Origin of the sequence: Photobacterium sp. GB-50, assembly GCF_003026755.1 — a bacterium.
Classification (GTDB): Bacteria; Pseudomonadota; Gammaproteobacteria; order Enterobacterales; family Vibrionaceae; genus Photobacterium.
Genome location: NZ_PYNX01000007.1, coordinates 115344 through 173014, shown reverse-complemented (window position 1 = coordinate 173014; position 57671 = coordinate 115344). Strand labels below are relative to the sequence as shown.

General features: G+C 38.9%; 60 protein-coding genes (2 of these 60 cut by a window edge). 39 read left to right on the top strand and 21 right to left on the bottom strand.

The genetic code is table 11. The annotated features are described in order from the left end of the window. Together C9J41_RS11785 and C9J41_RS11780 are read right to left on the bottom strand one after the other, a co-directional pair. Window positions 1–434 carry the start of an alpha-hydroxy acid oxidase gene (locus C9J41_RS11785; RefSeq protein WP_107287893.1) on the bottom strand. 736 nt of this gene lie to the left of the window's left edge, so 434 of the gene's 1170 nt are visible here — the first part of the coding sequence; its start codon is at window positions 432–434; the stop codon falls past the left edge of the window. Between the two features lie 145 nt (window positions 435–579). Then, on the bottom strand, window positions 580–966 hold the full coding sequence (locus C9J41_RS11780) for a hypothetical protein (protein WP_107207843.1): 387 nt from the start codon (window positions 964–966) through the stop codon (window positions 580–582). A gap of 453 nt (window positions 967–1419) precedes the next feature. Between C9J41_RS11780 and C9J41_RS11770 the strand changes: the two genes are divergently transcribed. After that, window positions 1420–2034 (top strand): LysE family translocator, encoded by a 615-nt coding sequence (locus tag C9J41_RS11770; protein WP_107294610.1) that lies wholly within the window; start codon window positions 1420–1422, stop codon window positions 2032–2034. 209 nt (window positions 2035–2243) lie between these two features. Here the strand turns inward: C9J41_RS11770 and C9J41_RS11765 are convergent, their stop codons facing one another. The 4 genes from C9J41_RS11765 to C9J41_RS11750 form a co-directional block, all read right to left on the bottom strand. Next, on the bottom strand, window positions 2244–3587 hold the full coding sequence (locus tag C9J41_RS11765) for a TldD/PmbA family protein (RefSeq protein WP_107287892.1): 1344 nt from the start codon (window positions 3585–3587) through the stop codon (window positions 2244–2246). Next, entirely contained in the window at window positions 3587–4972 is a 1386-nt protein-coding gene (locus tag C9J41_RS11760) for a TldD/PmbA family protein (protein ID WP_107207845.1), read from the bottom strand. Before C9J41_RS11760 ends, C9J41_RS11765 begins: the two co-directional genes overlap by 1 nt. 133 nt (window positions 4973–5105) lie before the next feature. Then, window positions 5106–6092, bottom strand: a complete 987-nt coding sequence (locus C9J41_RS11755; RefSeq protein ID WP_107207846.1) for a GTP-binding protein — start codon at window positions 6090–6092, stop codon at window positions 5106–5108. A 182-nt stretch (window positions 6093–6274) separates the two neighbouring features. Beyond that, window positions 6275–6811: a DUF4157 domain-containing protein gene (locus C9J41_RS11750; protein ID WP_233217750.1), complete on the bottom strand. Its 537-nt coding sequence runs from the start codon at window positions 6809–6811 to the stop codon at window positions 6275–6277. A gap of 359 nt (window positions 6812–7170) precedes the next feature. On the opposite strand from C9J41_RS11750, the gene C9J41_RS11745 reads away from it, so the two are divergent. After that, window positions 7171–7638, top strand: a complete 468-nt coding sequence (locus tag C9J41_RS11745; protein WP_107247021.1) for a 2TM domain-containing protein — start codon at window positions 7171–7173, stop codon at window positions 7636–7638. 218 nt (window positions 7639–7856) lie between these two features. After that, window positions 7857–9908 (top strand): FUSC family protein, encoded by a 2052-nt coding sequence (locus C9J41_RS11740; RefSeq protein ID WP_369917499.1) that lies wholly within the window; start codon window positions 7857–7859, stop codon window positions 9906–9908. Between the two features lie 73 nt (window positions 9909–9981). On the opposite strand, the gene C9J41_RS11735 is transcribed toward C9J41_RS11740, so the two are convergent. After that, the gene (locus C9J41_RS11735; protein ID WP_107207849.1) at window positions 9982–10530 is read right to left on the bottom strand and encodes a helix-turn-helix domain-containing protein; all 549 of its coding nucleotides are present in this window, start codon (window positions 10528–10530) and stop codon (window positions 9982–9984) included. A 126-nt stretch (window positions 10531–10656) separates the two neighbouring features. On the opposite strand from C9J41_RS11735, the gene C9J41_RS11730 reads away from it, so the two are divergent. From C9J41_RS11730 to C9J41_RS11705, 6 genes are all read left to right on the top strand, one after another. Further along, a complete protein-coding gene (locus C9J41_RS11730; protein WP_107247024.1) occupies window positions 10657–11838 on the top strand; it encodes a benzoate/H(+) symporter BenE family transporter in 1182 nt (393 codons plus the stop codon). A 294-nt stretch (window positions 11839–12132) separates the two neighbouring features. Further along, window positions 12133–13725 (top strand): BCCT family transporter, encoded by a 1593-nt coding sequence (locus tag C9J41_RS11725; RefSeq protein ID WP_107261276.1) that lies wholly within the window; start codon window positions 12133–12135, stop codon window positions 13723–13725. 207 nt (window positions 13726–13932) lie between these two features. After that, the gene (locus C9J41_RS11720) at window positions 13933–14145 is read left to right on the top strand and encodes a KTSC domain-containing protein (protein WP_107207852.1); all 213 of its coding nucleotides are present in this window, start codon (window positions 13933–13935) and stop codon (window positions 14143–14145) included. Between the two features lie 167 nt (window positions 14146–14312). Continuing rightward, on the top strand, window positions 14313–15305 hold the full coding sequence (locus tag C9J41_RS11715) for a RelA/SpoT domain-containing protein (protein WP_107207854.1): 993 nt from the start codon (window positions 14313–14315) through the stop codon (window positions 15303–15305). Between the two features lie 122 nt (window positions 15306–15427). Further along, window positions 15428–15847, top strand: coding sequence for a PACE efflux transporter (locus C9J41_RS11710; RefSeq protein WP_107207935.1), 420 nt, complete (start codon window positions 15428–15430; stop codon window positions 15845–15847). A 239-nt stretch (window positions 15848–16086) separates the two neighbouring features. After that, a complete protein-coding gene (locus C9J41_RS11705; protein ID WP_107294608.1) occupies window positions 16087–16446 on the top strand; it encodes a DUF6559 family protein in 360 nt (119 codons plus the stop codon). Between the two features lie 263 nt (window positions 16447–16709). Here C9J41_RS11705 and C9J41_RS11700 read toward each other — a convergent pair whose 3' ends face one another. Further along, entirely contained in the window at window positions 16710–16985 is a 276-nt protein-coding gene (locus C9J41_RS11700) for a hypothetical protein (RefSeq protein WP_107247460.1), read from the bottom strand. Between the two features lie 412 nt (window positions 16986–17397). Between C9J41_RS11700 and C9J41_RS11695 the strand changes: the two genes are divergently transcribed. Beyond that, window positions 17398–17646, top strand: coding sequence for a DUF3297 family protein (locus C9J41_RS11695; RefSeq protein ID WP_045082022.1), 249 nt, complete (start codon window positions 17398–17400; stop codon window positions 17644–17646). Window positions 17647–17742: 96 nt separating this feature from the next. Here the strand turns inward: C9J41_RS11695 and C9J41_RS11690 are convergent, their stop codons facing one another. Both C9J41_RS11690 and C9J41_RS11685 read right to left on the bottom strand, forming a co-directional pair. After that, window positions 17743–18354, bottom strand: coding sequence for a flavin reductase family protein (locus C9J41_RS11690; protein ID WP_107294607.1), 612 nt, complete (start codon window positions 18352–18354; stop codon window positions 17743–17745). Window positions 18355–18478: 124 nt separating this feature from the next. Beyond that, the gene (locus C9J41_RS11685; RefSeq protein WP_105062138.1) at window positions 18479–18910 is read right to left on the bottom strand and encodes a hypothetical protein; all 432 of its coding nucleotides are present in this window, start codon (window positions 18908–18910) and stop codon (window positions 18479–18481) included. A gap of 394 nt (window positions 18911–19304) precedes the next feature. Here C9J41_RS11685 and C9J41_RS11680 point away from each other — a divergent pair, with 394 nt between their 5' ends. From C9J41_RS11680 to C9J41_RS11650, 7 genes are all read left to right on the top strand, one after another. After that, window positions 19305–21395 (top strand): TonB-dependent siderophore receptor, encoded by a 2091-nt coding sequence (locus C9J41_RS11680; protein WP_107294606.1) that lies wholly within the window; start codon window positions 19305–19307, stop codon window positions 21393–21395. 155 nt (window positions 21396–21550) lie between these two features. Continuing rightward, complete coding sequence (locus tag C9J41_RS11675) at window positions 21551–22324, top strand: DUF3450 domain-containing protein (RefSeq protein WP_199188106.1); 774 nt, start codon at window positions 21551–21553, stop codon at window positions 22322–22324. Beyond that, window positions 22324–23691 (top strand): MotA/TolQ/ExbB proton channel family protein, encoded by a 1368-nt coding sequence (locus C9J41_RS11670; protein ID WP_107247456.1) that lies wholly within the window; start codon window positions 22324–22326, stop codon window positions 23689–23691. The genes C9J41_RS11675 and C9J41_RS11670 overlap by 1 nt, the downstream gene beginning before the upstream one ends. Continuing rightward, complete coding sequence (locus C9J41_RS11665) at window positions 23691–24224, top strand: MotA/TolQ/ExbB proton channel family protein (protein ID WP_045082027.1); 534 nt, start codon at window positions 23691–23693, stop codon at window positions 24222–24224. Before C9J41_RS11670 ends, C9J41_RS11665 begins: the two co-directional genes overlap by 1 nt. Continuing rightward, window positions 24221–24625, top strand: coding sequence for a biopolymer transporter ExbD (locus C9J41_RS11660; protein WP_005365390.1), 405 nt, complete (start codon window positions 24221–24223; stop codon window positions 24623–24625). The genes C9J41_RS11665 and C9J41_RS11660 overlap by 4 nt, the downstream gene beginning before the upstream one ends. Then, window positions 24625–25281, top strand: a complete 657-nt coding sequence (locus C9J41_RS11655) for an energy transducer TonB (protein WP_107291000.1) — start codon at window positions 24625–24627, stop codon at window positions 25279–25281. Before C9J41_RS11660 ends, C9J41_RS11655 begins: the two co-directional genes overlap by 1 nt. After that, window positions 25281–26465, top strand: a complete 1185-nt coding sequence (locus C9J41_RS11650; RefSeq protein ID WP_107294614.1) for a CDC27 family protein — start codon at window positions 25281–25283, stop codon at window positions 26463–26465. The genes C9J41_RS11655 and C9J41_RS11650 overlap by 1 nt, the downstream gene beginning before the upstream one ends. Window positions 26466–26570: 105 nt before the next feature. Here C9J41_RS11650 and C9J41_RS11645 read toward each other — a convergent pair whose 3' ends face one another. Then, a complete protein-coding gene (locus C9J41_RS11645) occupies window positions 26571–27380 on the bottom strand; it encodes a sulfite exporter TauE/SafE family protein (protein WP_107247454.1) in 810 nt (269 codons plus the stop codon). Window positions 27381–27615: 235 nt separating this feature from the next. Here C9J41_RS11645 and C9J41_RS11640 point away from each other — a divergent pair, with 235 nt between their 5' ends. The 14 genes from C9J41_RS11640 to C9J41_RS11575 all read left to right on the top strand — a co-directional run bounded on the left by C9J41_RS11640 (window position 27616) and on the right by C9J41_RS11575 (window position 39709). After that, complete coding sequence (locus C9J41_RS11640; RefSeq protein WP_107294605.1) at window positions 27616–28596, top strand: DUF1852 domain-containing protein; 981 nt, start codon at window positions 27616–27618, stop codon at window positions 28594–28596. 48 nt (window positions 28597–28644) lie between these two features. Next, window positions 28645–29673: a methionine synthase gene (locus C9J41_RS11635; protein ID WP_107291002.1), complete on the top strand. Its 1029-nt coding sequence runs from the start codon at window positions 28645–28647 to the stop codon at window positions 29671–29673. Between the two features lie 220 nt (window positions 29674–29893). Continuing rightward, window positions 29894–30685 carry a phytanoyl-CoA dioxygenase family protein gene (locus C9J41_RS11630; RefSeq protein ID WP_107247451.1) on the top strand — a complete coding sequence of 264 codons (792 nt, stop codon included), beginning with the start codon at window positions 29894–29896 and terminating at the stop codon, window positions 30683–30685. 331 nt (window positions 30686–31016) lie between these two features. Beyond that, the gene (locus C9J41_RS11625) at window positions 31017–32195 is read left to right on the top strand and encodes a hypothetical protein (RefSeq protein WP_107207872.1); all 1179 of its coding nucleotides are present in this window, start codon (window positions 31017–31019) and stop codon (window positions 32193–32195) included. Between the two features lie 145 nt (window positions 32196–32340). Continuing rightward, window positions 32341–32916 (top strand): RNA polymerase sigma factor, encoded by a 576-nt coding sequence (locus C9J41_RS11620; RefSeq protein ID WP_107294604.1) that lies wholly within the window; start codon window positions 32341–32343, stop codon window positions 32914–32916. 262 nt (window positions 32917–33178) lie between these two features. Then, a complete protein-coding gene (locus C9J41_RS11615; RefSeq protein ID WP_107207875.1) occupies window positions 33179–33808 on the top strand; it encodes a PepSY-associated TM helix domain-containing protein in 630 nt (209 codons plus the stop codon). Window positions 33809–33825: 17 nt separating this feature from the next. Next, window positions 33826–34350: a DUF2271 domain-containing protein gene (locus tag C9J41_RS11610; RefSeq protein ID WP_107247447.1), complete on the top strand. Its 525-nt coding sequence runs from the start codon at window positions 33826–33828 to the stop codon at window positions 34348–34350. Window positions 34351–34363: 13 nt separating this feature from the next. Then, a complete protein-coding gene (locus tag C9J41_RS11605) occupies window positions 34364–35194 on the top strand; it encodes a DUF4198 domain-containing protein (RefSeq protein WP_107247446.1) in 831 nt (276 codons plus the stop codon). Window positions 35195–35278: 84 nt separating this feature from the next. Further along, window positions 35279–35602 (top strand): hypothetical protein, encoded by a 324-nt coding sequence (locus C9J41_RS11600; protein WP_369917498.1) that lies wholly within the window; start codon window positions 35279–35281, stop codon window positions 35600–35602. After that, window positions 35599–36186, top strand: a complete 588-nt coding sequence (locus C9J41_RS11595) for a hypothetical protein (RefSeq protein WP_107247444.1) — start codon at window positions 35599–35601, stop codon at window positions 36184–36186. The genes C9J41_RS11600 and C9J41_RS11595 overlap by 4 nt, the downstream gene beginning before the upstream one ends. A gap of 57 nt (window positions 36187–36243) precedes the next feature. Further along, window positions 36244–37152, top strand: coding sequence for a metal ABC transporter solute-binding protein, Zn/Mn family (locus C9J41_RS11590; RefSeq protein WP_107207881.1), 909 nt, complete (start codon window positions 36244–36246; stop codon window positions 37150–37152). Continuing rightward, complete coding sequence (locus tag C9J41_RS11585) at window positions 37152–37907, top strand: metal ABC transporter ATP-binding protein (RefSeq protein ID WP_107294613.1); 756 nt, start codon at window positions 37152–37154, stop codon at window positions 37905–37907. Before C9J41_RS11590 ends, C9J41_RS11585 begins: the two co-directional genes overlap by 1 nt. Beyond that, complete coding sequence (locus C9J41_RS11580) at window positions 37907–38782, top strand: metal ABC transporter permease (RefSeq protein ID WP_045082039.1); 876 nt, start codon at window positions 37907–37909, stop codon at window positions 38780–38782. The genes C9J41_RS11585 and C9J41_RS11580 overlap by 1 nt, the downstream gene beginning before the upstream one ends. Before the next feature lie 12 nt (window positions 38783–38794). Beyond that, window positions 38795–39709: a metal ABC transporter solute-binding protein, Zn/Mn family gene (locus tag C9J41_RS11575; RefSeq protein WP_107294603.1), complete on the top strand. Its 915-nt coding sequence runs from the start codon at window positions 38795–38797 to the stop codon at window positions 39707–39709. A 178-nt stretch (window positions 39710–39887) separates the two neighbouring features. On the opposite strand, the gene C9J41_RS11570 is transcribed toward C9J41_RS11575, so the two are convergent. The 4 genes from C9J41_RS11570 to C9J41_RS11555 all read right to left on the bottom strand — a co-directional run bounded on the left by C9J41_RS11570 (window position 39888) and on the right by C9J41_RS11555 (window position 43301). Next, complete coding sequence (locus tag C9J41_RS11570) at window positions 39888–40442, bottom strand: manganese efflux pump (protein WP_107287879.1); 555 nt, start codon at window positions 40440–40442, stop codon at window positions 39888–39890. A gap of 119 nt (window positions 40443–40561) precedes the next feature. Further along, window positions 40562–41077 (bottom strand): NUDIX hydrolase, encoded by a 516-nt coding sequence (locus C9J41_RS11565; protein WP_107207885.1) that lies wholly within the window; start codon window positions 41075–41077, stop codon window positions 40562–40564. Between the two features lie 12 nt (window positions 41078–41089). Further along, window positions 41090–42142 (bottom strand): GGDEF domain-containing protein, encoded by a 1053-nt coding sequence (locus tag C9J41_RS11560; protein WP_107261288.1) that lies wholly within the window; start codon window positions 42140–42142, stop codon window positions 41090–41092. Window positions 42143–42377: 235 nt separating this feature from the next. Further along, window positions 42378–43301, bottom strand: a complete 924-nt coding sequence (locus tag C9J41_RS11555) for an alpha/beta fold hydrolase (protein ID WP_107207889.1) — start codon at window positions 43299–43301, stop codon at window positions 42378–42380. Window positions 43302–43572: 271 nt separating this feature from the next. Between C9J41_RS11555 and galE the strand changes: the two genes are divergently transcribed. Then, complete coding sequence (gene galE / locus C9J41_RS11550) at window positions 43573–44592, top strand: UDP-glucose 4-epimerase GalE (protein ID WP_107207892.1); 1020 nt, start codon at window positions 43573–43575, stop codon at window positions 44590–44592. A gap of 93 nt (window positions 44593–44685) precedes the next feature. Here galE and C9J41_RS11545 read toward each other — a convergent pair whose 3' ends face one another. Continuing rightward, a complete protein-coding gene (locus C9J41_RS11545; protein WP_107207893.1) occupies window positions 44686–45285 on the bottom strand; it encodes a DUF2238 domain-containing protein in 600 nt (199 codons plus the stop codon). A 223-nt stretch (window positions 45286–45508) separates the two neighbouring features. Here C9J41_RS11545 and C9J41_RS11540 point away from each other — a divergent pair, with 223 nt between their 5' ends. Continuing rightward, window positions 45509–46849: a DEAD/DEAH box helicase gene (locus C9J41_RS11540; protein WP_105062160.1), complete on the top strand. Its 1341-nt coding sequence runs from the start codon at window positions 45509–45511 to the stop codon at window positions 46847–46849. Window positions 46850–46972: 123 nt separating this feature from the next. Here C9J41_RS11540 and C9J41_RS11535 read toward each other — a convergent pair whose 3' ends face one another. Next, window positions 46973–47524 (bottom strand): SPOR domain-containing protein, encoded by a 552-nt coding sequence (locus C9J41_RS11535; RefSeq protein WP_107207894.1) that lies wholly within the window; start codon window positions 47522–47524, stop codon window positions 46973–46975. A gap of 306 nt (window positions 47525–47830) precedes the next feature. Between C9J41_RS11535 and C9J41_RS11530 the strand changes: the two genes are divergently transcribed. The 6 genes from C9J41_RS11530 to C9J41_RS11505 all read left to right on the top strand — a co-directional run bounded on the left by C9J41_RS11530 (window position 47831) and on the right by C9J41_RS11505 (window position 53288). After that, entirely contained in the window at window positions 47831–48211 is a 381-nt protein-coding gene (locus C9J41_RS11530; protein WP_107207896.1) for a LexA family transcriptional regulator, read from the top strand. 13 nt (window positions 48212–48224) lie between these two features. Continuing rightward, complete coding sequence (locus tag C9J41_RS11525; RefSeq protein ID WP_107294602.1) at window positions 48225–49535, top strand: Y-family DNA polymerase; 1311 nt, start codon at window positions 48225–48227, stop codon at window positions 49533–49535. 111 nt (window positions 49536–49646) lie between these two features. Then, a complete protein-coding gene (locus C9J41_RS11520; RefSeq protein WP_107294601.1) occupies window positions 49647–51017 on the top strand; it encodes a histidine-type phosphatase in 1371 nt (456 codons plus the stop codon). A 176-nt stretch (window positions 51018–51193) separates the two neighbouring features. Then, window positions 51194–51424 carry a hypothetical protein gene (locus C9J41_RS11515; protein WP_107207901.1) on the top strand — a complete coding sequence of 77 codons (231 nt, stop codon included), beginning with the start codon at window positions 51194–51196 and terminating at the stop codon, window positions 51422–51424. A 256-nt stretch (window positions 51425–51680) separates the two neighbouring features. Further along, window positions 51681–52523 carry a tetratricopeptide repeat protein gene (locus C9J41_RS11510; protein WP_107207902.1) on the top strand — a complete coding sequence of 281 codons (843 nt, stop codon included), beginning with the start codon at window positions 51681–51683 and terminating at the stop codon, window positions 52521–52523. A gap of 159 nt (window positions 52524–52682) precedes the next feature. Beyond that, the gene (locus C9J41_RS11505) at window positions 52683–53288 is read left to right on the top strand and encodes a sugar O-acetyltransferase (protein WP_107294600.1); all 606 of its coding nucleotides are present in this window, start codon (window positions 52683–52685) and stop codon (window positions 53286–53288) included. A gap of 80 nt (window positions 53289–53368) precedes the next feature. Here the strand turns inward: C9J41_RS11505 and C9J41_RS11500 are convergent, their stop codons facing one another. From C9J41_RS11500 to C9J41_RS11485, 4 genes are all read right to left on the bottom strand, one after another. Beyond that, entirely contained in the window at window positions 53369–54319 is a 951-nt protein-coding gene (locus C9J41_RS11500) for a YeiH family protein (RefSeq protein WP_107294599.1), read from the bottom strand. A gap of 115 nt (window positions 54320–54434) precedes the next feature. Further along, window positions 54435–54776: a YdbL family protein gene (locus C9J41_RS11495; protein ID WP_107207906.1), complete on the bottom strand. Its 342-nt coding sequence runs from the start codon at window positions 54774–54776 to the stop codon at window positions 54435–54437. Continuing rightward, window positions 54757–55014, bottom strand: coding sequence for a YnbE family lipoprotein (locus tag C9J41_RS22050; protein WP_233217752.1), 258 nt, complete (start codon window positions 55012–55014; stop codon window positions 54757–54759). Before C9J41_RS22050 ends, C9J41_RS11495 begins: the two co-directional genes overlap by 20 nt. Window positions 55015–55031: 17 nt before the next feature. Further along, window positions 55032–57671 carry the 3' portion of a YdbH domain-containing protein gene (locus C9J41_RS11485; protein ID WP_107294598.1) on the bottom strand. The gene runs 1101 nt beyond the window's last position, so the window shows 2640 of its 3741 coding nt (coding positions 1102–3741); the start codon falls outside the window, past its right edge; it ends in the stop codon at window positions 55032–55034.

The window sequence follows — 57671 nt, the reverse complement described above, 5'->3', positions numbered from 1 at the left end:
TCATCTGTAATCTTATCATCAACAGGGTGATAGAGCTGGAACCATGCTTTACCTTCTGTGATATCGGCAATCTTCTCAATCGGAGAGGTTGAAACAGTACTAAGAATAAAAGGTACATTTTGCTCAAAAGCGGCTTGCGCCAATATTTCAGGTGCATTTGGCCAAATCAAACCTTGTAAACCCACAGGGCTGATACCAAATGGCGCATCATACGTTTCGCCAAACAGGGTGGTTTTTAAAGAAATCGAATTGTAATCACGAAGATAATAGGGGATTAGCTCAATTTGGCGAATATCATGAGTATTGCGTTTGAGTCCCATTTCAATGTTGCAGCCGCCATCGACATATTCAAATGCAAACTTAGGTAAGTTGAATTTTGCCTTACGGCGAAGGTACTCAACATCAGGGTAATGGGTATTAAAATAATCCTTCATTTTTTATTATCTCATTTTGATTAGCTGCAAATAACATAGAACAATTGAATTGATTATGAACGTGATATTTACAATATCTAAAAAACAAAAAATGGAATAAATAACCCCCCTTAATCGATGTTGTTAAAAGCGATGCGCTATGTGATTAATTAATGGTTTCAAAGTAGAATTTGTAGTCGCGAACTCCATCTATTTGAACGCCTTTCTCTCTTAATTCCAGAAACTGTTTGAGTTTAATTGTTCTAAAATCCATTGCTTTAAGCGCAAGAATGATGCGTAGCTCATCCATTGATCTTGATTTAGCTTCAGAGCTACACGTACCGCAAACAACATGCGTTTTTTGTTTAAAGCCTACTTTATTCAGCCAGTTTAGCTCTTTGGGATCTTTTTGAGTGCCACAAAAGTAGCAGCAATTGTCTTGTTTTAGTGCGGCTTCTTCCCTTAATGCTTTAGGGCTAGGTGATGTGGAGGGTGAAGCCGCGCTATTTTTCTTATTACCACTGAATGCAGAGAATTGAACGACATTAGACATTTTGATTGCTCTTACTCATTAAGGAAAATTTATTAAAATTGAACATGATTTTAATCTACCTGTATATCCTATTTCTTGTGCATTCAGTTAGTCAAATATTCATAAAGTAACTAATGATGTTCAAAGTACGGTCATCGCAATGAATAAGCAAGGTAGAGAATACTGGTTCACTTTTTGAACACATCTCAGTGCTTATAAAAGTTAAGGATATGTAGCGCGTAACCCACACAGTTCCCGAAAATGTTGTTTAAGATCTTTTCGGCTAATGTATAAGGCGATTTATCAAGTGGATACATAATGCGAGGCAACGCACGACTATAAACATCAATCGTTATAGGGTGTTTACCATGCAATACGAGATAGGTAAGTTGTTGTTCATAAAATACGCTGAGTGATATTGTTATTTCCACTATTGCTCGCCATTTAGTAAGGCGTTAAATCAAAGGATGGTTTATGTCTATAGCAACGGGTATTGCACTATTTCTTGCGATGCTTCTATCTGCCGCTATTCCGGGACCAAGTGTGCTCGCTGTTATATCGAGATCTCTTACTTATGGTTGGAAACAAGGCTTATTAGTTGTGCTCGGAGTGGTACTGGCTGATTACATCTTTATCTTTCTAGCTTTGTCGGGTCTATCTGTGGTTGCAAACGTTATGGGTGAGTTTGCGATAGTCATAAAATATGTAGGAATTACCTATCTCTTTTGGTTGGCTTATGTCACATGGACTTCTGATGTTTCTATAACATCAACACGAGTTCATGATAAAGGGATAAAAACTTCAAGTGTGGCTGTTGGTATGTTAATGACGTTATCAAACCCCAAAGCGATATTGTTTTATATGGGGTTCTTTCCCGCGTTTATAGATCTACAGTCAACTTCACTATCAGACGTTATTATTATTTTTATGATTTCGACGATATCTGTCGGTGGGGCACTAAGTCTCTATGCTTGTATTACGTCAAGGGTAAGTTTTGTATTTGAGGGAAAGAAAGTGAAAAAGTTACTTAACAAGTTCTCTGGTGGCTTTTTAGCAACCTGTGGGGTTTTGTTGGCAACAAAGACTTAAAGTAGCGGACACCTATCTAACATGTTTGAAGTCCAAAAGATCTTAAGTAAGTAATCAGTGCCAATAGCATTAAGAGTTACGCTATAAGTAAGCACTACAAAGCTGATAGGTTAGGGGAAAGGCTAATATTTATTATTAGATAAAATAAAACCCTGCGTCTGAATAACTTATTTGAACAAGTAAACAGTCGCAAGGTTTTATCGGTTTATTTACTTACCAGCAATATTTAGGCGAGCAAAACGGATTTTGGGCGCATAGAAGCTTCGATTGTAATCGTGTTCTAATACATTACTTACCGCGTCTATTTCTTTGAGCATTTGGTAGAAGTTACCTGCTACCGTAATACCACGTACTGCTTGAATACGTTGACCATCACGGCATAAGAAACCACTTGCACCAAATGAGAAATCACCACTGATAGCATCGGCGCCAGAGTGAACACCTTGCAATTCAACAAGCTCTACATATTCACCTGCAGTGGTTTCAGCAATGCTGTTCACACCTTCAGAAATAACCGTGTGACGAGAGCCAACACCTAATCCACCTTTTGCCGAACGTGATGCATTTGCGGTGTTGTCGATCCCGAAGTAACTCGAGGTATGGCTATTGTGCAGCAAGCTATTTAGTTGACCTTCACCGACTAGAACAGTATCGCGAGTGGCAAAACCTTCGCTATCAAAGGCTTTAATAGAAAAACCGCCTTCAATATAAGCTTTGTCAGTGATGGTAATAAGTGGACTCGCCACTTGGCTACCAATCGCATCACGCCAAGGGTTAATGCCTTTCATTGCAGCTTGACCAGAAGTACACATTCCAAATGCACCGAATAAGCTACTAAGTGAGCTTAGGGTGAAAATGACAGGGTATTGTTTGGTAGCGATAGGTGAACCATCGAGTAGGGCTTTTGCCATGTCATAGCCATAGTTAATACAGAAGTTAGCATCTAACTCACTGAACTTACGACCTGATGACATACCGCCATGCATCGCTTGCTTGCCGTCTTTTTCAATTAAGCTGTAAGCATAACAGTAGGTCGAACGCTCACTGTGATGGCAAAGCGTACCTTGAGTATTGGCTAAAATCACATGGGCGTCTGATTCAGCAAAGCCATTATATGGCGCGCTTTTAGCGTCTGGTTTGTTTACTACGCCTTGCTCTAGTGATAGAGCTAGAGCGATCTTTTGATCTACATCGCCATCATCATCTTGATAAATCTCACTTAAATCTGTGCTGATTTTACTATCAATACAGCTAATGGTTTGATGTGGATCTTGCTGTGAATATTCGGCGTTCAATAGCGCGTTATCAACCATTAGATCAAGGCTCGTTGGATCTAATGACTCAGAATAGCTGGTGGCAATACGCTGATCTTTTACCACGCGGACGCCAATCACTTGTCCTGACGTTACCTTGTATTCATCGAGCTCGCCATTATTGGCTTTAAGCGAGAAGTTATTGCTACGATTAGCAATCACATCGGCACTCGCGCCTTTTTGAGTTACACGCTCAAGCACATGGTCGATGGCCTGCTGTAATTTATTTTGATCAGCCATTAGTTACCACCTCCCACAAGAATATTATCAACTTTCAATGCAGCTTGACCCACAGTTGTTGGTACTGAACCACTGACAGAACCACACATACCTGCCGCAAGGGCAAAATCATTACCAACCATGCTGATTTCTTTTAATACTTTAGGACCAGTACTAATTAGAGTTGCAGATTTTAAAGGTTTAGTGATTTTACCGTTTTCAACAAGGTAGGCTTCCTGCACTGCAAAGTTAAACTCACCTGTACCGGGTTGAACTGAACCACCCCCCATTTTCTTAGCGTAAATACCGCGCTCAACACCCGCTAGCATATCGTCAAGACTGCTATCGCCGGGTTCGATAAAGGTATTACGCATACGTGAAGTTGGCGCAAATTTATAGGATTGACGACGACCAGAGCCTGTACGAGCAAAGCCTGTTTTCATACCACCCATACGATCAACCATAAAGCTAGTCAGTTTACCGTCTTTAATGAGCTGAGTGCGTTGGGTTTCCATGCCTTCATCATCAATATTGATAGAGCCCCATTCGTTTACCATCGTGCCATCATCCACTGCGTTCACGACTGAATTAGCAATGGTTTCGCCCATTTTATCGTAGAAAACAGAGGCTTTTTTCGCAACGGAGGTGGTTTCAAGCAAGTGGCCACACGCTTCGTGGAAGATCACCCCGCCAAAACCATTACCGATGATTACTGGCATTTCACCAGAGGGACAAGCATCAGCAAACAGTTTAACCATCGCTTGTTTAGCCACACCTTGACCTAACTGCTCTGGATTGACCTTGCTATTAAATTCCCAACCTGTGAATGCGCCAGGCGCTTCATAGCCAGTGGATTGTTCGCTACCATTTTGCGCGACGGCATTAGCAGAAATACGGGTATAATGACGAGTATCCCCAATGTGCAAACCTTCAGAGTTGAAGATTTCAATCTGTTGTTCACGTTGAGCAATGTTACCGATAAACTGACTAATTTTTTCATTTTCAGCGCGAGCCGCTTCATCTGCTTGGCGAAGAAACGCAATTTTTGCTGCCATATTAGCGTCTTGGCTTAATGGTAACTGGCAACTGTGTTTATTGGAAAATCGGTTTAAATTCAAACTTCCAGCAGATAAAATTTGTTCACGTTTATCTTTTGCTGCCAGTAGGCTAGTAACGCGTTTCAACTCTTCTTCGTCTGTGCTGTTGGTGTAGCCGTACAGAACTTTAAATCCGAAAAATAGACGAATACCAATACCAAAGTCGATCCCTGAGTTGATTTTATCGATTTCACCTGAAATTAACTGCACAGAGTTAGATTGGTGATGTTCAACAAAGAGTTCGGCAAAATCGGCACCTAAAAATAGCGCATGATCGATGACTGCTTTTGCAGTGCTAGGGTTTAGCATGTGTGCTCCCTTGTGTTTTTATAAGTTCCATTTAATAAATTAGCATTTTTTTATCGTTTATTCCTGCTATTACTCTAGTAGGTCAAACCAATTAAACCTTGCTTGTTTGATGAGTGATCCTGATGGTGTTTGCTTAAGGCAAAATAATAGAGCAAAGAATGTGTTCAAGCTCATCCCAAGGTAAAACTTCATTATCAATCACTTCAATGCGGGATTCAAAACCTTCGAGTGATAGTTCGTTAACCGATACCACTTGGTTGACAACATTAAAGGCAAAACAACCATTTTCAGTATTTACGACAGCCTTTACACGGTTCGCATTTAAGCTTGAGAATAGACTGAAAAGCTTTGAAAATTCAAAATGTTGATCAGCGGCAAAGAACCAACCACAACTGTGGAATCCTTGACCGTGGTTTTCTTTACGTATGAATTGCTGCCCTGGTAATAGCTCAATTTCTGGCTCTGGAGCAATATCGTGGTGGTGATCGTCGTGATGATGGTGATGGCTATGTTGTGCAGCACGATCAATACGTGGAATATCAAGCCACTCTAGTTCTAGTTTACCGAGTTCTACCTCACCGATTAAGGCTTTCTTTGGCTCTGCTTGTTCAATCGCTGATTGGAAAGTGAAAAGATCGTAGTCATCACATTGGTCGATCTTGTTAGCAACGACAACGTCGGCAAGAGCAAGCTGATCTTGGAAGTTTTCATTATTAGTATAGAAACTATCAGCAAAGTGACGAGGGTCAACAAGGGTGATGGTGGCACGTAAATCGACGTAATCTGCATACATGCCAGAAGTTAGCTTGTTGATCACTTCCTTTGGATGACCTAATCCTGTTGGCTCTAACAGTAAGCGATCAGGTTTTTGCGCCAGTAGGGCATTAATACCAACAGACATGGGTAATCCAGCAACACAGCACATGCAGCCACCAGGAACTTCTTTGATAATGGCGCCTTGTTGTTCGAGAATTGCGCCATCGACGCCAACATTGCCAAACTCATTGATAAGAATTGCCCATTTTTCATTTTCAGGTTTACGAGCAAGAAGAGAAAGAATCGCAGTTGTTTTACCAGCACCTAAAAAGCCAGTAATAATGTTGGTTGGAATACGTTTCATGTTGTGCTGATCTCTATACGTCTACATTCTGTAATTTGTTTATTCTACCGTATGTTACAGAGTAACGGTATCTCGCTGAATAAAGCAAAAATGTGGATGTGTTGAGTCATTAATTTGATAAAGATGAATAGGAAGCCTAATGGTTGGCTTCCTGATATTGTCTTTGATCGCGGGAGTTGAAACTAAATATAATTTTTCGCTTCACTGTATGCTTCGATCTCTAAAGGCGTGCTGTTGTAACCGTAGATATAAATTTGCATCAAGTACTGACGAATTTGCTCTTGTACACCGCGTTGCTCAAATTGACGAACATGAATCAGTTCATGGGCTAATAGCTCGCGATTATCTCGTTCTTTATTTTTTATCCAAATACCATATCCATAGGTGTATCCCGCCATGTTAGGGCCCGCATAACCGGATTTTTTGGCTAATTGTGCTAATGTTGGATCTGTAGGGAATGGAAGTGTGTTGCTGTAGTAAACATGCACTTTTTCTGGGTGTTTAATACCGATACGTTTGGCAATAGCTAATGCTTGCTCATTCAGTGGTTGACCTTTTTCTTGCGCGATTTTCTCTTGTTGTTTTACATATTCTGTCGCTGCGGGAAGAATAGCATTAATGCTCTCTGTTAATTTAGCAGGTGGGTTAGCGTAAATTTCATCTCTGTTAATACACCCTGAAATTAATAGTGTGAACATGAGGATACATGCCAATCTCATAACGATTCCTTGTTAAGTTTTCGACTTTCTTGTGTTAGTAGGCATCGTATATGAGTGCATACTTGAGTGTTCCACTTTTACATAATAATACGAGCTATTTCACGAAAGTTGGAAAGAGTGATGTAAGCAGAGTCTTTGGGAGTGAACTTGTTAATGAAGACTTTAAAATAGGTATTATTGATAACGGTTAGTTGCGTGTCAAAAACGTCAAATTAGCTGTGAAGAAAAATTATTTTATTTCATTGGTAATTTTAACTTGCTGATAAATAAAGGTTGTCGTGTTTATGTCAGGCTTGTGACGTGATGTTTTTGATAAGATATCGTTAGGCTTTGGCGGAAAGTAGCAAAAAGGATTTGTAATGATTATTCGAAAATTACGATTACAACGTGGTTGGTCTCAAGAGCAACTTTCTCAATTAAGTGGATTAAGTATTCGTACGATTCAACGTATTGAGCAAGGACAAAAAGCGGGGCTAGAATCACTCAAATCTTTAGCTGCTGTGTTTGAAATACAAGTATCAGACCTTCAAATGGAGCCGCCAATGAATAAAGAAATCAGTGTCACAGAAGACGAAAAAAAAGCGCTTAACTATGTTAAAGGTATTAAAGGATTTTATTCGAATCTAACTACGTACGTATTAGTCATAAGTGCACTCTTCGTAATTAATTACTTTACGAGCCCTGGTTATTGGTGGGCGGTATGGCCTGCACTGGGCTGGGGGATTGGTATTGTGAGCCATGCGCTTAGTGCGTTTGAAGTCCTTAATATTTTCGGTCCTGAATGGGAGAAAAAGCAAGTCGAGAAACGCTTGGGTCGAAAGTTATAACCTTAACTGTAAGTTATTATCCCCGATTAAAATAACTGCATAGAGTGGTTAAACCTAGAGCCCTATACTTTATAAAAACATAATAAAGGTAGGGCTATTTTTATATATAGCTATTGTTTTTTATGGTTGTAAATAGGTAAACAAGTCTACATATGCGATATCGTTTTAACGACATAATCATGATAGGTTAACCAATCATGTAAGTGATATGTTCTGGTGTGTTAATGCTCTCTTCCGTCGTCCGTAATATCTGGTATACCCCCTCAGTTAACTTTGGTTTTCGTGCATTCAGTGCAATGTTATTGATTATTTTAGTTGGTCTAATTTCTGGACAAGTCAATTATGCAATGACGGCATTAATGACATTACCAGCCGCTTTAATTAGTGGGTTAGATATTGCAGGACCGAGACGTTGGGCGCGTTTTTTGATCTCATCAGTGGTGTGGATTAGTGCGTTGTTATTGTCTTATTTTATGCTTACTTGTGCTATTCCATTGTGGGTTATTTATGGGGTGTTATCGATATTAGCGGCAGGCTGTGCCCTTAATGGTCCGTTTTGGGGGCGGTTGGGTATCTCTAGTTTATTGATTACTGTTATGGCCTTGTCACTGCATAACTCAAAAGCTGACATGTATTCCTATTTGATGCTGGTTTTAGGTCCATTAGGTTTTGCTTTATTCAGTTGGGCTTGGTTTGCATTATGGAAACACTATGCGCTAAAAGTCGGTTTAATTGCTATTTACGATCAGCTTAATGCGTTTTTTAAACACCGAACCCAGTTTTTATTGGGTGAAGATATCGAGAAAAAAGCAATAGAAACCAAATATCAATTGATTGAATTGTTTGAGCAAGCCGTTCAATCAGAGTCATTTCTATTATCAAAAAACGATGTAAATTCTTTAAAACAAGAGTTATTTATTGCCGCTGACATTTTTGAAGGTTTGATAAGTTGCCATACCAGAAATAAAGATCTGATCAGTCAGTTTCAACATGATAAAGAGAAACGTAATCTGTTGTTGAAATGGAGTGAAAATTGTCAGCAGAGGTTATTGTGTAAAGCGAAAGCGCTTCAACATACACAAGTTATACTCCCTGCAGAATCGTGTATTGCCATTGCAGATCAATTAATAGAGGCAGTTCAAGCAGAGTTAAATCATCAAACACGGTTTCGTTACTGGGCGGCAAGTATTAAATACCTCTCTCGTCGTATTGAACTTGAACAACCAACGTTCGAAAGACAAATTGAAATTCAACCTTTTGAATTAGCTTGGCATTGTCCAAAGAAAAATAATCCAATATGGCGACATGTAGCGCGTTTCTCGATGATTTTCACCTTGGGTGCTTTTATTGCTGACTCATTTCATTTAGCGCATCCAGAGTGGGTATTTATTTCAATTATAATGGTTATCCAACCGAGTTTTTCATCGATCAGAAGTAAAATATGGCAAAGATGGCTTGGTACAGGCTCAGGTTTATTATTTGCGACTGGGTTGATTTTCCTTGGTATCTCTGATCTCCAAGTTTATATACTGTTAACCATACTACTGACAGTTGCGATGTTTAATATTCTTAAAAATTATGCACTTGCGGTTGGTTGTATTACAGCGATGTTGGTGTTGGTGTTCCAAGTTATCGCTAACAGTGGCATTGATATTGTTGTTCCTCGAATGATAGATAACCTTATTGGGTGCTCTTTAGTATTAGTGGGCTACAGCTTACTTTGGCCACAATGGAGAGGAAAAGAGATCCACGCTCAATCGATTAAAGCACTTCAAGCATCTAAAACCTTATTCTTAATGTGTTATGAGGAACTTCAATCTGAAAGTAATAAGATTGAGCCCACTCAATTTGGTAAACAACGTTTGGAGATGATGTCCAAAGAGCGGGGACTGGAGCTGATTTATAATGAGATGCAGAATGAGCCTCGTTTCACACGCCGTGATCCTCAATACTATGAAGAGATGCTCAGTCATTATCGTTTGCTGTCTCACTATCTATGCTTACTTATTCCTCTTGCGAGAAATGGAACCACAATACATAGTCTAACGGATTGGGAAGGGACGATTAATCTTGCAATGGACGCTTTGATTTCAAGCATTCAAGGTGAAAAAGTCATTGAGCTTCCCTATTTTGATGAAACAAATATACCAATGACTTCAGATAAACCGACTAATGAGCAAGCAGCCTATGAGTTGGTTTGGTTATCTTTAATGGCTGTAAAACAAATGCATGATCTCGTGCGTGATAAATACTTACAAGCTGCTAGTTAAGCTAATAATTGGGCAATGAAGTGTTTAGGAGAGAGTGAACAACTGTTTACTCTCTTTTTATATGAATATAAATCTAGTCTTCATGCATGACTGTTGAGTAAGAAACGATGTTATGAAATATAACGGTTTCTGTCACTGCGCGATAGTCATGAGGTTTATCTGCCTCAAATCGAATACTTTCACCTTTGGATAAATAGTGCCATTTATCATCAACATACACACCTAACTCTCCCTCAGTAACAACAGAATGCTCAATGGTTCCAACCTTGTGTGGTGACGAATGTTGGGTATGAAAGTGGGTTAGTGTGATTTCGAACATCTCAAATTTAACCGTAGGATCATAAGCGATTAACGTCTTCACATGCATATCGATATCGGCTGGAAAGATCCGTCCATCAGTATCATTTTGATCACTAAAAAAAGCAGTGAATGATGAATTCAAACCACTCGATATCTTCCACAAGGTTGCCACGGTTGGGCTAGATTCTTTACGCTCTATTTGTCCAAGCATGGCTTTGGATACACCCGTTAACTTTGATGTTGCATCTAGGCTAAGTTTTTGTTTCTCACGCAATGCTTTTAAATGTTTCGATATTCTGGCTTTAAAAATGTCTTCGTTCATCAATTTTCCTGTTGTGCGCTATAACGCACAATGATAAGGTTCCGTCTGTGCGCTATAACGTACAAATAAACCTATCTGTATCGTGCGCTATAACGCACATGATAGCATTGTTCTAAGGAGTAGAAAATGAACGATCTGAGATTTAATTTAAGTCATATTTCAGCTGGAACAATTGCTGTTTTAGTCGGTTACACCTCGTCTGTTATTTTAGTTATTCATGCCTTAACAGAAATGGGGTTAGCCCAGTGGCAGATTAATAGCTGGTTGTTCGCTTTGGGGTTAATTATGGGTATAACCACTATCGGCTATTCTTTTTATTTCAAAGTACCAGTATTAACAGCATGGTCTACTCCCGGCGCTGCTTTTTTGATCACAGCTGTGCAGGGGTACAGCTCGGCAGATGTCATTGGCGCATTTATTGTATGTGGTTTATTGACCTTTATTTCTGGGTTAATTCGTCCACTTGCTTTGGCGTTGCAACGTATCCCATCGCCAATAACTTCAGCGTTATTGTGTGGCGTCATATTGCCTATTTGTTTAAGTGGATTCACGCAAATAGACACTCATCCAATCATGTTTTTGGTGTTGTTTAGTGTGTATATAATCACGAAACGATTTATGGCTCGATATTCGATGTTGCTGACGTTACTTGCTTCTGTAGGCATTGCGCTGTATTCCAATACCTTAAATACCGCTGCAATCCATATGGCAATGCCAACATTCTATTGGTTAACGCCGAGTTTTCATTTTCAACCGATCATTAATATCGCTATTCCTTTATATCTAATAACTATGCTGTCACAAAATATTGCAGGTTTTGCTGTACTTCAAAATTTTCAATTTAAAGTACCCGTTCGCCCAGTATTTTTAGGAACAGGTTTAGTGAATATGATTGCTGCACCTTGTGGGATCTTCACGTTGAACCTTGCGGCAATAAGTGCCGCTATTTGTATGAATGACGATATTGATGGTAAGCATAGTGATCGCTACAAAGCTGCTATCTGTGCTGGTGGATTTTATATGTTAGTGGGTATTTGGGCATCAATTGTGGTCGCTATTTTCGTATCTTTACCTGAGGGATTAGCCGATATTCTTGCTGGCTTTGCTTTATTAACTACCTTAATTAGCTGCTTGTTTAATGCATTTTCTGCCGATGAATACCGAGAGTCAGCGATACTTACTTTATTGATAACTTTATCAGGTATTCATTTGTTAGGGATCAGTGCGGCTATATGGGGAGTAGGTGTTGGCTTGTGCCATTTCAAGTTAATGCAGAGTAGAACCCCCGTATTCATTGCTGGGCGTTAAAGGGTGTATATCCACTTAACCTTAAATACAGCACAGTAAATCATTGCCTATTCAATAATGAATGGGCTGTAAACCACAGTGTTCTTGTTAACCGTCATCGTTATGATTTATTTGCACAATAAATACTTCGTGTAAAAAATAATAAGACACTGCTATTTGTCAGTTTTATGTAATTTATAACCCGTTTTTGCTGTTATTGTTTGTTGTTTATCCTCTCTGTTGTTATGGTTGCGGCGAAATATTGTTTAGTGCTCTAAATAAATATTATTAGGTTTACATAACAAGGTAGGATTTTTGAATACTTCGACGGATAAAGTAAGTAGTAAATACAGTATAGAAACGACGGATTATCAAGTTGGACAAGATAATATTCAGCGCTGGGGTTTTGATATTCACAAACCGGTGTTTGGTATTAGTGCGATATTAATTTTGCTATTTATTGCTGTGATGTTAGTTGTCGATCCTGCGACAGCAAAAACGGCATTAAATAATACGCGAAACGGTATTATGGAGCAGTTTGATAGCTACTTTATGTGGGCTGTTAATACGTTCGCAGTTTTTTGTATATTCTTAATGCTTTCACCGCTAGGTAAAATTCGTATCGGTGGTAAAGAGGCAAAGCCTGAGCATTCAACATTGTCATGGAGTTCAATGTTATTTGCAGCAGGTATTGCTAGCGGTATCATGTTTTTTGGTGTTGCAGAGCCAACGGCTTATTTCACTAACTGGTTTGGGACGCCTTTTAATGTAGAGGCTCTGACGCCGGAAGCTAAGCAACTAGCGATGGCGGGTAGTGTGTTCCACTGGGGGATCAGCGCTTGGTCTATTTACGCAGTAGCAGCATTAGCGTTAGCCTTTTTTACTTATAACAAGAACTTGCCGTTATCAATTCGATCTTTGTTGTTCCCTATTTTTGGTGATCGCGCATGGGGTTGGTTAGGCCATGCTGTTGATATTCTTGCTGTTGTTTCTACTTTATTTGGTTTAGTGACCTCTTTAGGATTAGGCGCGCAACAAGCGGCGAGTGGTATTAATTATGTTTTTGGTACTCACGGCGGCTTAGGGTTGCAGTTCGGTATTATTGCCTTTGTTACATCAATCGCGATTTTCTCTGTAATACGAGGCATTGATGGCGGGGTTAAACTTTTAAGTAATATCAATATTGTTATTGCGTTTGGGTTATTAGTTTTAGTAGCAATTTTGGGTTTTGATGTCGTTAAACATTCATTACCAGATACCTTTATGGCTTATGCGAAGAACTTTTTTGCACTAAGCAATCCTATTGGTCGTACTGATGATACATGGCGTCATGGTTGGACTATCTTCTATTGGGCATGGTGGATTTCATATGCGCCATTTGTGGGTATCTTTATCGCTCGAGTATCTAAAGGACGAACAGTAAGACAGTTTATTTTTGCCGTTCTCTTTATTCCAACATTAGTAACGATGACTTGGTTCTCTGTCTTCGGTGGTATTGCGGTAGAGCAAGTAGCGTCAAAAGTAGGAGAGTTGGGATTACATGGCCTACAAGATCTATCTCTTACTTTATTTTATGTATTTGATGCGATGTCAATGAGCCTGTTGTTATCTGTGATTTCGATTGTACTTATTTTAGTATTCTTCGTGACATCATCGGATTCCGCATCGTTAGTTATTGATAGTATTACCGCTGGTGGTAAATTAGATGCGCCAGTACCACAACGTATTTTCTGGGCAACGATTGAAGGTGTTATTGCTGCTATTTTATTATGGGTTGGTGGTGCTCAAGCATTAGAAGCATTGCAGTCTGGAGTGGTGATTACCGCGTTACCGTTTAGTTTTATTCTGGTAATAACGTGCGTGAGCTTATGGAAAGGATTGATGAGTGAGCGACACTTATATACTTAAGCTAGAAGTAAATTAAGCAATTATCCAAAAGTCGGCATTTGTCGGCTTTTTATTTTTCTAATCATAAAATTCATCAATAGTGCAGGGTGATCCATCACTGAATTTTAAAATAATTACTTTAATTAGCTTGTCGAGTACTGGCGAAAAGCCGAGCCTTTCTTCAAACTAAAGCCAGTAATAAAGTCGTGAATGAATGGAGTCACTATAATGATTAACTGGATTACTGTTGAGTCTAACGCAATTCGTAAAGTGGGTTATAGCGAAGCAAAAAATGAGCTTTATGTTGATATGGGACAGCGTCAACCTTATTGCGTCTTTTCTGAGGTTTCCAAATATGCTTTTTTTCATTTTGCAGCTGCAGAATCGGTAGAAGATCACTTCGAGAGCCATATTAAATCTGTTTATAGTCAAGTGTCATAGTTTAGTTGCTGTATATAGATGTTCAGTTATTTGCTTGTTTCTTAAGATTTCATTTTTCGAATAAAATACAGTTTGCTTAATAAGCTTGTCAGGCATATTTTAGGATAATAGAGCGTAATTATAATTAATAGAATTACGCTTATTCATCGTAAAGAGAGTAGGCAGTAATGAGCATTGCAGATTTAACCGAAGCATCTTTTTTAAGTGCAAACCGTATAAGCCAACAAGAATGGCAAGCCAGTTCGGTTGATTGGCCGACATTGCATCAAATTGGTCTTAATCATGAAGCCAATATTGAACAATTAAAAGAAACGGCTGAAATGTACGCGCGTATTATTCAGCGTTGTCAGTATGTACATTCCGTTCGCTGGCGGGTAAAAGATCCGCAGCATTTAATGGAAAAGATTGTTCGTAAAACCCAAGCAAATACTCCCACATTTAAACAAAAATATGTCGGTATTAACCCAACTAATTACGACCGTATTGTGACTGATTTAATAGGTGTACGTGCGCTGCATTTATTTAAAGAAGATTGTTTACCGGTTCATGATTATCTCTGCCAAGAATGGAAAAATGCTGAGCCACCAATTTATTACGTCCGTAATGGTGACGATAAGGTCTTTACTGAATTACCGAGTGATGTTGAAGTTAAGATTCATCCTGCGGGATATCGGTCATTACATTATGTCTTTGGTTCACAGCCGTTAAACCATACTGTTTTTACTGAAGTCCAGGTTAGAACAATTTTTGAGGAAGGTTGGACGGAAATAGATCATAAAATCCGTTACCCTAATTTTTCTCATAATGAACAAGTATGTGAATTTTTATTGATGTTTAATCGCTTAGCTGGATCGGCTGATGAGATGGGATCTTTTGTCAAACAACTGGTCAGTGAGCTAGAACAACACCAAAAATCAATTGATGAAATTACGCACAAAAGTGATGTAAACGCCCAAGAAGTAGCAGAGCTGTTTAAATTATTAGAGCAAAATGAATCAAAACAACAAGGCTCTCAAGAACTTATTGATAAGCTACGAGAACAAGTTGAACAGTTACAAACAGAGAAAAATACCTTACAGAAAGCGACAAAGCACCATGTCGTTAATAGGATAGATTTAATGGGTAAAGCGCAATGTAGGGCTGCTGATCTTATGAAATAATCGCATAACTATCCGTTTTTCGGATAGTATCTAGTTTGTTAGCCTTAGAATAATGCTTATAATTCATATATTCCTTTTAGGTATCTGTAAAATATAAAAAAGTTGTACTGAGGTTGTATATGATGAGAACACGTTTTGATCGTATTCGTCATGCTGTTTGTTTTGAAATTATTGGATTAGTGCTTTTAGTTGGTGTGTTGAGTCAATTTGGCTATGATTCTGATCATGTTGGAGCAGTTGGCATTGCGTTTTCATTTTTAGCTACAGGTTGGAACTACATTTATAATAACTGGTTTGATAAGTTAATGGTACGACGCTATAAAACTCTTAAGAAAACATCGTTGCAGCGTGTAGTACATAGTGTAGGTTTTGAAGCTGGATTATTAATTGTCACTATTCCTATTTTATCTTGGGTATTAAAGGTGTCGATTTGGGAAGCATTTATACTGGATATCGGTATGGTTCTTTTCTACTTAATCTATGCTTATGTTTATAACCTGATTTACGATAAGATTTTCCCTGTTCCTGAAGTGGTACATTAATTGGTGTTGCTACAAAAAAGCCCTCAAGTTTACTTGGGGGCTTTTTTATATTACTAACATCGATATTCTTACTGTTTAGCATCTAGCATTGTCCTTACGACAGGGTGCAGTGTTACAAATTGTAAGTTTTAGTTATTAATGACTAACTAGCCAACACAGGGTTTGACTTGATTTGTTATGCTTGTAATGTATCTGGATATAGCGAATTATCCATATATAACATTGCAAGTTGAGGGATCATGTTTCGATATATCCAACGCCGTAGAATAAAAAAAGTTATTAAGATCCTTTCGCCTATCTTATTAAAAGGTTACGGAAGCCGTGATTATTTCACGATTGGACAAGTAGAAGCCAATATAAAGTCACTTTGCAAACGTCAACAACAGATAGCATTCGCTTTGTTTGCTGATCCTAATGCGCTGGATTTAACAAATAATACTGAACTACACCAAATTCGTTTCGATATATCTTACGATTTCTTTTTAGCCGATGAATATAACGCTCGTGATGTTCTCAACTTACTTGGTAAAGGTGGATGGAAAGGTGGTCGTATGGATGACGACATGTCGAACCGAATGGGAATGACTAGTCGTTACTAATAATGGTTCTGGTTTAAAAAGTGAGTAATAATTTGATCATAGTTGCTTATTTTACGGCGTATTTTCTTACCATAAATAAAGGGATGTTTGCGAGTTTTGTATCTAGTGGTTTTACATTCTCGCAGTCAGTTCAGAGCGGTGCTAAATTATCCCCGAGATTTAATCCTTAACCCGTTTTTAATTGCCTAGGTACCTAAAGTTATACATAGATGCGGTAATGAGTAGGGTATCTACTTATTTAAGCTCTTCAACTAGCGTGTATTTTACTTGTGCGGGACAGTGGTTTGCCAAAAGGTTATGCTCACTGGATTGGGGATTAACGTAAATCCGTAATAATAGTATGTTTTAGCTTGCTCAAAATCTCTTATCGCATTTTGGATACTTGGATCAAACGCCAACGTTGCAAGTAATGTTGCCGTGGTATCGAAATGATTTTTAATTTCAGATTTCTTGATTTCTCGGATAGAAATTAATTGCTCGATAGCGCGATCATAAATAGCATCTTCGCTGATCTCTGGACTTTTCCACGCAATATACATACCAGAGATAATGACGGAGCATGCGCATAAGAACGATAAGTATAGCGTGATCTTTTTGGCTATTTTTATATGGAAATCATTCCTTTGTAATATAAATTTGCCATTTATAAATTATTCTATATGCCGATAAGCATTTTTTATTATTATATGTAAGGCATTGCATTTGATGGAATGTTGTTGCGATAAAATTCAGATTAAATGAATGAGTATGCTTTTATTGCATCGGGATAGTGTGAATATTCACTTATATAAGAGTGTAATAAATAGTGAATATTTCTAAGATGTTAATAAAATTTAGGCGTTCTGGGTTGTAGGTAAGGCTTCAAAAAGAAATAGGTTCTTTATCTATTGAGCGTAAACGTTATATTCTCTACAATACCGACGTTTTTTATTAACGATAGAATTTTTGATCATGACAGATACTACATCACAACCAGCATTACCAGATCGTCTTTCAGGTAACCCTCGTAGCCCTCACCACGTGGCAGAGTGTTTCAACTATGACATCGGCATTCGTCTTAACGGCAAAGAGCGTTTTGATGTTGATGAGTACTGCATCAGCGAAGGTTGGGTGAAAATTCCTTCACCGAAGGCACTAGATCGCCGTGGTCAGCCAATCTTGATCACACTAAAAGGCACGGTAGAAGCATTCTACAAGTAATAAGTGTTGATTAATGAATCAATGAAAGCCTAGTTTTCGAACTAGGCTTTTTTTTGCGTATAATCTGAGAAAATAAATTCACAGTTGGAAGCCATGTTATTTCGGTCTTGCGACTGAAAAGGTCTTTTCCAATACTGCGTATTCACTGCCGCCTAAGCGTGATAACGGATTTACCTTTAATGCTTCAATTACTAGGCGCTTTTGCTCACTATCGATAACTTCGTCATCAATGTAGATCTGCTTAATTTCAGCGAAGATCAAGCTTTGTGGTGTTTCCCCAACCTCTTTCACTTCATATAGGTGACAACCAAAGGCAATAGGGCAATCTTTTAGCCTTGGTAGTTCAAAGCCATCAAAAGAGGAGAGCTCTAATTGGGTGTGTTCAACCTCAGATTCGCCATACTCTAAGGTAGCAGCGGTTTGAGTGACTTGTTCTGCTAACGCAATATTAGCGATATGTACCACCATCTTTTTATTGGCAATAACGTTACGCGTAGTGTCTTTGATTTCTCCGCTCGGTTTTTTACCCACAGAAAACATCAATAATGGTGGGTTACTAGCAACTGGGGTGAAATAAGAAAAAGGGGCAAGATTGTAGTTGTGCTCACCAGAATCTGTCAGAACCCATGCGATAGGACGAGGGATAATGGTTTGTGTCATTAAATGGTAGATATCAGTGGGAGATTGTGTGGATAGATCAAGGTACATGTGCAAATCCTTCGCGCTGAAAAGTTCTTATCTATTGTACTGCGAATGAAGGTTAACTCAATGTGATCAAGTTAGAATGAATAGACAATAAAAAGCCGACGGAGAAGTCGGCTTTTTACGAAAATTACGCTTTAATTACGTTTTTAAAATGTTTTTTCTTTGTAAATAAGAAATCAACATCAGGCGGGAAATCTTTGTTCGTTTTAGCGTGCTTCATCATATCAAATACTTTGAATTCAGCTAACACGGCAAATTGGTAAGGTTCGAAGCTTTCGCTGTTTGCCTGAAGTGTTGGATCGTAGTATTTACCATCTTTGAAAATAATCGCTTGGTCAACGATGGTGTCTTCATTACAACGATAGCCAAGTACGTAACGCTCACCTTTGCAATAAATCACATTCATATAGCTGTTGTAGAAGGTTTCATTTTCAGTTGCAGTGCAGGTTGCCAGCATTTCTGGATCCATTGCTTCTACTGTCACAAGACGGACTTTTTCAGCAATAAAATTGCGTTCATTGAGTTGTTGGTGAATAGCTTCAAGACTTAGTTGAGTCACATTAAATACCGCGAAATGAATAATGAATAAAAACGGGCAGATTATACGACTGTTAATGATAAATGTCTTCGTTAAAAACAGTATTGGGTACGGATTAATAAAGACAACTGAAAAAGAGACGACGGCAAAACGAACAAAATGCGGCTTTCAGCCCGAATAAATTTTCAAGAAATCTTTACGAATGCAAAGAATGTAAATTTAATGCAAATGGTAATGGTTATCACTTATATTCCTTTTCATCGTTTGGTAGGCACTTTATTACTTACCACATAGTAGCCATGATTTGCTCTTTATATTATTACAAACAATACCTATTCAGCAGTGATAGGTGCTGAGAGTAACTCTGATGTGGCTTCACTTTCAGGTTATATCTTTATTTTGGAGTTAAAGGAATATGTTTTCTAAAAGCCAGCTGACGTTGTTAATTGGTGCGGTACTTTCTGCCCCTGTTGCTTATGCAGAATCAACAGAAGTTGATGAGCACATGGTCGTAACAGGTCGTGATTACGGTTATAAAGCCGATACCAACTCTACAGCGATGCGTATGGAGATGACTCAGCTAGAGACGCCAGGACAAGTTGCAGTAATTGATGAACAACTTATCGATGAACAGCGTGCGAGCACGCTAGGTGAGGTGTTACAGAACGATGCAAGTATTTCAGCTGGTGGAACAGGCCGTAACCGTGAACGTTTCTCTCTACGTGGTTTTGAACTTGGTAGCAGTAGCGGTTTCTTGCGTGATGGTCACCAACATTGGTCTCACTACCGTCAACCTGTTGAGCTTTTAGAGCGTGTTGAAGTAATGAAAGGCCCTGCAGGTCTTCTTTACGGTAAATCTGCACCTGGTGGTTTAGTCAACATGGTTGCTAAGAAACCAACTCACGAAACACAAGTTAACTTTAGCCAAGATGTTGGTTCAAATAATCATACACGTAGTGTGTTAGATGTGAGTGGGTCACTCAATCAAGACGAATCACTTCGTGCTCGCGCTGTTGTTGCAAAAGAAGATTATGATTCATGGCGTAAGTATGGTGATGGTTCAACACCTTCAACCGATCGCTTTGTTGGTGGTCTATTTGTTGATTACGACATAAATGAAGATGTGACATTGTCACTACACTACGATCGCACTAACGATAAAGGAAGTGTAGATTCTGGAGCTTACATTGTTGATGGTAAGCCAGTATTGGGGCGTGACCATGTGTGGGATGCACAGTGGTCAAAAATTAATAATGAAGTAGAAAACTATGGTTTTGATGTTAAAGCGCAACTAACAGATGTTTGGGCATTAAATACAGGTTTTAATTACCAAGACTTTACACGTCACGATGTGGAAAGTTACCCGAACTTTGCAAACTTTGAAGAGTCAGGTTTAGTAAAGCAAGGTGGCAATGATCGCCACGATCATTGGGTATTTAAAACCGCTTACGCTGATTTCGTCGGTGAATTTGATGCACTTGGCATGCAACACCAGTTACTCGTTGGTTCTAACTGGTTAGGCTACAGCTACGATCGTTTCCAACGTTCATTTAATTCTGTAGAAGTAGCACCAAACCAATCTACACCAGTACCTAGTTACAAATCGGGTAAGCCAAAAGAATCTCACTCTTCTTATAATGCTTGGGGTTTCTACGCACAAGATATGGTAACGATTAACGATTACTGGCAAGTACTTGCTGGTGTTCGTTTTGATCGTCAAACACAAGAAGGTAAAGCGGCGGAAGAAGCAGTATCACCTAAAGTGGCTGCGATTTTCCATCCAGCAGAAAACGGTTCAATTTACTTAGCTTACTCTGAAAGCTTTGAGCCGCAAGGTACGGTAACATCAGGCTCTACGAACTATGTGAATGATGGTGAACAACTTGATCCGCTTCGTGGTAAGCAATATGAGCTAGGTACTAAGTGGGAACTACTAGATAATCGTCTGTTTGTATCGGGTGCAGTATTTAACATTACGCAAGAGAACTCGACGATTGATGTTCAAGTAGGTAAAGATCTGTACGAGAAAACTCAAGCGGGTGAGCGTGTTCACAACGGTGCAGAACTTGCGCTGCAGGGTAACGTGACAGATAAGTTAAGCATGAGCGCGTCAGCAATGTACCTTGATGCGGAATACACCAAAGATCAGAAGTACCAAGGTAATCGTCCTGTTGACGTACCAGAATTCGCTGCAAGTGTTTGGTCTACCTACAAGGTAACACCGGCAACCGATGTTAACCTTGGTGTTATTTACGAAGGTTCACGTTTTGGTGATGCTGCGAATACCTTTAAGAAAGACGGCTATACACGTGTTGATTTAGGTATGGCTTACACGTACAAGTACGATGATAATTTAGATATCATTGGTCGTATTAATGTAGAAAACGTATTTGATACTGATTACATGGCTGGTGGCGGTTCAACAAGCAAAGATTATGTTGGCGCAACGGGTGTAACACTTGGTGAAGGTCGTAACTTTATGGCTACGCTTGAGTTTAAATACTAATTTGTAAATATTGTAACTAAGGGGGAGCCATTGCTTCCCCTTGTTGCGATTAAATGCTATTTCACTATTTTTGGTCGTTGTACGATTTAACTTTTTATTATTACTTCACTTTTTTATTTTTTGCGATTCAAGATTACTCATTATTAAGTTTGATTATGAATTTTATTAAAACCAGTTTAGCGGTTGTGATTTTAAGCATCACAACTGGGGTACAGGCATCGAGCCTTGATACAGCACGTTCTATTGAAAACAAAACCAATACGGCTTCAGCATTAAGCCAAGATAAGATTGATCGTAATGCTGATTCGGCTATCGCGATGAAAGCACAAATCGAGCAATTACAAGAAGAGCTTAAAAACCTGACGGTCTATCACGATCACCTTGCGCGTATGGTTGATAATCAAACCCAAGAAATGGCCTCTATTCATGAACAAATAGAGAACATTAAAGAGACGCGCCAAGGTGTTGTACCTTTGATGTACCAAATGATTGATGGTTTATCGACTGTTGTTGAGCAAGATAAGCCTATCAAACATGAACAGCGTTTAGCGCGTATTGAAAAGTTGAAAACGATGATGTCGCAAGCTGATATTAGCGATGCAGAAAAATTCCGTCGTATTCTAGAAGCCTATCAGATTGAAATGGATTACGGCACGAAATTGGGTACGTACCAAGATAAAATTACGTTAGAAGACGGTAAAACAATCGAGGCTGATTTACTGTATCTCGGTCGTATTGCATTTGTCGCTCGTAGCTTAAACGGTAGTCATTACTGGAGTTGGAACAGTAACAAACAGCAGTGGCAGGCACTTGATACAAGTGAAGCTGCAAATATTGATAAAGCGTTTGCAATGGCGAATAAGCAAATTGCACCAAGCCTATTACGTTTACCTATCTCAGCGCCCCTTGCTAACGTGGAGAGCAAATAATGAAATTAAAAGCGTTAGCTATTGCACTCTGTATGGCATCGGTTCCGTTCACAGTATCTGCTGAATCGGTTGTACAGCAAGCGAAACAAGAAAATGTCTCTCAACAGCAACATAATGTGCAACGTGAAGCTGAATTTAGTCAAGAAGCACAGAAAATTCGTCAACAACGTGATGCATTATTAGCGCAACGTAATGCGTTAAAAAAACAAACAGAATTACTGAGCCAAAGTTTTAGTACCAATGAAGCAGAACTTGCGAAATTAGAACAGCAACTTCAATTAGATTCTGGCAGCCTTGGTGAGTTATTTGGTGTCGTTCGCCAAACAGCAAAAGAACTAAAAGCCGAGCAAGGTTACGCTGTCACTGGTGTTGATGTGACGAAATATATCCCAGTTGTTGACCAAATCGTTGATGCGAAAGCACTGCCGTCTATGCCACAATTAAAAGGTTTGTGGCAAGCAATGGAATCACAAATCGTTGCAAGCGGTGAGTTGGCAAAGGTGAACGTACCATTTATTAATGGTGATGGTGAGCAAACCACAGAAAAAGCATTGCGTTTAGGCGCATTAGGTCTAGTAGCTGAACAGGGTTATTTAAAGTGGGATGGCCCTCGCCATCTTGCAACGGCTTATCAACAACAACCTGAAAATGGCCCACAACTTTCAGATTTAGCTGCAATAGCGGCGGCAGGTAGTGAAAGTATTGCTCTTGATCCTTCTCGTGGTGTGATATTAGAGCAATTAGCCAATGCACCTACGCTGGAAGATCGTTTAACAGCAGGTGGTGTGGTCGGTAAAATTATTCTACTTTTATTAGCTATTGGTGCGGGTATTGCCATTTTCCGTGGCGTTAAATTAGCGATTATTAATCGTCAAATTAAGCAACAATTAAAAAATCCAACTCAAGCTGGAAATAACCCACTGGGTCGTATTCTTGCTGTGTATAACAAAGAGCAAAATCGTAGCGTAGAAGCGTTAGAATTACGTTTACTTGAAGCGATTGTTGATGAGCAGCAAGGATTAGAAAAAGGCTTATCGATGCTTAAACTGTTTGCGGCTTTAGCGCCAATGTTAGGCTTACTGGGTACGGTGACGGGGATGATTGAAACCTTCCAAGTTATCACGCAGTTTGGTAATGGTGATCCTAAAGTGATGGCGGGTGGTATTTCAATGGCATTGGTAACGACCGTTCTAGGTTTGATTGCCGCGATGCCTTTATTGCTGGCTCATAATGTACTAAGTACACAAGCTGAAAATATTCGATTGATCCTTGAAAAACAAGGGATCAGCTTAGTTGCTCAGCAAGCTGAAAAAAACGAATCTTCTCAGACATCTAACCGTAACGTATTAGCAGAACAGGCAGCATAATGGACTTCAGCGTATTACATGGCTGGTGGTTTTCGCTTTCTCATTTTATGGCGCAAGGTGGCGCCATATTATGGTGGCTTGCTGCGGTTGTTGCGCTATGTTGGCTTTTGGTTATTGAACGCGTGATTTATTTATTCTTCTATTTTCCAAAGCAAAAAGAGCAGTGGTTAACTAGCTGGATGGCTCGTAAAGATCATTCCTCTTGGCATGCATGTGCAATTCGTGATGGCTGGCTTAATGAAGCAAAAATTGCCCTTAATCAGAATTTAAATTTTATCAAAGTATTAGTCGCAATCTGCCCCATGCTAGGTTTACTTGGCACAGTGACGGGGATGATTTCTGTCTTTGATGTAATGGCGACGCAAGGTAGTAGTCAACCTCGTTTAATGGCATCCGGCATTTCTTTAGCAACCTTGCCAACAATGGCAGGGATGGTTGCGGCCTTAGCGGGTATGTTTGTTCACGCACGTTTATCTAAAGCTTGTCAGATGCGTGAGTTTAAATTAGAAAAATTATTAAGGAGTCAGCAATGAGACTCAGCCGCCGTTCTTCAAATCGAGAAGATGCACAAATTGATTTAACATCAATGCTCGATATCGTATTTATTATGCTGATTTTCTTTATTGTAACGAGTTCGTTTGTACGGGAATCAGGCGTAGAAGTTAACCGCCCTCAAGCAAGCCACGTGGTAAGCCAAAAAGACGCAGGGATCTTTGTTGCAATTACTTCAGCAAATGACGTTTATATTGATAAACGTGTTGTTGATGTAGAACGTGTTCAAGCAACATTAGAACATATGCTTACAGAGCAACCTGATGCTTCTTTAGTGATCCAAGCGGATGAGCATGCCTATAACGGCACTGTGGTTAAAGTGATGGATGCAGCAAAAGGAGCTGGGATCAAAAATATCGCATTGGCGGCGGAGAAAAATTAATGATCCGTCTTTTAATGGCTTTTCCATTAGCTATTGCTGTAGCGTTAGGACTTTTTACTTTTATGGCATGGATGGTAGATAACGGTAATCATCAAAAGCCTGATAATAAAGAAGTGCTAGCGTTCAACATGGTAATGATGGAACAAGAGCAAGCACCTCAACGGCGACAGCGTGCGGTGCCACCACCACCTGAAACACCAGAGCCACCGCCAGAAGCAAAGCCGGTATCATCAAGAGCAGCAACCGCAAGTGTTCAACCTGTTGCGTCTACGACAAGCTTAGGGTTGGATACAGCGGTTACAGGCTTATCGATCAAGATGCCGAAATTTAGTGATTTTAGCAGTGCATCGAATGCGGTAGGTGCGCCGACTATCGGTCAGAGTCAGCAAGCTATGCCATTGTATCGTGTTGAGCCAAGGTATCCGCCCCGCGCGCTAAAACAAGGTAAAGAAGGTTACGTTATACTGAAATTCACGATTGATCCTCAAGGCCGACCAATCGATATTGCAGTGCTTGAAGCAAAACCTAATCGTTTATTTAATAAAGAAGCGATACGTGCATTGCGTAAATGGAAGTACCAACCACAAGTGCAAAATGGCAGTGCTGTATCACAGCCAGGTCAGACGGTACGTTTAGAATTTAAGTTGAATAAATGATGAAAAGATTAGCATTTATTATCGCTTTAACCGCCGCAGCGAGTTTGCCTTTATCATCTGCTTACGCGGGAGGTAAATTGTCGCAGTCAATTGCCGTTAAGGTTCAAAAAGCGAATAACTTACAGCTTGATGATAAGGTTAATCAGGCGATTGATTTACTTGTCTCTTTAAAGCCGATAGAGCCTTATGACAAAGCATTTGTTCAGCGTATGTTGGGCGTGTTTTATTGGCAGCAGGGCAATCCATCAAAAGCGATAAGCAATTTATCTAAAGCAGTTAAGAGTGGCTTATTACAAGATGATCAAGCATGGGTTACTCAGCGTATGCTGGCTGATATTTTACTTTCTGAGCAAAAATACAGCCAAGCACTACCACATTACTATCAGCTAACAAAGCATATTCCAAAATCACAAAAGGGCGATGAACTATGGCTGCGTATTGCCCAATCACATTATCAATTGAGCCAGTGGTCAAAAGTCCTTTCTGCAATGAAACGCTACGATGGCTATAAACGTAAAGATGAAATATCGCCGTTGTCGATTAAGTTGGGTGCTCAGTTGCAACTAAAGCATTGGAATGGTGCAACTTCGACATTAAATCGTTTGATTGCAATAGAGCCAAATAAGCTCAATTGGTGGCAGCAATTAGCCAATATACAATTGCGAGCAGGGAAACCTGCAGAAGCATTGAGCACATTAAAATTAGCAAAATATCAAGGTGTTAAGTTAACGCAGCAAGATTTACATCGCCTAGCGCAACTGTATGCTCAGCGTGGTATTCCTGAACGTGCTGCTAAACAAATAGCAGAGCTCGAAGGCGCAACAACTAATACAAGGTTGCTCGTTGAACAAGCTAACTATTGGCAGATGGCAAGAGAGTGGCAAAGTGCTATCAATATTTGGGAAAAAGCAGCCCAGCGTAATAACCGTTATCGTTGGCAACTTGCACAATTGTTGTTGCAGGAAGGGCAATATCAAAAAGCGTTAACTGAGCTTAATAAGGTTAAGCGTAAAGATAAACAGTCTGATGTTGAGTTGGCGAAAGTCCGTGCGTATTACAAGCTAAATAACTTTGATAAAGCGATTATTCATGCCAAACAGGCAAATAATATAAAGCCTTCATCGGCAGCATCGAGCTGGATAAAATATTTATCACAAATGCGTGAAATGGAACAAGCTAGCTGAATATTGTCTTAGCATTTCACCCTGAGCGAATAAAAAAATGAGTGTGTTAACTTAATAATCACTAAGTTAACCACTCATTTTTTTATTCTAGTGCACATGCTTGGTTTAACTAATCACCATATTTGTCGCCATTGCTAGTAATAATGCTGAGAAGATTTTTTTAATGATTGGCACAGGTAAATAGTTTGTTGCCTTAGCGCCTAGCGGAGCGGTAAACCAAGAAGTACAAACAATACCAAATAATGCTGGTAGATAAACAAAACCAGCAAAGCCATCAGTAAGAGAAAGATAGCTAATGCCTGAGCTGACATAACCGATAGAGCCAAAGAGTGCGATAACAATGCCACAAGCAGAAGCACAACCGATAGCTTTCTTCATATCGAGAGAGAAGAAGGTTAACAAAGGCACTAACAGTGCGCCGCCACCAATACCAATCATGGCCGACAATCCGCCGGTAATTGTTGTTAAAAAGGTAAGAACAAAATTATTGGGCATGTTACGTGTTGTTGCTGTCTCTTTTTTTGTACTGCTATAAAACATCTTCAGTGCAATGAGTGCCACACTGACAGCAAATACAATACGAACAACATTACTCGGTAATAGAGCCGCTAAAAACCCACTGATAAGTGCACCTAAGGCAACACCTGTCATTATCCATGGTGCTAGGTTCCATGGCACATTGCCATTTTTGTGGTGAGCGATGGCAGAAGACGTTGAAGTGAATAATATGGATGCTAAGGAAGTAGCAATAGCGACGATAACCACTTGTTCAGGCGGTAAAATGGCGAAATGAAGCAAGATAATACTCAGAATGGGTACTATAACAAGTCCTCCTCCTATACCTAATAATCCTGCCAAAAATCCAACACCACTGCCAAGTAAAGCGCAGTATATTATTAACAATAATTCATTCATTTCTTTGTCTTCTTATATGTGGTTAGCGGTTAACGCATTGAATAAAAATAGATATCCTTTCTATGTGATGAGAACTATAACTTACAAATTTGTAACAACTCAAACGTAACCACTTGAGTTTTTTTCATGTTGATAGTGAAAGAAATACGCTTTTATTGATCAAGCACCCTACGTATAACTGAATACAGAAAGCGCATCAGCATTCACTCATTTCAGCTAAAAGGTAGAGGCCGCTATGACAAAGGATTTCACATTTACTATTAATAAGACGGGCCTTGATGAAAATTATCATCCCGCTAGCAACACACGTATTACTACCAATTTCGCTAACTTAGCGCGAGGGGAAAGCCGCCAACAGAACTTACGTAACGCATTAAACATGATCAATAACAGCTTTAATGCCTTGGCGAACTGGGATAACCCCGAAGGTGATCGTTATTCTGTTGAGCTTGAAATTGTCTCGGTTGATATCGACATTGAAGGACAGGGGCAAACATTCCCATCGATTGAAGTATTAAAAACCCACATTATTGATAATCAAACTAACCAGCGTATTGAAGGGATTGTCGGTAATAACTTTTCTTCTTATGTGCGTGATTACGATTTCAGCGTACTACTGCAAAACCATAATAAAGGTAAGCCACAGTTTAGTATTCCAGATAACTTTGGCGAGCTGCATGGCAAAATCTTCCAGAGCTTTGTTAACTCTGATGTATATAAAGACAATTTTAAAAAGACACCGGTGATTTGTTTATCTGTATCTGATAACAAAACCTATTTCCGCACCGAAAATCAGCACCCAGTATTGGGCGTGGAATATAAATCCAATGAGTCGTCATTGACCGAGCAGTATTTCCAAAAAATGGGCTTACAGGTACGTTACTTCATGCCTGCAAACAGTGTTGCTCCTTTGGCGTTCTACTTCTTTGGTGATTTATTAAATGATTACACCAACCTTGAGCTGATCAGCACCATTAGCACCATGGAAACCTTCCAAAAGATCTATCGACCAGAAATCTATAATGCAAACGCAGTGGCTGGAAAGTCCTATAAACCCAACTTAAAGTGCCCCGATCATTCACTGACCAAAATCGTGTATGACCGAGAAGAGCGCAGCAGGTTGGCAGGTGAACAAGGCAAATTTGCCGAGCAGCACTTCATTAAACCGTACCAAACCGTGCTTGAGCAATGGTCAGCGAATTTCGTGACTAGCTAACATCAACATTGCTTTCATCATTTATTACAACATAGGACGTTAACTATCATGAAAACATTATTACCGACATCAACAGCAGGAAGCTTACCGAAACCCGATTGGTTGGCAGAGCCTGAAAAACTTTGGTCAGAGTGGAAATTGGAAGGGGATGCATTAGCGGCAGGAAAACAAGATGCGCTACGTTTATCACTGCAAAATCAACAACAAGCAGGAATTGATATTGTCAGTGATGGTGAACAAACTCGCCAACATTTTGTAACTACCTTTATAGAGCACCTCAACGGCGTTGACTTTGAAACCCGCAAAACCGTTAAAATCCGTGATCGTTATGATGCCAGTGTACCTACTGTTGTTGGTCCTGTTTCTCGTCAAAAATCGGTGTTTGTTGATGATGCTAAATACCTTCGTCAGCAAACTAAACAACCGATCAAATGGGCACTGCCAGGTCCTATGACTATGGTTGATACTCTATATGATGCGCACTACAAAAGTCGTGAAAAACTGGCATGGGAATTTGCTAAAATCCTTAATCAAGAAGCCAAAGAATTAGAAGCAGCAGGGGTTGATATTATTCAATTTGATGAGCCAGCCTTTAATGTGTTCTTTGATGAAGTTAATGAATGGGGTATTGCCTGTTTAGAAAGAGCCATTGAAGGGCTGAAGTGTGAAACTGCTGTTCATATTTGTTATGGCTATGGCATTAAAGCCAATACTGATTGGAAGAAAACACTCGGTTCAGAGTGGCGTCAATACGAAGAGGCGTTTCCTAAACTGCAGCAATCTAATATCGATATTATCTCGTTAGAATGCCATAACTCTCATGTACCCATGGATTTGCTAGAGCTTATTCGTGGAAAAAAAGTGATGGTAGGGGCGATTGATGTTGCCAGTGATAAAATTGAAACGGCGGAAGAAGTCGCGGATACATTGCGTAAAGCACTTAAATTTGTTGATGCTGATAAACTCTACCCATGCACCAATTGCGGCATGGCACCGCTAGCCCAGCATATCGCACAAGGAAAACTTGAAGCCTTAAATGCAGGGGCTGAAATCATTCGAAAAGCGCTTTCAGCTTAGAAGGTTTGGGTATCACCGTGTGTAAATGTACTTTATTGATAGCGTGATATAGTGCATTTACATAATCAAATTATCTCTTTTTCAGAAGCTCTAAATTCTTTAAATAAACAACACGCGTTTAGAATACTCTGACATACTTGCTTATCACTATTATCGTCTGGCACTATTCGCCAAAGAATACCGTAATCAGTCAACGGTATAGAGAATGTGAAGGTCGTCAGTGTTATTCAATAGCCAACAATTAAGTCAGCAATACGAAGAATTAGGTTACTTCGTTATTCGCAATTATTTCAGTGAAGATCAGATAACTTCACTCAGAAAAGTCGTTTTAACTTTTCATGAATTATGGAAAGCTGACAACAAAGAGTTCTATCAAGAAGAAGCATTTAACTCATCTTTGATTACTGGAAGCCAGTATTTATCTATCGCAGAGAGAACGGAACTTTTTGACTTTATTAGTTCAAAAAAGATCATGGATGTGGTTGATACCGTAATACCTAAAAATCCTGCTTTCATGAATACTCAACTGTTCTTTAATCCGGTGAACCCGCAACAAAAAGACTTTTGGCACCGTGACTGTCAATATGATTATGATATTGAAGACCAAATGAGAGTCATATTAGAAACGCAAGTATTGCACCTTCGTGTCCCTTTATTTGATGAACCCGGTATGGAAATAATACCCGGCACGCACAAGCGATGGGATAATGAAGAAGAATACAATGTTCGCCAAGAAGTGAATGGCAAAGTCAGCCATGATAGCCTTTCTGGTGGGAAGAAGATTGCATTATCGGCAGGTGATTTATTGGTATTTTCAGCAGATATGATTCATCGTGGTTTATACGGATTAGATCGCTTAGCATTGGATATTTTAATTTTTGATTCGGCATCTGATTATGTTGATTACGTTGATGATGATTGTTTACCTACTCAATTAATATTGCAAAAGATTGCTGACCCACGATTGTTTATTAATACGCTACAGCTTAAGTCAATGGCGTGTGCTTCATAACAAATATTAAAATTGATGCTTGAAAGGGAGTTCAACATCAAGTTCACATCAAAGCTTATATAATAACTTCCTTTTTCTCGAATTAACAATTCTAACTGTGTAGTGAATAGTTATCATTAATAGCGATACTTAAATGTTATTAATTTCATCATGTTTAAATTCTAATTCATATTATCTATCCCAATGCGTATTTCTTATATTTGAGAAAGTAAAAAATTAATAAAATTTATTGTGACTTTTTTAGTTGTTGCTGAGTTTGTGTAAATACAGCCGGGCATTGCCATGGACTGAATATAAATAAAAACAAAGTAACAATTAAAGGAGTAGTATCATGAAATCAACAATTACTGCGGTGTCTGCTGCGGTTGGTATGCTGTTATCTTCAGTCACCTTGGCTGAACAAATTAGCATGTTTGATTATGATGAAGCGACATCAGCGTATGAGGATGCATATTTAGATGCGCAATTTGATTTACGAGATGGAAATCAAGATCAAGCCAGTTATAACGCTGTTGTAAGTGCAAATTATGATCGTGTATTTTCCTCGGCAAATCGTAATACGCGAATTGAGTTCGTCGGTGATACAAACATCAGTCAAGGCCCGAATAGTAATGATGAACGTAAAGAAAATTACCAAGCTTTATCTGCGCTAACCAATGATATGTACTTTAGCCCTAAGAAAAGTGATTTCTTTTGGTATGGGAAAGCAGAAGTTGGTGCCCAGACTGATATGAAAGATCCCTTTACTAAGTTAACGGCAGGTTTAGGTTATGGGCGAGTGGTAAATGCAACTCCAATGGCAAAAGCGATCCGTGTCGTTCAATCTCTTCAAGAACATGGTTTATTAAGAGGAAATGTTAGCCGAGAAACCTATCAAAATGTGGCACAAGTTATAGCAAGAGAAGCAGCTTATCGCAGCCGTTATGGCTCTGCTGATTATGCCGAATATTGGGTTGAAGATATTGGTAAAGCATTAGGTGATAAACTGAGCGCACGCGGTGCAATAAACTCTTACGATGTATTGATGAATGAGCGCATTTCAACCCGTAAATATGGCTGGCTAGTCAGAGCTGGTGCTGGTGCGGTATTGACTAACTATGATGGTTCAGTTAGCAAACCAGCGCTTGAAGTGGGAGCGGAATACCATTATCCAATTAATAACCAAACCCAATTTTCAAACGAAGCAATTTTAACCGCCATTTTGGATGATGGTAATAATGGCTTTAACGCAACCAATACAATGTTTTTAACGTATGAGCTGCGTGACAATATTGATTGGGAGAACGCATGGTTACTCACTTATGCTTCAAGTGATAAATCAGAAGATTTGATGACCAATAGTTTACGTTCAACATTCCGTTACTATGTATCTAATTTTATTAGTTTATCTGTAACTGGCGGCTTGTCTAAAACTGAAGATAATATTGACTATGATGGAACAACAAACACTAATCGAAATGATGATATCGATACAACGTTCCACTTTGGCTTAACGTACCGTCTGAAGTAATAAATTAAGTTCTAAACGCTAAAACACAGACTTTCTTTTTTATAAGACAAGTCTGTGTTTTTTTTTGCATATAGTAAATATGTATTGCGATTAACATGATTTTTTTGTCATTGAAATAATATAAAATTACTATACGGATATGCTAATGAATATATTAAATAATGGTTTGTCAAATGAAAGCGATTTACTTTATGTTTTTCAAAAAAATAGAGTAAAAAGGAATGAAATATTTTCATTGTTAATGAAATCTTATTGGCAATCTTTATATTCAAGATGTATGTATAGAATAAATGATAGTGGCAGTATTGATGATGTTGTTCAGGATGTTTTATTAAGGATTTACCAAGCACTACCAAAATATTGTCATCAAGGTGTTTTTAGAACATGGATTTATACAATTGCAGATAATGTTTGTTATTCTCACTTAGCAAAAAAGATGAGATATAATAAAAAAAACATTTCGATAAATAATATTGAGCCAGTAAGTCATTATAGTCAGGTCAATATAGATGATAAAATTGATATGGATATATTGCTCGATGAATTATCTTACAGTGAAAAAGAAATTATTGATTTACGATTTTATCAGGATCTAACATTATTAGAAATTAGTAATATTTTATGTATAACAATTAGTGCGTGTAAAATGCGCCTATATCGTGCGCTAAAGTTACTTCATGACATTCTGTTTAGAAAAAATATCAGAACAATATCTATTTAGTTTTATTAAAACGCCTAATGGATTTAGCAGCATTAAGATGTTGAGTTCGTAAACCGTAAAGACGTTGCAGTAAAAGCCAGTTGAACCTTTGTTTGATCGGCTTTTTTGTTTTCATTCAACTGGTTATGTGTTTTGATTGGCGTTTTATTACTCCCTTCATAATGTCCTCCACTGACTAACGTAAACAATGTAAATTGAATGCCAATAAGAACGATTATCAATTAAATTACTGCCATTCTAGGTAGGTAGCTAGTTTTTTACTATGGTGTTAAAGCAAAAAAATGTCCAATTGTGGGCACGTCGTCTTCATATTTACATTTCAATGGCGTTGTTATTGATTGTTTTATTTTTTGCCATTACTGGCATTACTTTAAATCGTCCTGAGTTGTTTGTATCTGATACACCCAGTGTGACAGAGCAAAAAATTACCATACCTACTTCATTGCTTTCGTCTGAACAAGGTCCGTTTGTACCTAACAAATCGGCTTTGATCAGTTATCTCTCTAAACATACCGATGTGCGTGGTACGGCTTCTGGTATTGAGATCTTTACCGATCTAGAGGGTGACGAATTAGTCGAAGGCGAGATCTCATTAGATTACAAAGGCCCTGGTTATAACGCTGTGGTCTTTATTGATATGACAACCGCACAAGCGAATATTGAAATCACCAATTATGGTGTTATTGCGCTACTTAACGACCTTCATAAAGGTCGTAATAGTGGCGAGGTTTGGAAGTGGTTTATTGATATTACTGCGGCTTTGATGATCTGTTTTGTGTTAACGGGTGTGTGTTTGCTACTACCGAAAAAGAAAACACTTAATACATCAATGAAGTGGATGAGTTTCGGCTCAGTTGTTACCGCCATTATCTACATTGTATTTGTTCCTTAATATTTAGCAGGTTAACGATGACCATTAAAAATAAATTAAAAAAGACCGTACTGGCAACGTTACTGCTGGCACCTTTATCAACGGCATGGGCTGCACCTTTGCCAGAAACAGCCCAGTTAGATGTTGAACTAAGTTTACCAAAAATTGAAACCTCAATGTACGCCCGTCCTTATGTCGCGGTGTGGATTGAAAACAGTGAACGTAAACCCGTAAGAACGATGCAGCTTTGGGTCGGTAAAGACGAATGGTTGAAAGATTTACGTAGCTGGTGGCGCAAAGTGGGGCGTTATGACCGAGAACTTGTTGATGCTGTTACATCTGCCACACGTCCGGTGGGTGAATACCGTTTTTCATGGGATGGCTTAGACGATAAAGGCACCCGTGTAGAGCAAGGGGATTATACCTTTTACGTTGAAGTGGTACGTGAACATGGCGGACGTAACTATTTACGCCAGAAATTAACGCTAGGTGAAAGTGCTGTTAGCCATGTTTTAGCACCAACACAAGAAACTGGCACTATCAAGATTAACTACAAACTCTAAGTGAATTGTCATCATGAATAATAAATTAAAAGCAGTATCTTTAGCATGCCTAGTGACAGCGGGTTTAGGTGTGGCATCTGTTGCTCAAGCACACCCACGTTGGGTATTACCTTCACATTTCACTGTTTCCAAAGAGGGTGGTGATTGGCTGTCATTTGATGTGACAGCGTCACACGGAACATTTGTTTTTGATAAGCCAGCAAGCATTGAAACGACACAAATTGTTATGCCTGATGGTCGTATTGCTTACCCTAATTTTACCATTCGTGGTAAACGTCGTGCGATTTTTGATTTCTTCTTTGAAGAAGAAGGTACTCATAAAGTACAAATTAATCAGACACCTAGATACTACACTTTCTACAAAGCTGGACGTCGTGATACTGAAAAACGTATGGAAGCGAATAAAGCGGATCGTATGACAATACTCCCGGAAAAGTCGCGTGACGTTGTCACTCAGGTGAGTTATACCCGTGCAGAAAGTTATGTGACTGTTGGGAAACCATCAACTAAAGCGATGGAACTGACAGGTAAATATCTTGAAATGGTACCTGTTACACACCCATCGGACATTGTTGAAGGCGAGCCAGTAACCTTCCAATTTTTCTTTAATGGCAAACCGCAAGCAGGAGTAACGGCGGACATTACACGTGAAGGAACGCTGTACCGTAACCACCAAGAGCAAATTGATGTGGTAAGTGATAAAGACGGCAAGATCACCTTCACTCCAGAAGTGGCGGGGCGTTACCTAATGAAGTCAAATTATAAAGGTATGGTTGAAAACGATCCTATGTACGACCGTGCAAACGTCAATGTTCACTTAACTTTTGAAACCTTACTTCAGTAATACAACTTCTGGTTAAGGCGTGAATCCATCACGCCTTGATCTCTGCATTCTTTAAGCCTGTCTTTGGGCTTGTTTGAGGTTTTTATGACAATGAAATCATCCATTATTGCGGTATCTTTACTTTGTTTAGGGACTTTTTCAACGCCAGCATTTGCTCATTTTCCACTAATGAGTTGTTGGTTTGAAGCCGATAAAGTGTTGTGTGAAGCCGGTTATAGTGATGGCAGTACCGCAGTGGAATACAACGTTGATATGTTTGATTACGACGATAACTTAATCGCGAAAGGCATGACAGATAAGCGCTCAATCGCTGAGTTCACCAAGCCTGATACTGACTTTTATTTGGTTTTTGATGCTGGACATGAGAATCCTGTTGAAGTCGATGTTGTTGAGATAAAAGAAAAATGATCCGTCAAACTGTTCGCTCTGATAATGGAGATCGAGAAGGCAAGTGGGTCGCCTTATGTATTGGATTAATCTTGTTGGTGTCTTTTGTTTTACTTCCTTATCACCAAACCAAGCAACCCAAATCGGCACTGCTTTCGCATCAAATTTCAATTACTGATTTAGCCGCTGAAGAAATCGCTATGATTGCGGAATTACGGCTTGCTCATGAAGAAATCCGTAACTTATATCAAGATAGCCAGTTAAGTGCTGCTGTTGGTCAATGGCCACAAATCTCTGAGCTTCAAGAGTTTTGGATTGCTCCTTTTGTGACAGATAAAAGTTGGGAGCGAAAAGGTCGTCATCAGTGGGCACTGATAACTGATGCTATCTATCAAGGTGTGAGGTCGGATGATAAAGGCGCGATGTCGATAGTGCTTAATAGTCATTCAGCGTCTCCCGATATTTGGCTCGCGATGAACGATAATGTGAGCTTACTTGATGCCAATACATTACGCGATTTTGATGGCAAACATTTAATCAATAATGGTTGGACGCAAATTGTGTTTAACGATTCTCCTAATAACAACGGATCACACAATCACTAATAACGGCGCTTTGGTTTTATTGCCGTTAATCTTTACTGTACCGAGATTTAGATAACAATGAATAAATTAATTAAATCTAGCCTTACTGCCATAGCATTGCTTGTGAGTATGAATAGCTTTGCTGCTGATAAAAAGACCATTGGTATTACTTTGCAGCCTTATTACAGTTATGTAAAAGCGGTTGTTGGTGATAAAGCAGAAATTTTGCCATTGGTTGATGCAGGTTTTAATCCCCATAACTATTTACCTCAACCTAATGATCTTAAACGTCTAAAAGAGATGGATATCATTGTGGTTAATGGTATTGGTCACGATGATTTTGCGTTGAAAGTTATTCAAGCAGCAGATCGTGATGATTTGATTGTCATTGAAGCTAATAATGATGTGCCACTGTTGCCTGCGATGGGGCAGTCGGTTGGTAATGGCGCTGTGAATCCCCATACGTTTGTTGGATTATCTACCACGATTCAGAAGGTTTATACCATTGCTAATGCATTAGCGAAAATTGATCCTGACAACGCCGCTGAATATCGAAAAAATGCCCGTGATTATGCTAAACAGTTTCGTTTAATGAAGCGTGATGCAATGTTAACGCTGGGGGATTTAGATACAGCGGGAATGAAAGTTGCGACTACGCACAATGCGTATGGCTACTTATTGCAAGAGTTTGGTGTTGATGTTGCTGCGGTGATTGAACCTGCGCATGGTGTAGAACCAAGTGCAAGCCAACTACAAGAAACCATTGAGAAAATTAAACAATCAGGCATTGACGTTTTGTTTTATGAATTAAACATGCCTAATCGTTATGTCGATACCATTGAAAAGGCAACAGGTGTTCAGTTATACCGTTTTTCTCACATGACACATGGAGACTATGACGGTAAGAAAGTTGAACTTGAGATGAAAGAAAACCTTGCCACATTAGTTGAAGCAATCAAGTTTGCTGCAAATAAGGATCAAGCATGATCATCGGTCCTAGCATTCAGTTAACTAACGTTAACCTTCAATACGGTCCTAATCAGATTTTATCTGAAATCACTCATCAATTTGACGGTGGACAATGCCATGTGGTGATGGGACCTAATGGTGGCGGTAAAACATCATTGCTACGTTCTATTTTAGGCTTAACACCGTTTCGTGGCCAGATTGATATTTTATGGGATGAGTCAGTTAATAACGGTAAAGCCGGTACGATTGGTTATGTGCCACAAAAAGCAATGTTTGAACAAAGTCTACCGTTAACCGTGATGGATTTTATCTTATTAAATCAAACCCGTTCACCTTTGTTTTGGCGCCAACGTCAGAAAGATAAACAAATCGCATTAACGCAACTTGAACGTGTCGGAATGGCAAACCGTGCAGACCGTCGTATGGGGCAATTATCTGGCGGTGAACAGCAGCGTGTGTTGTTTGCTCAAGCACTATTAGATAATCCTGATTTACTGGTACTTGATGAGCCAACGACGGGTATGGATGAGCAGGGTGTGCGTTATTTAGAATCGCTTATCCATGAATTTGTTAACCAAGGTAAAACTGTATTAGCGGTTCATCATGATGTGACAGCGGTTCGACGTTTAGAAGCGCAAGTTCATGTGGTCAATCGTGTGTTAGTTGATAGCGGTGATCATAGTCAAGTATTGGTACCAGAGAAGATTGAACGTTTGTTTAATCATTATTCACAGCCAGCAGTCTCTGCGTCTAATCAATCAGAGGTGGCGTAATGGAACTATTAAGACATTGGGCACAACTCGGTGTTGATGCTGGTTGGTTAAGTGACAGTTTCTCTTATGCCTTTATGGTTAATGCAATCGTAGCGGCACTGTTGCTTGGGCCTCTTTTAGGTGGTTTAGGTACCTTAGTGATAGCTAAACGTTTAGCTTTTTTTTCTGAAGCTGTCGGTCACGCCGCTCTAACGGGTATTGCCTTAGGTGTATTGTTAGGCGAGCCGCCAGAAAATCCATTCATTGGTTTATTTAGCTTCTGCATGATTTTTGCTTTATTGCTGCATTTCGTGCGAAATCGAACCAATGTACCTTACGACACATTAGTCGGTGTTTTCCTCGCGTTAGCATTAGCGGTTGGTGCTGCATTGTTGATGTATGTAGCACGTAAGATCAATATTCACATGTTAGAAAACGTCTTGTTTGGTTCAATCCTAACGGTAACAGATCAAGATTTGATTGTTCTTGCGATCAGTTGCGCCTTAATTGTACTGCTCTTAATACCGACGTTTAATCGGATTTTATTAACCTGTATTAGTCCTGATATTGCGCGAGTTCGGGGCTACAAAACCAATTTTTACGATTACTTATTTGTGATGATGATAACGCTGGTCACGATAGCATCTGTGAAAATTGTTGGAGCAGTGTTGGTTGGGGCGTTGCTATTGATCCCGGGCGCAACGGCGCGGTTATTAACCAAGAATATGGGCAGCTTTGTTTTATTGTCGGCTCTACTAGCCACAATAAGTTGTGTTATTGGTACGGTATTGCCAATGGAATTAAAACTTCCAGTTCCATCAGGCGCTGCGATTATTATTGTTTCTGCTATCTTTTTCATGTCAGCAACGATGTACCGCATTATTCGTAAAAGTTAATCAGGAAACCACATGTTTTTGTTGAATAAATTTTCTATCTCCATGCGCAAAACGCAAACTGTGTTATTCGGTGCCTGTTTAAGTGCTGCCGTTTTACTGCCAACAAGTGTTACTTACGCCAAAGACATTTTAACAGCAACGCCTGTGACTTATATGTTAGCGACAGCGTTGACCAAAGAGACAGGGATCACGACAGAGTATTTGCCTCCTAAACGCTACGGTGTAACGCGCTTACCTAACTGGTTTTCAACCAAAGGGGCTGATGTTGCTTCAAATGCCAGTAAAACAGCAAAAACAGCGATTACGTTAGGAGCAATTTGGCCGAATGATCCGCTCTTTGTTCATGCGCGTGAGGGCAATATAAATATTGTTGAAATTGATGCATCTCAAGCAATTTCGCCACGCGCACAAGGTGTAGCGGCACTGCGTTTATCCGACGGGACTACGTCGTTATATGCATGGCTAAATCCGACCAACTTAACGCGCATGGCAGCAATTGTAAGCGATGACCTCCAGCGTTTATGGCCTGAAAAGGCCCTGCAAATTGAAAAAAATCAACAAGCTTTAATGATAGATATTCGTAAGTTGATTAATCGTCAACAAGACACTCTTATGCAAGCGGATGTTAATGCTGTTGTATTACTTTCTGCAGAGCTAGAAGATTTTGCATCAGGTAATCAGCTATTTGTTGTTGAGCGTATGACGAAACCAGAATTGGAATGGACAGATGCCGATAAAGCGCAGTTAAGCCGAGTGTTAAAAGAAGATCCTTCACTAACTATTTTGACAACTAAAGCGTTAAGTCAAAATATGAAAGCATTCGTTTCTACTGGTACCAAAGTGATCGTGATTGATAGCCTTGATCGTTGGGGGCGGGGGGGTATTGATACGAATAAGCCACTAACGCGCTGGGAAGTAAAACTTTAAACTAAGCTGTTATCGCGATGTAGTCATTGATTTGTAAATAAAGTGTAGCGATTAATTGCAATACTTAAATAGTCTAAGCGTCCACTGCTTATGACGTAGTCGCTACTTATTTATTCTGTTTTCTACGAGAATTAAGTAGCACTGCTTTGCCCAGCTTAGTGCTGGGCTTTTTTATTGGTTAGAAAGTGAAAAGCAAAGATAGTACACCTAACCCAATGAGTAATGTGCCAGAAATGATGTCGTTATATTTACCAATCACTTTACCAATCACATAATTGCCTAAATTATTGCCGGCATAGGTTAATCCAATACCAGTAATAAAGGTTAATGCTACAACTAACATGATATTTAGATGAGTAATACTACCAAGAATACCCACTCCAATATTATTAATTGAAAGTAAAAAACCTAATATAACCGCACCTTTAATGCTTATATCTCGGGGTTTCTCTTGTGTTATTTGTTGTTTTTTAACTAAATTTGAACCAATAAACCAAGCCCCCATTAGAATAAAAATGATTGAACCTAATTCATTCGAAAATTGGTGAGGAACAAGGTGAGTGATCAGTTGACCAAACAGCATGGATAAATAGGTAATGAAAGTGGTAATAAATGAAATGATCATATTCGATGAAAGAGGAATATCTACACTTTTAACTCCGTATGTTAAACCTATGACAAAATTATCGAGGTTAGAGGATAGGGTAAATAATAATGCGAGAAGAAAAGACATGAACTACCGCTCCATAAAGTGTTCTTTATAGTCTTTTACTGTGAGAACGACGAACAATATGTATGGGTAGTTATTTTCCAGATATGGTTTTACGCTGAAATCGGCTTCAGCGCAAAAAATTATAGGAGTCCAGCTAAACGTGCTTTAAGAAAAGCAGACAGGGTTTTGTTATCTTTAACTTCATTTTTTACGATTTTTTGCTCGAGTTCAGTTACCGAAAGGGTAACAACTTCGATAATCTCATCATCATCAAGCTGACCAATGGTTGGGGCGAGATCTGTTGCAACGAAAAGGTGTTGGATCTCATCGCAAAAGCTAGGTACTGGTAGTAATTCTCCTAATGACTGCCAGCTTTCTGCTTTTAAATTGGTTTCTTCAGCGAGCTCTCTTTTCGCACAAAGAAAAATATCTTCATTAGGCTCTATTGTTCCAGCTGGAAATTCCAAAATCCATTGGTTAATCGCCGGACGATATTGGTTAACTAAAACAAGATGTCCTTGGCTATTAATAGGAATAATGACCACAGCCCCAGGATGCTTAATTGATGTAAATGTTACTTGTTTATTATTCGGCAGTACGTGCGCTTGTTCTTCAACTGAAAAACATTTCCATTGGCACAGTATTTTTGAAGACATGCTTTAGCACCTTTATTCATTGGTTGCTATTTGATTATATCCCCAACGTTTCGCACGCATCAATGCACTCTCTGCTTTAATGTAGTCATACCTAAAATCTTGATGTTCAACGGTGGTAATACCAACACTGATCGTCATATTAATTTTATGACCAGATTCTAATTCTAAAGTCCATTTAGCGACCTCATTACGTAATGCAATGGCTATAAACTCTGCTTTTTGGAGATCTGCATTAGGTATAAGAATACAAAATTCTTGGCAACTTAAGCGTGCAATTTGAACATCGGCATTACAGGTCTCTTTCATGCATTTTGCCAGCATCATAATGGCTTTATCACCCACATCGAGTCCGTATCGATCGTTAATGTCGCGAAGATTATCGATATCAATGAGTAGCATCGATATATCACGACGATAGCGTTTGCAACGAGATGACTCATTAAGATAAAGAGGGATGAAGCCTTCACGGCTTAGAAGCCCAGTTAAGTAGTCATGCGTTGTGGTACGTTTAACTTGCATAATGGCATCATAGCGATGGCGAGAAAGTAAAAATGCCATCACAAAAATTATTGAATAAGCACTGATGTTTTGTAATGCCGATGATATTTGTAAGTGTTTATTGGAAATTTCAGAAATACTCAGAACGATATAGATAAAACCAAATAGAGTGCTATACCATGCTGCTGTTTTTATCCTTAAAGCGAAAAAACACAACAGAGGAATGGTTAATCCAATTGTGTTACTGATGTGGCGTGCACCTTCAAAATAAAACCCACTAGCACAGACTAAGGTTGTCGCAATCAAGAATATCCAGAATAAGACTTTCGCTGAAAAAATAGAGCGGTTGAGGAGAGCAAGGCTATAACAAAGGAACATGCCAACGATACCGACAAGCGTGAAATAAAACTCAGCATCAGAAACGAAATAAGTAAATGCGATGACACCACAAATAGCGCCAGAAAAAGGGAAAAGTAATGCGAGCTGTTTTTTAAGTGTTTTTTCGCTAAGTTCGATATAAGCAAAATTGGTGGGGTGGAGTTGATTGCTTTTGATTAATGTCGTCATAAGTTGGAAACGCCTTCGCACAGAATGAAAGAATACAGCATGTTGTGCACTGTGCGAGAATAGCAGCGTTTTACTCTATGTCTAATTTTTTTTGAAATTTAATGTAACGAGTTTTATCAAGAACAATAAAGAATAGAAACGATGATTTATTTTGTCTAACGTGTTAATAACGTTAGAAGCCAGTGATAATGAGGGAAGAATGTATCTTCCCTCTTATTTACTACTGCTCACTGATTTATTGTTGTAAAAAGTTATTAATCAGTTCAGATGTGAGGTGGGGTTGCTCATTAGTCACACCGTGTGCAGTATTTGGGATAACCACGATGGGTGCTTGAGTATATTTGCTGAGTTTGATGCCATTAGATAATGGAAATATCTTATCTTTTTCACCCCAAATGAGCATGAGTTTCGGCAAATGAGTAGGATCGAATTGCTGAATACGATCACGATCTAATGGCAGTGTTTGGATCAAACTGGTACGTTCTGGCTTCCATTGTGAAAAATAGCCTTGATAGATTTGCTCTGCAACAAAATCCGGCATTGGTTTTTTTTTCACAAAAACATTGTCGTATAAACGGCGAATACCGTCAGCACCATTCGGCACAAATAACGCTTCTGGTGTATTCACATTGGCACGTTTAACCAAATCAGCTAAGTCGTTATCGCTAAAAAGCGGGCCTGGGCTAGCAATGATAATGGCTTTATTGATCCTCTCTGGTGTCGTCATCATATCGTAAGTAATAAAACCGCCGTAAGAGATACCAGCAACATTGATTTTTTGTAGTTTTAAGTGATCAACAAGTTGCCATATTGCTTGAGTTTGGGTCGCTAAACGTGCTTCTGCTTTACTTTTTGATTCACCAAACCACAATAAATCAGGCGCGATAACACGATAATGTTTGCTTAACTCAAGCATTTCAGCTTTCCATGTTGCCGCAGCTGTTCCGCCAAAACCGTGCAATAATAATAAAGGTTCACCTTGTCCACCTTCCCAGTAAGTCAGCGTTCCGCCTTCTTTTAATGCAAGGGAATGTTTAGTAAAACCATCATCATGTAGTACGGTTTGATCATGATCGGTTTTCCATTGAACCACTTCACAGCCATTGAGAAGAGGTAGCAAGCTGCATACCATCATAGTTATAGGAAATAAACGTTTCATAGTGACTCAATAGTTAAAAAAGCACTGCATAATAATACGGTGTTTTATAATAAGGGTGCAAGTCATTAAAACTGGAGATATTGTTTGTAATTGTAAACATAGATAATAAAGATTAAGTGCGTTCGATGGCAATATTAAGCATAACTGACTTGAAACTATGGTGATGAATCACGATAATTATCGTCAACTGATTGATTATCCATTTAATATGACGGCTTAATATAGCTTTGTATGAATGTGATAGCCTCTATTTTAAGGATTAGGAGACACTATGCGTGTTTTAGTTACTGGTGGCATGGGATATATCGGCAGCCATACTTGTGTACAAATGATTGAAGCAGGTATGACACCAATTATTGTCGATAATTTGTATAACAGTAAAGAAACAGTATTGGGTCGTATTGAAAACCTAACTGGCGTTAAACCTACTTTTTATCAAGGGGATATTCGCGATCGTGCTTTTTTAGATAAAGTTTTCGCTGAAAATGAAATTGATGCTGTTATCCATTTTGCGGGTTTAAAAGCAGTGGGTGAGTCAGTAGAGAAGCCTCTTGAATACTACGATAATAATGTTCATGGCACATTAGTGCTTGTTGAAGCTATGCGTGCGGCTGGTGTGAATGCATTGATCTTTAGTTCATCAGCAACGGTTTATGGCGATCCCGCTTCTGTACCAATTACAGAAGACTTTCCAACCAGTGCGACCAACCCTTATGGCCGTAGTAAGTTAATGGTTGAAGAGTGTTTGGCCGATATTCAACACGCTCATCCAGAAATGAGCATTACGTTACTGCGTTACTTTAATCCTGTTGGTTCGCACAAATCAGGCACTATGGGTGAAGATCCACAAGGTATCCCGAATAACTTGATGCCATTTATTTCTCAAGTTGCAGTTGGCCGCCGTGAATTCCTATCTGTGTTTGGCAATGACTATCCAACGATTGATGGCACTGGCGTTCGTGATTACATTCATGTCGTTGATCTTGCTGATGGTCACTTAGCAGCACTGAACCATAAAGGCTCTGAAGCAGGTTTACACATTTATAACCTAGGTACAGGTAAAGGTAACAGCGTACTGCAAATGGTTGATGCATTCTCTAATGCTTCAGGTGTGGAAGTGGCTTACCGCATTGCACCGCGTCGTCCTGGTGATATTGCTGAATGTTGGGCCGATCCTGCAAAAGCAAAAGCAGAGTTACATTGGGAAGCGAAATTAACCTTAGATGATATGACACAAGATACTTGGCGCTGGCAGTCGACTAACCCAAATGGTTATCCAGACTCTGAATAATTAGCGTTAGCACTGAATTACGAATAATCAAAAGGCGCTCACTTTATATTGAAGTGAGCGCCTTTTTGATATGAGCATTTAACAGCAGATGTTTTAACCTTCGGTTTGCTTATAGGTTTTAAAAATAAAGAATAAGATCAAACTAAACACGGCACCTAAGGTGTCAGCTAACATATCTTTCTGAGCATCCCAAATATCTCCTTGAGAGCCTAAGAATTCAATGCCTGCTTCACCACCAGCACTTGCAGCGTACCACCATTCAATGATCTCATAACCAGCAGCAATCGCCATGACAGCAAATAAACCAAATAAACCGGCAATAAGCGGCTTACAATGGTCTTTTCTCACTAAATATTCAGCAATAGGGAAAGCATAAAAGCCAATTGAAAAGTGGGCAAGACGATCAAAATTATTACGTCGGGAACCAATTAAATCATTAAACCAATCAAATGGGACATTCGCAAAGGTATAGTGAGCGCCGATATTGTGTAGTACTAACCATACTGCCATTAAAGCGTAAGCAAGGTTACTAAAACGATAGTAACGGAAAGTGAAAATGAGTATTCCAAAAATAATAATCAGCGGAATGGCTTCTGCTATCCATACTTCTCTAAAAGCAGGGTTTATTCCTAAAATGATGAAAAAGAGGGTATAGGAAACGGCTAACCATAATGGGAATTTATTTTCTGACATCATACATCCTTATTGAATAAATCTTCGCTAGATTAGACTAAATGCTCATTGCTTTCCAATTCGCTTTTATCTGCCGCTTTATGAGAAAATGAAAAAGGTAAATATGCTTTCTTAATCAGAACTTGTGTTATAATCAACGGCTAATGTTTTTCACGTTATTGTGATATTCATCATAGTTAACTGTAAACTCTATCCAAAGAGTTGTTTTTACCGGAGCGTCATTTTGCATTTTAAAGATCTTGGATTAGACCCACGCCTACTGAAAAAAATCAATCATTTGGCGTTTGATCGAGCAACCGAAATTCAGCAAACAGCTATTCCTGTTGCTATCGCAGGCAAAGATATCTTAGCCTCATCGAAAACGGGTTCCGGTAAAACATTGGCGTTTTTGCTTCCTGCAATGCAACGTATGTATCGTAGTAAGCCGTTTACACGCCGTGATCCTCGAGTATTGATCCTGACACCAACGCGTGAATTGGCTAAACAGGTTTTTGCGCAATTACGTACATTAAATGCAGGTACACCTTATGACGGTACCTTGATTGTTGGTGGTGAAAACTTTAATGATCAAGTTAAAGCACTTCGTAATGACCCTATGTTTGTTGTTGCAACACCGGGTCGTTTAGCTGATCACCTAGAGCACCGTAGTACGCACCTTGACGGTTTAGAAATGCTAATCCTTGATGAAGCAGACCGTATGCTTGATTTAGGTTTTGAAGCACAACTTCGTCGTATTAACGAAGCGGCTAACCACCGTCGTCGTCAAACCTTAATGTTCTCTGCAACGTTAGACCATTCAGATGTCGTAGAAATTGCATCTGAAATGCTTGATAACCCCAAGCGTATTTCGATTGGCCACTCAGCAGAAGAGCATAAAGATATTACACAACGCTTTATTCTTTGTGATCACTTAGATCATAAACAAGCGTTACTGGATAAAATCTTAGAAACCCAAGATTACAAACAAGTTATCATCTTTACTGCAACCCGTGCTGATACTGATCGTTTAACCGCTGAACTAAACGAGCGCAAGCTAAAAGCCGTTGCATTAAGTGGCAGCTTAAACCAGAACCAACGTAATAGCATCATGAGCCAATTTGAGCGCACATGTCATAAGATCCTTGTTACAACGGATATTGCTTCTCGTGGTTTAGATATTGATAACGTATCACTGGTCATTAACTTCGATATGCCTAAACACGCGGAAGAATATGTACACCGTGTAGGTCGTACAGGTCGTGCGGGTAACAAAGGTGATGCTGTATCACTGGTTGGCCCTAAAGACTGGAAGAGCTTTAAAAACGTTGAAGCATTCTTAAAGCAGAAGATTGAATTTACCACTATCGAAGGGTTAGAAGGTAAGTTTAAAGGGTTGAAACCTGCGCCTAAGAAGAAGTTTATTAAGAAGAAACCAACAGGCGATAAAGTGGTTGCTCAGAAGCAGCAAGCTCCACGTGCTAAGAAGAAAGTGGATAAACGTTTTTACGAAAACCAAGCGGTGGGTAACGACGTATTTATGCCGAAGAAAAAGCGCAATACAGACGTGAGTAAAGATGGCGAATAAGCTCTCTATTTAATCACTGCAAAAAAGCCAGAGTATGACTCTGGTTTTTTATTTATGTTAAAAAATATAGACGATAAAAAACCAGCCTAAGTGCTGGTTTTTTATTGCGTAATCAAAGGTTGATTAACGTAGTTGGTATACCTGACCTTCTTTGTCAGCTTTCACCTTGGCAAAGCTTAATGGGAATGGTCCTTGTGCTTGAACAGATGCAGGTAGACTGTGAATAGCTTGGCGAGCTTCATCTTTTGTTGCAAAGTTACCATAAATGACAGCGTACCAGTTACGGCCGTCGACATGTTTCCAGTTAACCCAGATTGGCTCATTACCTGTAATTGGCTGTAGGTAACCACGTAAATTACGCTCTTCACTTAGTGCTAAGATTTGTACTGTGTAACGAGAAGGAGAAATATCACCAAATGCTTGGTCGTTAGTCATTGATGTCTCATCTTCAAGGTGCGCATTATTGTTGTTGATATAATCGCTATCAATCACTGGCGGTGGCGTTACTGTTGTTTCAGGAACGACTGTATGAGTTGGTTTTTCACACTGAAAATTAGCACCATCAATTTTTGATGGCATAAGGTAACCTGAATCGCATGGGCTGTCAGAAGATGCACAACCAGATAAAGCTAATAGGCCTAAAAGAGTAACTGCCTTACGAGTCAGCAACGTCATATGTGTCTCCATAATCTTTGAGAGTAGATACTATATCGACGAAAGCCTAGAAATAGGCGTCAATATTCAGTATCGGATTTTATTTAATTCATTGTATCCAATAAAGGTATATTCTCCGCATTAAAATAGTATAAAAAACGCTGTTTGATGATTTTTCATTCGATTAAAATACTGATTTACTAGTTTTTAATATGTTTCATGAATAATGGATTTTTGCAGTAAGAGAAAAAACAATAAAAAAAGTGACCTTACAGTACCAATTGTATTAAACTGTATAAATGTACAGTATTATTTTTGGTCTGTTTAATGACAGCATATCCGTATTTTATTGAATCAGTGATGTGTGGTTTTCCATCTCCCGCTGATGGACATCAAGAGAGTTTAGATCTTGATGAGTATTTGATCCGCCATCCTAATGCGACTTTCTTTTTGCGTGCATCCGGTGAGTCCATGATTGGCGCTGGAATTTTTGATGGTGATTTGCTGGTGGTTGATCGGGCTGAAAAGGTGATCCCTGGGCGAATAGTTATTGCACGCATATATGATGAATTTACCTGTAAACGTTTAATTCGTTTAAATGATGCTTGGTGGTTAAAAGCAGAAAATCCAGCCATGAAATCATTTCCTCTACCTCAAGATGCTGAAATTTTTGGTGTCGTGACCCGTAATATTCACAATTTACTTTAATGCTGTATTTGAAATGACAATATCTGAAATTATTACAGGTAAACACGATCAAGTGTGGGCATTGGTAGACGCCAAGAGTTTCTATTGTTCTTGTGAACAGTTGTTTGATCCAACGTTAGTGAATAAGCCCTTAGTGGTACTTTCAAATAACGATGGTTGTTGTGTCGCTCTTTCTGATCAAGCGAAAGCACTGGGCATTCAACGTGGTGCGCCATGGTTTAAAGTTGAACGAGATGTCCGTATGAAAGGCGTTCAGGTACGTAGTTCAAATTACAACTTATATGCCGATATGAGTCGTCGTTTTATTGAAGAGCTCTCTAAATTTTCTCCGTGTGTTGAACAATATTCAATAGATGAAGCCTTTGTTCGTCTTGATGGTTTTAAGTTAGAACAATTGCAAGATTATGGTCGCGAAATTAAAGACACTATTTATAAAAATATTGGATTACCTGTTCGTGTAGGGATTGGTGCTACAGCAACCTTGGCTAAATTGGGCAATCATGCAGCCAAAGTGTATGAGCGACAGGTGAATGGTGTCATTCAAATTGACAGTGATTATAAAAGAGAATGGTTATTAGCCCGTACAGATATTCAAAATATTTGGGGAATAGGGGCAAAAACGGCAACGAAGTTACGTACATTAGGTATTGATAATGCATTACAACTATCTCAAAAGAGCGCGCCAGAAATGCGGCGAGTATGGAATGTCGTTCTTGCACGAACAATAATGGAATTGCAAGGTGTCGCGTGCATTGCGCCTGGGGATATTGATGAAACCCGAAAACAAATTTTATCGAGTCGAAGTTTTGGGCAAGGCATTACCGAGTTTGAAGAGTTAAAATCTGCTTTGGCTTTTCATTGTCAACGAGCGGGAGAAAAACTACGAAAACAAAGAAGCCAAGCCAATATTGTTGGTGTGTTCTTACGTACTAATCGCTATAAACAACTCCCACAGCGAAACCGTAGTAGCGCAGTGGCACTTATGTGCCCAAGCCAAGATAACTATAAGTTTATTGAATCCGCAATACAGCAGCTAAAACAGCTCTATAAAGAAGGCTATGAGTATCAAAAAGTTGGTGTGATATTAGATGAACTGACGCCAGCTGAAAACAATAGTTTTCAATTAGATATGTTTGATACCAGTGCTTATGATGAAGCTAAACGTCGAGATTTAATGGCAATCACCGATATGATGAATGCGAAGTTTAAAAATGGAATTAAACCCGCCTCTGTTATTGCAACTTCCAACTGGCATATGAAGCAAGCACATCGTTCTAACCGTTGGACTACACGACTTGATGAATTACCGATTGCGAAATGTTAAACCTCTGTCGCGGCGAATAGTTTTAAGTTGACAAAAGCCTGACCTAAATGAAGATAAGTTGTCACATAACTCGCATAATCTCGCGTTTTTACACGAATATTAAGGTTTTATATGCGTTATCTTGCTTTGTGTTGTGCTCTGGGCGTTATCGGGATCACAGCTTGTCATTCAGATGATAAACCCGTTCCCGTTACTGAGTATCAATTTGGTACAAAAACAACTTATGCGCCACAGCAGAAACGCGGTAGTTACCAACAAGCACCGCAAGGTTATGAGTTAGTTTATTCTGAGTTGGTCTCTCGTCATGGCTCCCGTGCACTTTCCAGTTTTAAATATGACGATATTTCAATGCAAATTTGGCGTGAGGCACAAAAGCAAGGTGCGCTTACTCCATTAGGTGAAAAGCTCGGTGCTGAAATCGAACGTATGACTGCAGCTAACGAAGCGTTAGGTTACGGTAATTTATCCGGTTTAGGTCATGATGAATTGTTGGCGATTGGTAAGCGTGCAGCACAGCGCAATCATTCTTTGGTTGATCAAGCAATAGAAAATCAACGTCATGTTGTGGTGGAATATTCAGGTAAAGATCGCGCACTGGCAAGTGCCAATGCTTTTACTGAAGGTTTGACAGAAAATAACCAAGATCTCGCCGATTTACTGTTAGAACCAAAAGTTAACAAAGCGCAGTTGTATTTCCATAAAGAAAACAAAGAATACAATGACTATGTTGATCACGACGCTGCATTAAGAGCGGCTATTGATCGTTTATTCGATAGCGAGAAATCTCATCAAGTAGCACAAGCAGTATTAGAAAGTCTCTATAGTCCGGAGTTTGTACAACAAATAGTAAATGGTGAACTGAAGTTTTATTCAACAGAAGAGCCTGATGAGTTATTGGCAGAAAATGAAGTCGATGCAGTAATACATTTGTTTAACCTCTACTTAATTGCGCCAGGTATGGCACAAGAAGCAGGTGAAGAGCCTTGGCACTTTGAGCAATTCTTTACTCCAGAAGAAACTCAATGGTTAAGCTATGTATTAGATGGTGAAGATTTTTATGAAAAAGGCCCAAGCTTTAACAATACTGATATTACTTACAAGATGGCATCGGTATTGGTTGATGACTTTTTCAATGAAATCGAAAAAATTAAACAAGGTAATGAGCAGGCGGCACTAAAGGTACGTTTTGCCCATGCTGAAACTATTATGCCTTTTGCTGCCAATATGCAATTGAAAGGTAGTGAAGAGGGTGTTGATCCTCAAACGACCTTTAGCTACGACAACAATGATTGGCACGGTAAATGGGTAGCACCTTATAGCAGTAATATTCAGTGGGATGTGTATCGTGGTGAAGCTGATGATTTGCTTGTGAAAATGCTTTATAACGAGAAAGAAATTGGCTTTAAATCATCATGTCACCCTATTGAGGCTGGGAGCTATTTCTATCGCTTTAGTGAATTAAAGCGTTGCTATAAGCAATAATCGCTAACCGAGTTGATGCTCTATCTGTATCGTAAGAGCCAAATAGTATGTTCGCTTTTTAATACTCACATTTAATAACGAGTATTTGATAGACTATTTTACTCTATCAAATACTCAATCGATATTTTTCAACCTTCATCACTCTATTACTATTAATCAGCAGATAGGAGTGAAGTATGAAAAAATGGTTAGATAAAAATAATGATAAAAAGCTTAGAATTACAGCGGCATTGATTGCGATTGGGCTAATAGTTGCTTCGCTAATGACATCAGGATTAATCAGTGCAATTTGCGATTTAATCGCCTTTGTTATTCTTATTACAGTGGTATGGCTTAAAGTTGATGAGAGTAAACATCACGCAATTCAAACTGTATCTAGATCCGATAGGGTTGAAATTGAACCATAATACTGTGAGTTCGTAATGTTGATTTATTGATAACTTCTATTTAGTTTTTTAATAGGGGATTTACATTTTAGAAGAGTAAATGGTCTTATTTCAATCATTACAAAACTAGAAAGTGATGATTAATTATTCGATATATTTCTATTAAACTGCTTATATACCTATTTTTCAGCAATTTACCTTCACTTTTTGCTATTTAGTCCCTCCATTTGCTATGGTTTCAGAAGTTGTACTGTTTACCTATGTAAAAGGAATACTTATGCGCTTGCTTATAGGGCTATTAGTTTCTCTACTTCTCTGTTTTTCTGTACAGGCAAGTGAAAAAAAATACTCAGAAACGGACATGTTAGAAAAGCCGTTCATGGAACGTTATATTCTTGATGAATTGAAAGATTTACGTGAATCACAGCAAGATCTTGAACGTCGAATGGTGATAGAAATTACCGATCGCGAATTATCAGTTGCCGATAAGTCATTAAATTATGCGAATGTCACCGTCACTTACTTTTTCTACATTATTGCGGGTGTCGCATCTCTTATCGCTTTTGTTGGATGGCAGTCTCTTCGTGAGTTCAAAAGTAACACCACTGAAATGGCGGATAAACGATTAGAGAAGATTGCCCAAGAATATGAGAAGAAGTTCTTGGCGCTTGAACGAGATTTAAAACGTAAAACACGCATTATTAGTGAAAATAATAAAGAAATTGAGAAAATTAACGAAATTCATAACCTTTGGTTACGTGCGCAAAGTTCTCAAACACCAGAACAACGTATTGGCGTGTATGACGAAATTTTACTTATTCGCCCCGGTGATCTTGAAGCGTTAACCTATAAAGCAGATGCGGCAATGGAAATTAAGGAATACCATTGGGCGCTGAGCTTATGTAATCGAGTGTTGGAGGTGGATGACACCAATGGTCCAGCACTTTATCAGCGTGCTTGTGCTTATTCTCGATTAGGGATTGAAGAGCAAGCGATTGAAGATCTAGAGCGTGCGATTATTGCAAGCCCATCTATTCGTGATTTAATTGCGGATGAGCCTGATCTTGATATTCTTCATGGTAATGGCCGTTTTGACTTGTTGTTATATTCACCTGAATAAACAAAATTGTATTTATCCTTTTTAATTAAGATCTCTATCACGAAGCGGCAAAATGATAGCCGCTTTTTTATTTATCCGTGTTTCTTGTTATATAAAATAGCTGCGCCATCAGATACTTTATTTATTATATTGAAATGTCTATTGGTATTAGAGGCAAGGATGAGCAGCAAACTATCAGATTTCTCCGTACATTTACCCATCAACCCAGAACTTGTCCAATTTCAGCAAAGTGTTAAAGAAAAGCTGTATGACTTTAACCATGCTCGACCATCAGAAGACGAAAAATATCATCGCATCCTGTCTGAGTTATTGGGTTCGGTAAATGGCGTTACTATTCTTCCGCCATTTTATTGTGATATGGGAAAGAATATACATTTCAAACGTGGTGGTTTTCTTAATGCAGGCGTTAAAATTTTAGATATTGCTCCAGTGATGCTTGGAGAGTTCGTTCAAATTGGACCAAATGTGGTTATTAGTACAGCAGGTCATCCATTAGATATTGCTGAAAGAGTCTTACCTATTGCCGCTGCTAATCCTATCACTATTGGTGATAATGTATGGATAGGAGCCGGAGCCATAATATTAGACGGGGTTACTATTGGTGATAGAAGTGTCATTGGCGCAGGTAGTATTGTAACGAAAGATATTCCTGCAGACTCTGTTGCTGTAGGTAATCCCTGTCGAGTAGTAAAAAAAATCGAGCATAGTGCTATACCATCAGAAGCAGAATTAGAAGAGATGTGGCGTCAAATTATGGAAATGTAATACTCAAGGCTGCTAACCAGCGTATAAAAACAAAGAGCCAGACATATAGTCTGGCTCTTTGTTTAGACAATAGCGAAAAGTTAAGGGATAAACATTTCGATATAGATTAATGAGGATATACCAATAGCAAGCCAGAGTAGCACACCTAATAACATTGGTTTTGGACCCGCATTTCTCAGCTTATTAACAGTGATCCCAGAGCCGATTAAGAATAGACACACCACCAGCAAACGTTTAGAAGCTGTAAATATCATATCGTAAACAGATTGAAATTGCGGTAAAAAGTGCGCAATTAAAATAGCAACACAATATAAAACGATAAAGTAAGGTACCGCGATTTTCTTGCTGTTCCCTTTAAAAATTAAAGCACTGATAAAAGCGACAGGGATGATCCATAATGCACGCGCTAACTTTAACGTTGTTGCTGTTTTTAAGGCTTCATCCCCGTAAGAACCAGCTGCACCGACAACAGATGAAGTGTCGTGAATGGCAATCGCTGCCCATGTTCCGAAAGCGTGCTGGCTCATGTCCAATAAATGACCAATAGCCGGGAATACAAACAGTGCGACAGCGTTTAAGACAAATACCGTTGCTAAGGCAAGTGATGTTTGCTCATCTTTTGCATTAATAGCAGGGGAAACCGCTGCAATAGCGCTACCACCACAAATTGCAGTACCAGAGGCAATTAAATGACCGGTTTTCTTATCTAGTGATAAAAAGTGAGTAGCAATCCAGCCTAGAAGTAGCGTAAAGAAAATAGAGCAAATGATTAAGCCTAATCCAGCTTTACTGGCTTCAATTGCCTCATTTAAATGGATACCAAAGCCCAAACCTATAATGGAATAAGATAAAAGTTTTTTGGTTAGGGCAGCGATATTAAATTGTGAAGGGACTAAACCAAAACTGGCAAGTAGAAAACCAAGAATTAAAGCGATTGGCGAACTGATAATAGGCAGTAAACATAATAATGCAGTACAAATAAAAATCGCGTCCATTGGTCGTAGACGTTTGAGGTTATCAATGATGGGCATAGTAATAGCGATAAAAATATAATTATAATTAAGAATATTATACGCTGAATACTGAACAGTTTAGAGTTAAATAGACTGAGTATGGGGTTAAGAAAAACTTAACATAAGTAAGGGTTTATTTTTTAACCCAATCCCCCGTTTTAGTTTGAAAATACTGTCCCGGTAAAGTTTTCTTTACCGCTTTTTCTTGTGCCATGCTAGTCACATCATCTAATGATAGATTATTTTTTTTGCTGATATGCAAGTAGCCTTGTTGGCGTTTGTTATTCACGGAATTAATTAACGCACGTAAAGACGGTGAAGGAGTAGGTTGTACACTGGCCACATACCCATTATTTGCCTCACCAATCAGTCCGTGCTGTTTAGCTTGTTGTAACGTTAATGCATGAGCCACTGACGACAATAGCATTAGCCCAGTCAGTACATTTAGAGCGAATTTAAAATACATCTTTGTCATTGAATAGCTCATTAATTTCACGATCGGCTTTCACATTGATTTCATGCTTAATATTGATGTTAAGGTTAATAACGATCGGCTTTTCTGAAAGTGCAACCTCAACCTTTGGTGTACAGCCACTGATTACAATAATACTCGAAAGGCCTAATAGCAGAAAAGCGGCTTTTACTGCTGAAAAATGACCATCAGAGCGACTCTTATTGTCTTGATTTTGGCAATGTTTGTTATAGGTAATCATATCTGGTAGTTGTCTTCTTATTCTTGAATGCCAAGTTGTTGTTTGATTTGAGCGACTAAATGTGATGAATAAATCAAATCTTTTGAGCGCAATAATTTAGGGATATTGTCATTTAAATTAATGTTTAAGTGGATCGGACGTCCGTTCTGGAAGTCTGGGCTTTGACCTTTGATTTCTGTTATTAATGAAAGGTCGCCATTTTTAGCGTAATCAAAGGTAAGAGCAATACTATTATAATGGTAATTTTCTAAAACCTTTACAATATTGAGCGGACTTGACGCGCCCGCCTCTTTAATTTTTTTATCAAGGCTTGAGCCTTCAATGTAGCGTAATACGCCGCCGGGTGTACGGGTATCGAGCGAAGCGTTACGTATCACAATACTGCCATTATCAAGTGCAATAGGAATAATACCATCCACTTTTCCTGTTAGTTCAATATTGTCTTGATCCGCAATCGCCATGACACGTTTTAAATCAATCCCCGTTACTTTTAAAGGAACTTCTTTAATATTACTCAGGCTAGTGATAGTGAGTGGTGTAATAGTGACATTTCCCCCGTAAAGCTCAGTTGAACCGTGTGCAATATGGTAATACTGTTTTGCGGTATCAAAATCAGCAACAAAACGAGGGTTTGACATCGGAATACCCAGATCAAGATAATCGGCTGAGATTTCCAGCGGTGATTGTGTTTTCACATTAGAATCAATCAGCGTTAATTCTACATTGCTATCAACGTTACCAAAGCGATAACTTTCATACGCACCTGTAATGCCTTTACTTGATAGTTCAATTGAGCCTGTAATTTGTGCATCTTTATTTATATGAATATCGGCACTCGTGGTTAATTGACCATGGGTAATATTTAAATCAATCGGCAATATAGGAATGTAATAGCTTTTGAGATCTTGCTCTGGTGTAAAATCAAATGTGTGACGCTGTAATTTTATGTGAGAGTTCCCAGTGTCAAAGTTAGCGTGTAAATCAATATCTGCAAATAAAGCCTTTCTGCTGTTTTTAAATTGATTGTTGAGGGTTAACTCATTGCCTAATAACTGTACGTGGCCATCACTGTAAATTTTACCCAGTTTTAATTGATTACGTTGAACATTAAATACAATACCGTAATCAGACCTAATGATCAGTGGCTTAAGAATAACGTCACTATCTGTATTGTGGTTTATATTACCTGATGTATCGATGATAGACGCGGTTAAAAAAGCTTCTGGATTATCAATTTCGTTACGTAATGGCGCAGTGAAATGTGTTGCTCCCGCACAAACATTCAATTGTGGTAGAGCCGTCGCTGAGTAGACGTTATCTTTAATTAACGCTTCAACACTGTATGCGTGACTATGCTTATACGGTGGAGTAGGAATACTTCGCATGACAGGATTACACACTTTAGATGACGGATCTTTATTTGTACTATCCGTATTAGGCTTCACGTTTTCTAATGACGTGTCATCGTCTAATTTCAAATCTTGGCTAAGATAAAAATTATTAACTTTGATCCCTAGATCTGCGCGATAGCGACTTAATGATGGATGCCTGTTTTCATCTGAATGAGCTCCTTCTTGGCGGTTTACTACAAATTCAGAATTCAGTGATGCCTTTGTTTCTGCTGGTTGGTAAATGGTAAATGTACCAATAGTACCTTGTTTATTTTGTGTATAGAGTCCGACTAATGAATCTAACTGGAAGTTAACATTCTTACTTTGGCTCTTTTGAAAGCCAGGAATACTTTGAACATCAACATTATCCATTGAAATATTATTCTTAGCCATTTTTGCGACTAAGAGGTTGTTAGCCCATGTTGCTACCATGTTGGTGCGAAAATTGAAGTTTTTAATCAAACTATTAGGCATGGGATAAATCTTATCGGCTTTAGCTTCAATCTCTGCATTAATATGACATTGCAAATTAGGGTAAAGACAGCTGAGATCTTTAAAATTTAGTTTGATAGCCGATTGTGTTTTTTTATTAACAAAACTAATTTTTTTACTGTCATCTTTCAAATTGACACGTAGTAGCTTGTCGTAGAAATTCACGTTAAATTCGATTTTGCCATCACTGATCATTTTAACATCAGCAAGTTGTTTGTTTTTACGTTGTTCTGCGTGCTCACCATTAAATTTTTTGAATAAGCCTGCTGGGAGAGCGTACTTGTTTAAGGCGATCTCAAAAGATTCAGGTAATTCAAATCCTACATCATAATAAGCGGTAGCAAGTTTGTTGTTAAGCAGCATGCTTTTATTCTTAGGCGCATCAATAGGAGCTGATGTTTGTTTAGCCCAAAAGCGCAGTGGGCCATTGATCTTTGCGTTAGGCAGTTCAGTTAGGCCTAGACGATCTGTAAATTCTTTGGTGTCTTTGAAGTTAGCATTACAATTGAAGTAAGTAGGTAATGGCTGTTTAAAGAGGATTTTAGATTCACAGTAAAGGTTGTTACCGTCACTGCGTGTTAGGTGGGTATTAACCCATGCATCAATTTTAGTTAAGTGACGAACTGTCACATCAAGATCGTAGGGATTAGGCGCAAGTGCTTTACCACGAACAATAAATTTCGCTTTTGTTCGCGCTTCTTCTGTGACGTTAAGATCTTTTGCTTGTTGTTTCGCTTGATCTATTGCCTTTTTTCTATCAATTTGTTTCTGTGT

Bases quoted from the DNA above. Each gene is read 5' to 3' on its own strand.
- C9J41_RS11770 (WP_107294610.1), top strand. From the start codon at position 1,420: ATGTCTATAGCAACGGGTATTGCACTATTTCTTGCGATGCTTCTATCT.
- C9J41_RS11500 (WP_107294599.1), bottom strand. From the start codon at position 54,319: ATGCCCATCATTGATAACCTCAAACGTCTACGACCAATGGACGCGATT.
- C9J41_RS11675 (WP_199188106.1), top strand. From the start codon at position 21,551: ATGAATTTTATTAAAACCAGTTTAGCGGTTGTGATTTTAAGCATCACA.
- C9J41_RS11620 (WP_107294604.1), top strand. From the start codon at position 32,341: ATGAATATATTAAATAATGGTTTGTCAAATGAAAGCGATTTACTTTAT.
- C9J41_RS11705 (WP_107294608.1), top strand. From the start codon at position 16,087: ATGTTTCGATATATCCAACGCCGTAGAATAAAAAAAGTTATTAAGATC.
- C9J41_RS11495 (WP_107207906.1), bottom strand. From the start codon at position 54,776: ATGACAAAGATGTATTTTAAATTCGCTCTAAATGTACTGACTGGGCTA.
- C9J41_RS11645 (WP_107247454.1), bottom strand. From the start codon at position 27,380: ATGAATGAATTATTGTTAATAATATACTGCGCTTTACTTGGCAGTGGT.
- C9J41_RS11670 (WP_107247456.1), top strand. From the start codon at position 22,324: ATGAAATTAAAAGCGTTAGCTATTGCACTCTGTATGGCATCGGTTCCG.
- C9J41_RS11560 (WP_107261288.1), bottom strand. From the start codon at position 42,142: ATGACGACATTAATCAAAAGCAATCAACTCCACCCCACCAATTTTGCT.
- C9J41_RS11515 (WP_107207901.1), top strand. From the start codon at position 51,194: ATGAAAAAATGGTTAGATAAAAATAATGATAAAAAGCTTAGAATTACA.
- C9J41_RS11530 (WP_107207896.1), top strand. From the start codon at position 47,831: ATGACAGCATATCCGTATTTTATTGAATCAGTGATGTGTGGTTTTCCA.
- C9J41_RS11525 (WP_107294602.1), top strand. From the start codon at position 48,225: ATGACAATATCTGAAATTATTACAGGTAAACACGATCAAGTGTGGGCA.
- C9J41_RS11690 (WP_107294607.1), bottom strand. From the start codon at position 18,354: ATGTACCTTGATCTATCCACACAATCTCCCACTGATATCTACCATTTA.
- C9J41_RS11545 (WP_107207893.1), bottom strand. From the start codon at position 45,285: ATGTCAGAAAATAAATTCCCATTATGGTTAGCCGTTTCCTATACCCTC.
- C9J41_RS11505 (WP_107294600.1), top strand. From the start codon at position 52,683: ATGAGCAGCAAACTATCAGATTTCTCCGTACATTTACCCATCAACCCA.
- C9J41_RS11710 (WP_107207935.1), top strand. From the start codon at position 15,428: ATGAGAACACGTTTTGATCGTATTCGTCATGCTGTTTGTTTTGAAATT.
- C9J41_RS11765 (WP_107287892.1), bottom strand. From the start codon at position 3,587: ATGGCTGATCAAAATAAATTACAGCAGGCCATCGACCATGTGCTTGAG.
- C9J41_RS11605 (WP_107247446.1), top strand. From the start codon at position 34,364: ATGAATAATAAATTAAAAGCAGTATCTTTAGCATGCCTAGTGACAGCG.
- C9J41_RS11520 (WP_107294601.1), top strand. From the start codon at position 49,647: ATGCGTTATCTTGCTTTGTGTTGTGCTCTGGGCGTTATCGGGATCACA.
- C9J41_RS11625 (WP_107207872.1), top strand. From the start codon at position 31,017: ATGAAATCAACAATTACTGCGGTGTCTGCTGCGGTTGGTATGCTGTTA.
- C9J41_RS11590 (WP_107207881.1), top strand. From the start codon at position 36,244: ATGAATAAATTAATTAAATCTAGCCTTACTGCCATAGCATTGCTTGTG.
- C9J41_RS11595 (WP_107247444.1), top strand. From the start codon at position 35,599: ATGATCCGTCAAACTGTTCGCTCTGATAATGGAGATCGAGAAGGCAAG.
- C9J41_RS11635 (WP_107291002.1), top strand. From the start codon at position 28,645: ATGAAAACATTATTACCGACATCAACAGCAGGAAGCTTACCGAAACCC.
- C9J41_RS11535 (WP_107207894.1), bottom strand. From the start codon at position 47,524: ATGACGTTGCTGACTCGTAAGGCAGTTACTCTTTTAGGCCTATTAGCT.
- C9J41_RS11615 (WP_107207875.1), top strand. From the start codon at position 33,179: ATGGTGTTAAAGCAAAAAAATGTCCAATTGTGGGCACGTCGTCTTCAT.
- galE (WP_107207892.1), top strand. From the start codon at position 43,573: ATGCGTGTTTTAGTTACTGGTGGCATGGGATATATCGGCAGCCATACT.
- C9J41_RS11580 (WP_045082039.1), top strand. From the start codon at position 37,907: ATGGAACTATTAAGACATTGGGCACAACTCGGTGTTGATGCTGGTTGG.
- C9J41_RS11600 (WP_369917498.1), top strand. From the start codon at position 35,279: ATGACAATGAAATCATCCATTATTGCGGTATCTTTACTTTGTTTAGGG.
- C9J41_RS11650 (WP_107294614.1), top strand. From the start codon at position 25,281: ATGAAAAGATTAGCATTTATTATCGCTTTAACCGCCGCAGCGAGTTTG.
- C9J41_RS11715 (WP_107207854.1), top strand. From the start codon at position 14,313: ATGAGCATTGCAGATTTAACCGAAGCATCTTTTTTAAGTGCAAACCGT.
- C9J41_RS11760 (WP_107207845.1), bottom strand. From the start codon at position 4,972: ATGCTAAACCCTAGCACTGCAAAAGCAGTCATCGATCATGCGCTATTT.
- C9J41_RS11700 (WP_107247460.1), bottom strand. From the start codon at position 16,985: ATGTATATTGCGTGGAAAAGTCCAGAGATCAGCGAAGATGCTATTTAT.
- C9J41_RS11665 (WP_045082027.1), top strand. From the start codon at position 23,691: ATGGACTTCAGCGTATTACATGGCTGGTGGTTTTCGCTTTCTCATTTT.
- C9J41_RS11555 (WP_107207889.1), bottom strand. From the start codon at position 43,301: ATGAAACGTTTATTTCCTATAACTATGATGGTATGCAGCTTGCTACCT.
- C9J41_RS22050 (WP_233217752.1), bottom strand. From the start codon at position 55,014: ATGATTACCTATAACAAACATTGCCAAAATCAAGACAATAAGAGTCGC.
- C9J41_RS11575 (WP_107294603.1), top strand. From the start codon at position 38,795: ATGTTTTTGTTGAATAAATTTTCTATCTCCATGCGCAAAACGCAAACT.
- C9J41_RS11730 (WP_107247024.1), top strand. From the start codon at position 10,657: ATGAACGATCTGAGATTTAATTTAAGTCATATTTCAGCTGGAACAATT.
- C9J41_RS11735 (WP_107207849.1), bottom strand. From the start codon at position 10,530: ATGAACGAAGACATTTTTAAAGCCAGAATATCGAAACATTTAAAAGCA.
- C9J41_RS11660 (WP_005365390.1), top strand. From the start codon at position 24,221: ATGAGACTCAGCCGCCGTTCTTCAAATCGAGAAGATGCACAAATTGAT.
- C9J41_RS11680 (WP_107294606.1), top strand. From the start codon at position 19,305: ATGTTTTCTAAAAGCCAGCTGACGTTGTTAATTGGTGCGGTACTTTCT.
- C9J41_RS11655 (WP_107291000.1), top strand. From the start codon at position 24,625: ATGATCCGTCTTTTAATGGCTTTTCCATTAGCTATTGCTGTAGCGTTA.
- C9J41_RS11695 (WP_045082022.1), top strand. From the start codon at position 17,398: ATGACAGATACTACATCACAACCAGCATTACCAGATCGTCTTTCAGGT.
- C9J41_RS11780 (WP_107207843.1), bottom strand. From the start codon at position 966: ATGTCTAATGTCGTTCAATTCTCTGCATTCAGTGGTAATAAGAAAAAT.
- C9J41_RS11755 (WP_107207846.1), bottom strand. From the start codon at position 6,092: ATGAAACGTATTCCAACCAACATTATTACTGGCTTTTTAGGTGCTGGT.
- C9J41_RS11610 (WP_107247447.1), top strand. From the start codon at position 33,826: ATGACCATTAAAAATAAATTAAAAAAGACCGTACTGGCAACGTTACTG.
- C9J41_RS11565 (WP_107207885.1), bottom strand. From the start codon at position 41,077: ATGTCTTCAAAAATACTGTGCCAATGGAAATGTTTTTCAGTTGAAGAA.
- C9J41_RS11640 (WP_107294605.1), top strand. From the start codon at position 27,616: ATGACAAAGGATTTCACATTTACTATTAATAAGACGGGCCTTGATGAA.
- C9J41_RS11570 (WP_107287879.1), bottom strand. From the start codon at position 40,442: ATGTCTTTTCTTCTCGCATTATTATTTACCCTATCCTCTAACCTCGAT.
- C9J41_RS11750 (WP_233217750.1), bottom strand. From the start codon at position 6,811: ATGAGATTGGCATGTATCCTCATGTTCACACTATTAATTTCAGGGTGT.
- C9J41_RS11720 (WP_107207852.1), top strand. From the start codon at position 13,933: ATGATTAACTGGATTACTGTTGAGTCTAACGCAATTCGTAAAGTGGGT.
- C9J41_RS11745 (WP_107247021.1), top strand. From the start codon at position 7,171: ATGATTATTCGAAAATTACGATTACAACGTGGTTGGTCTCAAGAGCAA.
- C9J41_RS11510 (WP_107207902.1), top strand. From the start codon at position 51,681: ATGCGCTTGCTTATAGGGCTATTAGTTTCTCTACTTCTCTGTTTTTCT.